At 53.3% G+C, this 54903-nt stretch carries 67 protein-coding genes, 2 tRNA genes and 2 pseudogenes (1 of these 71 only partly in view); 39 read left to right on the forward strand and 32 right to left on the reverse strand.

Annotated elements, in window-relative coordinates:
- Positions 1–103 precede the first annotated feature (103 nt).
- From J3351_RS14175 to J3351_RS09690, 3 genes are all read right to left on the reverse strand, one after another.
- Positions 104–556 (reverse strand): ImmA/IrrE family metallo-endopeptidase, encoded by a 453-nt coding sequence (locus J3351_RS14175; protein WP_242699373.1) that lies wholly within the window; start codon positions 554–556, stop codon positions 104–106.
- A 254-nt stretch (positions 557–810) separates the two neighbouring features.
- Positions 811–1092: a hypothetical protein gene (locus J3351_RS09685; RefSeq protein WP_015565736.1), complete on the reverse strand. Its 282-nt coding sequence runs from the start codon at positions 1090–1092 to the stop codon at positions 811–813.
- 42 nt (positions 1093–1134) lie between these two features.
- Positions 1135–1332 (reverse strand): hypothetical protein, encoded by a 198-nt coding sequence (locus J3351_RS09690; RefSeq protein ID WP_097775157.1) that lies wholly within the window; start codon positions 1330–1332, stop codon positions 1135–1137.
- A gap of 209 nt (positions 1333–1541) precedes the next feature.
- On the opposite strand from J3351_RS09690, the gene J3351_RS09695 reads away from it, so the two are divergent.
- The 38 genes and pseudogenes from J3351_RS09695 (at position 1542) to J3351_RS09880 (ending at position 31400) form a co-directional block, all read left to right on the forward strand.
- A complete protein-coding gene (locus J3351_RS09695; protein ID WP_097775156.1) occupies positions 1542–2369 on the forward strand; it encodes a LexA family transcriptional regulator in 828 nt (275 codons plus the stop codon).
- Between the two features lie 19 nt (positions 2370–2388).
- Positions 2389–2592 carry a helix-turn-helix domain-containing protein gene (locus J3351_RS09700; protein ID WP_223386064.1) on the forward strand — a complete coding sequence of 68 codons (204 nt, stop codon included), beginning with the start codon at positions 2389–2391 and terminating at the stop codon, positions 2590–2592.
- Between the two features lie 275 nt (positions 2593–2867).
- Positions 2868–3203, forward strand: coding sequence for a hypothetical protein (locus J3351_RS09705; RefSeq protein ID WP_015565819.1), 336 nt, complete (start codon positions 2868–2870; stop codon positions 3201–3203).
- Between the two features lie 191 nt (positions 3204–3394).
- On the forward strand, positions 3395–4183 hold the full coding sequence (locus J3351_RS09710; RefSeq protein ID WP_117476743.1) for a DUF975 family protein: 789 nt from the start codon (positions 3395–3397) through the stop codon (positions 4181–4183).
- Positions 4184–4190: 7 nt separating this feature from the next.
- Positions 4191–4501 (forward strand): annotated as a pseudogene (locus J3351_RS09715) (SLOG family protein); the annotation flags it as partial.
- Positions 4502–4608: 107 nt separating this feature from the next.
- Positions 4609–4779 (forward strand): hypothetical protein, encoded by a 171-nt coding sequence (locus J3351_RS09720; protein ID WP_166437330.1) that lies wholly within the window; start codon positions 4609–4611, stop codon positions 4777–4779.
- 15 nt (positions 4780–4794) lie between these two features.
- Positions 4795–5910, forward strand: coding sequence for a hypothetical protein (locus tag J3351_RS09725; protein WP_156072584.1), 1116 nt, complete (start codon positions 4795–4797; stop codon positions 5908–5910).
- Positions 5911–5971: 61 nt separating this feature from the next.
- On the forward strand, positions 5972–6250 hold the full coding sequence (locus tag J3351_RS14355; protein WP_156072587.1) for a hypothetical protein: 279 nt from the start codon (positions 5972–5974) through the stop codon (positions 6248–6250).
- 18 nt (positions 6251–6268) lie between these two features.
- Positions 6269–6781, forward strand: coding sequence for a hypothetical protein (locus tag J3351_RS09735; protein WP_223383279.1), 513 nt, complete (start codon positions 6269–6271; stop codon positions 6779–6781).
- Complete coding sequence (locus J3351_RS09740; protein ID WP_015563522.1) at positions 6778–7011, forward strand: immunity 17 family protein; 234 nt, start codon at positions 6778–6780, stop codon at positions 7009–7011. The genes J3351_RS09735 and J3351_RS09740 overlap by 4 nt, the downstream gene beginning before the upstream one ends.
- A gap of 13 nt (positions 7012–7024) precedes the next feature.
- Positions 7025–7567: a hypothetical protein gene (locus J3351_RS09745; protein ID WP_006773020.1), complete on the forward strand. Its 543-nt coding sequence runs from the start codon at positions 7025–7027 to the stop codon at positions 7565–7567.
- Positions 7568–7608: 41 nt separating this feature from the next.
- Entirely contained in the window at positions 7609–7950 is a 342-nt protein-coding gene (locus J3351_RS09750; RefSeq protein WP_006773019.1) for a hypothetical protein, read from the forward strand.
- A 7-nt stretch (positions 7951–7957) separates the two neighbouring features.
- Positions 7958–9037 (forward strand): ankyrin repeat domain-containing protein, encoded by a 1080-nt coding sequence (locus J3351_RS09755; RefSeq protein WP_207697625.1) that lies wholly within the window; start codon positions 7958–7960, stop codon positions 9035–9037.
- Positions 9038–9049: 12 nt separating this feature from the next.
- On the forward strand, positions 9050–9889 hold the full coding sequence (locus J3351_RS09760; RefSeq protein WP_207697626.1) for a DUF2262 domain-containing protein: 840 nt from the start codon (positions 9050–9052) through the stop codon (positions 9887–9889).
- 13 nt (positions 9890–9902) lie between these two features.
- On the forward strand, positions 9903–10538 hold the full coding sequence (locus J3351_RS09765; RefSeq protein ID WP_207697627.1) for a hypothetical protein: 636 nt from the start codon (positions 9903–9905) through the stop codon (positions 10536–10538).
- Between the two features lie 25 nt (positions 10539–10563).
- Positions 10564–10890, forward strand: a complete 327-nt coding sequence (locus tag J3351_RS09770) for a DUF5713 family protein (protein WP_207697628.1) — start codon at positions 10564–10566, stop codon at positions 10888–10890.
- A 5-nt stretch (positions 10891–10895) separates the two neighbouring features.
- Positions 10896–11843 (forward strand): DUF4241 domain-containing protein, encoded by a 948-nt coding sequence (locus tag J3351_RS09775; RefSeq protein WP_207697629.1) that lies wholly within the window; start codon positions 10896–10898, stop codon positions 11841–11843.
- Positions 11844–11854: 11 nt separating this feature from the next.
- Positions 11855–12814 (forward strand): NTF2 fold immunity protein, encoded by a 960-nt coding sequence (locus J3351_RS09780; protein ID WP_207697630.1) that lies wholly within the window; start codon positions 11855–11857, stop codon positions 12812–12814.
- Positions 12815–12822: 8 nt separating this feature from the next.
- Positions 12823–13059, forward strand: coding sequence for a hypothetical protein (locus J3351_RS09785; RefSeq protein ID WP_002576922.1), 237 nt, complete (start codon positions 12823–12825; stop codon positions 13057–13059).
- A gap of 17 nt (positions 13060–13076) precedes the next feature.
- Positions 13077–13676, forward strand: coding sequence for a hypothetical protein (locus tag J3351_RS09790; protein WP_050005806.1), 600 nt, complete (start codon positions 13077–13079; stop codon positions 13674–13676).
- A gap of 2 nt (positions 13677–13678) precedes the next feature.
- On the forward strand, positions 13679–13924 hold the full coding sequence (locus tag J3351_RS09795) for a hypothetical protein (RefSeq protein WP_173015261.1): 246 nt from the start codon (positions 13679–13681) through the stop codon (positions 13922–13924).
- A gap of 10 nt (positions 13925–13934) precedes the next feature.
- Positions 13935–14375, forward strand: coding sequence for an immunity 51 family protein (locus J3351_RS09800; protein ID WP_207697631.1), 441 nt, complete (start codon positions 13935–13937; stop codon positions 14373–14375).
- Positions 14372–14635 carry a hypothetical protein gene (locus J3351_RS09805; protein ID WP_006773010.1) on the forward strand — a complete coding sequence of 88 codons (264 nt, stop codon included), beginning with the start codon at positions 14372–14374 and terminating at the stop codon, positions 14633–14635. Before J3351_RS09800 ends, J3351_RS09805 begins: the two co-directional genes overlap by 4 nt.
- A 10-nt stretch (positions 14636–14645) precedes the next feature.
- A complete protein-coding gene (locus J3351_RS09810; RefSeq protein ID WP_006773009.1) occupies positions 14646–14945 on the forward strand; it encodes a hypothetical protein in 300 nt (99 codons plus the stop codon).
- Between the two features lie 15 nt (positions 14946–14960).
- Positions 14961–15911, forward strand: a complete 951-nt coding sequence (locus J3351_RS09815; protein ID WP_006773008.1) for a hypothetical protein — start codon at positions 14961–14963, stop codon at positions 15909–15911.
- The gene (locus tag J3351_RS09820) at positions 15908–16318 is read left to right on the forward strand and encodes a hypothetical protein (protein ID WP_097775145.1); all 411 of its coding nucleotides are present in this window, start codon (positions 15908–15910) and stop codon (positions 16316–16318) included. Before J3351_RS09815 ends, J3351_RS09820 begins: the two co-directional genes overlap by 4 nt.
- An 11-nt stretch (positions 16319–16329) precedes the next feature.
- On the forward strand, positions 16330–17307 hold the full coding sequence (locus J3351_RS09825; protein WP_118553533.1) for a hypothetical protein: 978 nt from the start codon (positions 16330–16332) through the stop codon (positions 17305–17307).
- Positions 17308–17349: 42 nt separating this feature from the next.
- Entirely contained in the window at positions 17350–24042 is a 6693-nt protein-coding gene (locus J3351_RS09830; RefSeq protein ID WP_207697632.1) for a DUF2185 domain-containing protein, read from the forward strand.
- Positions 24043–24057: 15 nt separating this feature from the next.
- On the forward strand, positions 24058–24921 hold the full coding sequence (locus J3351_RS09835) for a CbrC family protein (protein ID WP_097775142.1): 864 nt from the start codon (positions 24058–24060) through the stop codon (positions 24919–24921).
- A gap of 9 nt (positions 24922–24930) precedes the next feature.
- The gene (locus J3351_RS09840; protein ID WP_207697633.1) at positions 24931–25482 is read left to right on the forward strand and encodes a DUF4304 domain-containing protein; all 552 of its coding nucleotides are present in this window, start codon (positions 24931–24933) and stop codon (positions 25480–25482) included.
- A gap of 26 nt (positions 25483–25508) precedes the next feature.
- Complete coding sequence (locus J3351_RS09845) at positions 25509–26045, forward strand: hypothetical protein (RefSeq protein WP_006059612.1); 537 nt, start codon at positions 25509–25511, stop codon at positions 26043–26045.
- 11 nt (positions 26046–26056) lie between these two features.
- Positions 26057–26416, forward strand: a complete 360-nt coding sequence (locus J3351_RS09850) for a hypothetical protein (protein ID WP_006059613.1) — start codon at positions 26057–26059, stop codon at positions 26414–26416.
- Positions 26417–26431: 15 nt separating this feature from the next.
- Positions 26432–27076, forward strand: a complete 645-nt coding sequence (locus tag J3351_RS09855; protein ID WP_008723402.1) for a DUF3885 domain-containing protein — start codon at positions 26432–26434, stop codon at positions 27074–27076.
- 27 nt (positions 27077–27103) lie between these two features.
- Positions 27104–27883 carry a hypothetical protein gene (locus J3351_RS09860; protein ID WP_097775141.1) on the forward strand — a complete coding sequence of 260 codons (780 nt, stop codon included), beginning with the start codon at positions 27104–27106 and terminating at the stop codon, positions 27881–27883.
- A 26-nt stretch (positions 27884–27909) separates the two neighbouring features.
- Positions 27910–28785 (forward strand): spondin, encoded by an 876-nt coding sequence (locus tag J3351_RS09865; protein WP_097775140.1) that lies wholly within the window; start codon positions 27910–27912, stop codon positions 28783–28785.
- Complete coding sequence (locus tag J3351_RS09870) at positions 28782–29660, forward strand: DUF4261 domain-containing protein (protein WP_097775139.1); 879 nt, start codon at positions 28782–28784, stop codon at positions 29658–29660. The genes J3351_RS09865 and J3351_RS09870 overlap by 4 nt, the downstream gene beginning before the upstream one ends.
- Positions 29661–29829: 169 nt before the next feature.
- Positions 29830–30792 carry a YafY family protein gene (locus tag J3351_RS09875; protein ID WP_097775138.1) on the forward strand — a complete coding sequence of 321 codons (963 nt, stop codon included), beginning with the start codon at positions 29830–29832 and terminating at the stop codon, positions 30790–30792.
- A gap of 68 nt (positions 30793–30860) precedes the next feature.
- Entirely contained in the window at positions 30861–31400 is a 540-nt protein-coding gene (locus tag J3351_RS09880; protein WP_097775137.1) for a hypothetical protein, read from the forward strand.
- 84 nt (positions 31401–31484) lie between these two features.
- Here the strand turns inward: J3351_RS09880 and J3351_RS14185 are convergent, their stop codons facing one another.
- Complete coding sequence (locus tag J3351_RS14185; protein ID WP_242889553.1) at positions 31485–31667, reverse strand: DUF6061 family protein; 183 nt, start codon at positions 31665–31667, stop codon at positions 31485–31487.
- Positions 31668–31744: 77 nt separating this feature from the next.
- A pseudogene (locus J3351_RS09885) lies at positions 31745–32065 on the reverse strand (toprim domain-containing protein); the annotation flags it as partial.
- A 192-nt stretch (positions 32066–32257) separates the two neighbouring features.
- Here J3351_RS09885 and J3351_RS09890 point away from each other — a divergent pair.
- Positions 32258–33190 carry an Abi family protein gene (locus tag J3351_RS09890; protein WP_207697635.1) on the forward strand — a complete coding sequence of 311 codons (933 nt, stop codon included), beginning with the start codon at positions 32258–32260 and terminating at the stop codon, positions 33188–33190.
- Positions 33191–33221: 31 nt separating this feature from the next.
- Here J3351_RS09890 and J3351_RS09895 read toward each other — a convergent pair whose 3' ends face one another.
- The 27 genes from J3351_RS09895 to J3351_RS10025 form a co-directional block, all read right to left on the reverse strand.
- Positions 33222–33950: a DUF4366 domain-containing protein gene (locus J3351_RS09895; protein WP_207697636.1), complete on the reverse strand. Its 729-nt coding sequence runs from the start codon at positions 33948–33950 to the stop codon at positions 33222–33224.
- Positions 33934–34209 carry a DUF4315 family protein gene (locus J3351_RS09900; RefSeq protein WP_207697637.1) on the reverse strand — a complete coding sequence of 92 codons (276 nt, stop codon included), beginning with the start codon at positions 34207–34209 and terminating at the stop codon, positions 33934–33936. Before J3351_RS09900 ends, J3351_RS09895 begins: the two co-directional genes overlap by 17 nt.
- Positions 34210–34221: 12 nt before the next feature.
- Positions 34222–35976: a C40 family peptidase gene (locus J3351_RS09905; RefSeq protein ID WP_207697638.1), complete on the reverse strand. Its 1755-nt coding sequence runs from the start codon at positions 35974–35976 to the stop codon at positions 34222–34224.
- On the reverse strand, positions 35969–38347 hold the full coding sequence (locus tag J3351_RS09910; protein ID WP_242699376.1) for a VirB4-like conjugal transfer ATPase, CD1110 family: 2379 nt from the start codon (positions 38345–38347) through the stop codon (positions 35969–35971). Before J3351_RS09910 ends, J3351_RS09905 begins: the two co-directional genes overlap by 8 nt.
- Positions 38313–38675, reverse strand: a complete 363-nt coding sequence (locus tag J3351_RS09915) for a PrgI family protein (RefSeq protein WP_158403869.1) — start codon at positions 38673–38675, stop codon at positions 38313–38315. Before J3351_RS09915 ends, J3351_RS09910 begins: the two co-directional genes overlap by 35 nt.
- 14 nt (positions 38676–38689) lie before the next feature.
- Positions 38690–39556, reverse strand: a complete 867-nt coding sequence (locus J3351_RS09920) for a VirB6/TrbL-like conjugal transfer protein, CD1112 family (protein ID WP_207697640.1) — start codon at positions 39554–39556, stop codon at positions 38690–38692.
- A gap of 155 nt (positions 39557–39711) precedes the next feature.
- Positions 39712–39927 carry a Maff2 family mobile element protein gene (locus J3351_RS09925; RefSeq protein WP_207697641.1) on the reverse strand — a complete coding sequence of 72 codons (216 nt, stop codon included), beginning with the start codon at positions 39925–39927 and terminating at the stop codon, positions 39712–39714.
- 133 nt (positions 39928–40060) lie between these two features.
- On the reverse strand, positions 40061–41827 hold the full coding sequence (locus J3351_RS09930; protein WP_207697642.1) for a VirD4-like conjugal transfer protein, CD1115 family: 1767 nt from the start codon (positions 41825–41827) through the stop codon (positions 40061–40063).
- Positions 41824–42282: a PcfB family protein gene (locus J3351_RS09935; protein WP_207697643.1), complete on the reverse strand. Its 459-nt coding sequence runs from the start codon at positions 42280–42282 to the stop codon at positions 41824–41826. The genes J3351_RS09930 and J3351_RS09935 overlap by 4 nt, the downstream gene beginning before the upstream one ends.
- A 30-nt stretch (positions 42283–42312) precedes the next feature.
- Positions 42313–42933 carry a DUF3846 domain-containing protein gene (locus J3351_RS09940; RefSeq protein ID WP_207697644.1) on the reverse strand — a complete coding sequence of 207 codons (621 nt, stop codon included), beginning with the start codon at positions 42931–42933 and terminating at the stop codon, positions 42313–42315.
- A gap of 32 nt (positions 42934–42965) precedes the next feature.
- A complete protein-coding gene (locus J3351_RS09945; protein ID WP_207697645.1) occupies positions 42966–43196 on the reverse strand; it encodes a hypothetical protein in 231 nt (76 codons plus the stop codon).
- Between the two features lie 8 nt (positions 43197–43204).
- A complete protein-coding gene (locus J3351_RS09950; protein WP_242699377.1) occupies positions 43205–43621 on the reverse strand; it encodes a hypothetical protein in 417 nt (138 codons plus the stop codon).
- A 62-nt stretch (positions 43622–43683) separates the two neighbouring features.
- A complete protein-coding gene (locus tag J3351_RS09955; RefSeq protein ID WP_207697647.1) occupies positions 43684–44718 on the reverse strand; it encodes a ParB/RepB/Spo0J family partition protein in 1035 nt (344 codons plus the stop codon).
- Positions 44675–45526, reverse strand: coding sequence for a ParA family protein (locus tag J3351_RS09960; protein WP_207697648.1), 852 nt, complete (start codon positions 45524–45526; stop codon positions 44675–44677). The genes J3351_RS09955 and J3351_RS09960 overlap by 44 nt, the downstream gene beginning before the upstream one ends.
- Positions 45507–46385, reverse strand: a complete 879-nt coding sequence (locus J3351_RS09965) for a DUF6017 domain-containing protein (protein WP_207697649.1) — start codon at positions 46383–46385, stop codon at positions 45507–45509. Before J3351_RS09965 ends, J3351_RS09960 begins: the two co-directional genes overlap by 20 nt.
- 780 nt (positions 46386–47165) lie before the next feature.
- A tRNA-Tyr gene (locus tag J3351_RS09970) sits at positions 47166–47251 on the reverse strand.
- Positions 47252–47436: 185 nt separating this feature from the next.
- Positions 47437–47511: transfer RNA gene (locus tag J3351_RS09975), tRNA-Thr, on the reverse strand.
- Positions 47512–47577: 66 nt separating this feature from the next.
- The gene (gene glmS, locus J3351_RS09980; protein ID WP_173016437.1) at positions 47578–49398 is read right to left on the reverse strand and encodes a glutamine--fructose-6-phosphate transaminase (isomerizing); all 1821 of its coding nucleotides are present in this window, start codon (positions 49396–49398) and stop codon (positions 47578–47580) included.
- Between the two features lie 466 nt (positions 49399–49864).
- Positions 49865–50416, reverse strand: coding sequence for a hypothetical protein (locus J3351_RS09985; protein ID WP_307862859.1), 552 nt, complete (start codon positions 50414–50416; stop codon positions 49865–49867).
- A complete protein-coding gene (locus J3351_RS09990) occupies positions 50413–51282 on the reverse strand; it encodes a DUF5685 family protein (protein WP_207697650.1) in 870 nt (289 codons plus the stop codon). The genes J3351_RS09985 and J3351_RS09990 overlap by 4 nt, the downstream gene beginning before the upstream one ends.
- Before the next feature lie 18 nt (positions 51283–51300).
- Complete coding sequence (locus J3351_RS09995) at positions 51301–52500, reverse strand: class I SAM-dependent RNA methyltransferase (protein ID WP_005932117.1); 1200 nt, start codon at positions 52498–52500, stop codon at positions 51301–51303.
- Positions 52501–52586: 86 nt separating this feature from the next.
- Complete coding sequence (locus tag J3351_RS10000) at positions 52587–53138, reverse strand: S1 RNA-binding domain-containing protein (RefSeq protein ID WP_207697651.1); 552 nt, start codon at positions 53136–53138, stop codon at positions 52587–52589.
- Positions 53139–53211: 73 nt separating this feature from the next.
- Positions 53212–53517 carry a septum formation initiator family protein gene (locus tag J3351_RS10005; RefSeq protein WP_035393978.1) on the reverse strand — a complete coding sequence of 102 codons (306 nt, stop codon included), beginning with the start codon at positions 53515–53517 and terminating at the stop codon, positions 53212–53214.
- A 45-nt stretch (positions 53518–53562) separates the two neighbouring features.
- Positions 53563–54033 carry a hypothetical protein gene (locus J3351_RS10010; RefSeq protein ID WP_207697652.1) on the reverse strand — a complete coding sequence of 157 codons (471 nt, stop codon included), beginning with the start codon at positions 54031–54033 and terminating at the stop codon, positions 53563–53565.
- On the reverse strand, positions 54033–54299 hold the full coding sequence (locus J3351_RS10015) for a YabP/YqfC family sporulation protein (RefSeq protein ID WP_207697653.1): 267 nt from the start codon (positions 54297–54299) through the stop codon (positions 54033–54035). Before J3351_RS10015 ends, J3351_RS10010 begins: the two co-directional genes overlap by 1 nt.
- Before the next feature lie 161 nt (positions 54300–54460).
- Entirely contained in the window at positions 54461–54706 is a 246-nt protein-coding gene (locus J3351_RS10020) for an RNA-binding S4 domain-containing protein (RefSeq protein WP_005933461.1), read from the reverse strand.
- A gap of 154 nt (positions 54707–54860) precedes the next feature.
- Positions 54861–54903 carry the end of an HU family DNA-binding protein gene (locus J3351_RS10025; RefSeq protein WP_005933459.1) on the reverse strand. It continues 227 nt past the right edge of the window, so the window shows 43 of its 270 coding nt (coding positions 228–270); its start codon lies beyond the right edge, outside the window; it ends in the stop codon at positions 54861–54863.

Here is a 54903-nt window from a genome sequence, read left to right on the forward strand (position 1 = left end):
GTGTCCGCAAACCGGACAAAACCTCCAGCCAATGCTGAATTGTGCCTGCTGTATATTGTTCAGCGGTTTACTCTTAAAAGAGCGATTATTTGACCAAGTCATATTATTCTCCAAATCGAATGACGTCTAATGGGTGGCAGTGGATGGGTTTGCCGTTGATGATCTGCATCTGCTGTAATCTGATCCTAATCGCAGACCACGATACTCCCATCCGTGCAGCCATCTCCAAAATTTTTTCATAGTTCGGGTCCGATGCGGATTTGTACAGGATTCCGTTTGGCAGGCACAGCGCTGCACGTTTTATTTCGGCGTTGACCAGAAATGTTGGCATCAGCAGCTCCGCTGCAAGGGTGTTCGCCTGCCATTCTTCCCATGAGGGCTGTCCGTTTCGTTCCCGATAGGCAATGTGCCCACGGCACTTGACTGCTTTTCCGTAGTCGTTCGGAAACTGGTCAGCCAGAATATGGTGTGCCGCTTCATGCGCTATCGTGAAATTCCGGCATCCGGTGCAGCTGTCTGCCGCAAGGGCGGAATCGATTACGACGTCCTTCGGCATGAACACCTCTACAAGCTTTGTTCCGTCCCCCAAGGTTACGGTAAAACCGCATTTCTGGAAAACAGTCAGTCCTAGGACACTGCCATCGCTGCATAACGGCAGCATTTTCACATTCAGCCCAAGAACAGAACTTGCGAGCCGTTCCGGGTCAATGGGTTCTGGGGCATCCTTGCTAATTCCGAAAAAGTTATAGTACTGCTCGATATACCTGCCCGCTATGTGCGAAAGGTCTGTGCGGGATAAGTATTTTGCCATTACGAAGCACAGCTTTCCGGCACGGAACAGTAGGCTTCCACGAACCACTTGCCCTGTTCAAGCCAAAGATTCCGCTTCTGACCGCAAATCAGGCAGGTGAAGCAGTGACCTTTTCCGCCTAGGCGTGATGTCCCGTGTTTGACTGCCAAGACACGATCAATTCCATAAGTGTGAGCCTTGTCATAGTTTATGGCAAGAGGGCGGATCTTGCCATCAGGAGTAAAACGAACGTCCACTTCGACGTATCTTTTCTCACGGCGAAGGGTGTAATCACCACACATCAGAACCCCTCCTTTTACAGGTTTGTCAGAACACAGTGTGCATTACTTGCGAATCATACTGCGTGCCACGAGCTGTTTTTCGTTCAACAGCGGAACGGACACTGTATGTTTTTTCCACTCATCCATAGAGCAGGTCACTGCTTTGCACAGACGGCATTTTGTCCAGCCACCGGTTTCATCAAGATCCACATCATAATTCATGGTTCCGCACATTGGACATCTTACATTTTCTTTTCTCATAGTATCACCTCGCAAAAAAACGCCAAACAAACACAATCCCATACGAAAATAACACCAAAAGGCTGTTATTTGTGGATTTGGTTTGATTATACACCCACTTTATGGAGATTTCAATTACGCATTTATCGCCATTTTAGAGATTTCCTGTTGATTTCTTATATTTTCTATACTATAATAGAGCTACCGGATTACAAAGGAGTGTTCTTGTTATGAAAAAGAAAACCACGCTCACCAAAATGCACATAGCCCCATCCACAGTGCGCTATGATGCAGTCGCTGCGAGGGATAGCAATGAGGTTGGTCAGATTCTCGCAGGCACACGAAAAAGGAATGGCTATTCACTTGTAACTTTCTCTGAACTTCTCCGTCACTATGGCGTCGATGTCAGTGATAAAGGAATCAGCAAATGGGAAAAAGGCTATACCACTCCTAGCATCTACCAACTAGTTGCAATCTGCTACGCATTGAACATCAAGGAGGGTCCTTCCTACTTTACAAAGAACTTCCAGAAACCCGCCCTTCTAAATGACATCGGGCAAAAAAAAGTCGCTGAGTACGAAATGGACTTGATTGCATCCCGGCGCTACCAGCCAGACGCAGAAGAGCCCGCGGAAATCGACTACATAATGATGCCTGTATCAGAGTTGCCAGTATCGGCAGGTCTAGGAGCTTTTCTTGAGGGTGAAATGTTCCAGCAGATACAAGTGCCTGCCAGTAGCGTTCCGGCTGGTGCCGAGTTCGGGATATACGTTAGCGGTGATAGTATGGAGCCACGTTATCATAGCGGACAAATCGTATGGGTAAAGCGCTGCGAAGAACTTGAATGCGGGGATATCGGGATATTCGTATATGATGACTGTGGATATCTGAAAAAATACGATGAACATACCCCGGATAAAACCCAAGCAGAATTCCTTACCGACAGCTATGGCGTGGTGCACAATCAACCGGTTTTGGTCTCTCTTAACACCAAATATTCACCAATTATTATATCTCCAGAGCAAAGATTCGAGATTGTCGGAAAAGTTTTGAACTAAAAAGATGGGAGGGAATTTCGTGGATACGATTAAGCGTGTTCAGGATTTGATGCAAGAGCGTGATATGAATCTGTGTGTGTTGGCAAAGAAATGCGGAATATCGTATTCCACGATTCAAACAACTGCCCGTCGGGGAGGGCAGTTAAGCGTAGAGACGATTGAAAGAATTTGTCAGGGTTTAGGAATTACATTAAAAGACTTCTTCGATTCCTCCTACCTGTAAATATAGGGGCAGCAAAAAAGCCGTTCGCCACGCTGGAAAATCTGCGTGGTGAACGGCTTTAATACTGCTTCTATTTATCCTTTGGTAATCTCCAGATAAACACTAATCTCCATGATTGTTACCATTGAAGGAATACATTTGCGACGATCTTCGGGCATACCGAATAAGATTTGCATTGGCAGTTGAAGACGGCTCATGTTACCTATTGCAATTCTGACTATTTGGAAATATACTTGTAAGTATCAAATTATTTCACTTTATGGGAGGAAATTATTATGGCAAGACCCAAGGGAAGCAAGAATAAGGCTCGTACTGTAAAGGCCAGCGTTGATTATGTAGCAGTCATTGCAGAAAAGGCCGCAAAAAAAGAGAAAATCGAATCTGAGGTTGCTACGTTGACTGCAAATCTCGATGATCTGAAGACGCAGCTGAAAGCCAAGAAAGCAGAATTGAAAGCCGCCACCAAGGAACTTGCCAAAGCCGAAAACAAAAAAGCTGCCGCCGAAGCAAAAGCAGCAGAAGAAGCAAAGAAGGGCGAAGCAGAAGATGTGCTGAAGAAGCTGCTTGCCAGCGGTATGACGGCTGAAGAAATCCTTGCAAAGCTCCAGTAATGCAATATGATGAACTGGACAAGCTGCTGAAGTAAAGGAAGGGGCTGTTGCACAAGGATAAAACCGGTGTAACAGCCTCTTTTTCATTCATGCTGCAATTTTTTTAGCTTTTCAAACGTATCTAAATTAAAGTGGCATATCATCTTCCTATTTCACAAATCCTTGCCGTTTTCAGACAGGAGGTTGCTTTTATGAAAGTATCTGCCGACTATCGTATGCTCGCTCTCGATGCCCTGCGCGGAAAATGGAAAACTGCTGTTTTGACAGGTATTGCCGCCAGTGCGCTCGGTGCTACCATTGTGAGCAGTTCCAACAGTGCCGTATCCAATTCCAATCAGGCAAAGGACATCCATTTTGAACTGTTCTCCCAGCCCAACGGCGGTCGGCTGCTTGCTGTTCTGCTTGCCGGCATTGTTCTGTGGGCAGTCCTCCAACTGATCGTGGGCGGTGCAGTTCAACTGGGATATGCTCATTTTAATCTGAACCTTGTAGATGGAAATGATGCTGCCATCTCGGACTTGTTCTCTCAGAAAGACCGTCTGTGGGATGGCTTCTGCATGAAATTCCTGCAGGGTCTGTACATCGCCCTCTGGTCGCTGCTGTTGGTGATTCCGGGAATCGTGAAAACATACAGCTATGCGATGACACCTTACATCATGTCCGAGCATCCTTCGCTGACCGCAAATGAAGCGATCACAGAATCCCGGCGGATCATGAATGGCAACAAATGGCGGCTGTTCTGTCTGGATTTCAGCTTCATTGGCTGGGAGCTGCTCTGTTCGGTGCCACTGTATGCCGAGGGTTTTCTGGTTCTCAAATATTTCACCGGTTCAGAGGCTCTGGCGATTTCTCTTGTTCTTCTGCTGACAATTCCATTGAGCATTGGCTTCTTTTTTGTACGCCCCTATGAGGAAGCTGCATGGGCTACTTTCTACCGCGATATTACCGCAGCACCTACCGAACCGGATGAAGCATATTGACTTTTATATTAAAATTATCGTTGTAGTTCCCTTCTCGGCTATGACTCTAAATGGCCGGATCAGAGTAAACATAGATTGAAAAAGCTGATCCAAAACGCAAACGATTCTATTGTTATTTCACATTCTGCGGATGTTTCCAGTTATAAAAAAAGAAATTATTATATGGTCGATCATGCAGAGTACCTTATCGGTGTGTTTGATAATCAGAAAAAGCTGCGCTCAGGTACAGCACAGACAGTCAACTATGCCTTGCATCAGGGAAAAGTAATCACTCTGATCCATCCAGACACTATGGAGATAACAGCCCCTGCGCCTTAACAAATTCACAAAAATTTTTCATTAGCATTTCCAACAAAATATTTTCATTGAAGGGGTGCTGTGATATAATAAGATATAAAACTACGCTCAGAACAAATGGTGCCGCTATGAACAAATATATTGGACAGCAATTTGCTGCTTTAAGATACGAAAAAATTATTTTGGTTGTTGAAGAAACTACATCTGCTGGTGGATGCGGCTCCTTCAACGCGGCTTCTTCATGCCCTGCGTCAGCCTGTCTTTATGACAGTGCGGCGTGGGGCTTTTTTATTGCCTGAAAGGAGTATGAGAACATGAGTCTGAAATATACCTGCCCCAGCTGTGGAACCCCATTGGGTTATGAGGGATTGTGTTGGAAATGTAAGTGCGAGCAAGAACGGCAAGCTGCTCTGGCCTGGATGCCGGAACAAATTGTCGAAAAACAAAGAAACTTGATACAGAACATCCAGAGGCTGGCTGATATGGAGAACCCAGAGTTCGCCGACTTTTGGCAGCTGCTTGGCTACCATGATGCCATCACCCCGGAGATTCAGCGAGTGGCACTGGCCGCAGAGGTGTTCTGGCCCTGTGAGATCTATTATCATGCTCCCGCCGATGTGCGGGATGGTCTGATCCATGCGCTGTTGTCCGCAGAATATTCCAGCGCGGCCTCCAACCTGATGAGTTGCCTTGCTATGCAAGGAGATGACAAGGCAATGGAGACTCTGCTGGAGCTGGAGCGAAATCCCCGGCCCTGGCGCAAGGGCCTCTATGTAGACCCATCCAGCTATGCGCAGATCGGAGGCTGGACCTTCGACAAGGAGGGCCAGAAAATCCAGCTCAACTTCGATACCTGCTATCCTATGGTCAAAGGAACCACCAGCGAGAAATCTCCCGTCCGCATTGGCCGGGCACGGGAGGACACATGCCCCCACTGTGGCGGACGCATGGTGGACATGCTGGTGCTGGATGGCCGGGATGAGCGGCTGAAATTTCTGGGGTTGGATGGTATTCTGACTGCCACCTGCTGCCCCAACTGTGTGGGATTCTTGAAAGGTCCAGCCTTTAACAGTTTTACCCTGGATGGCGGCGTGGAAGTCTTTCCCTCCGAGCTCTTTGACGGGGCGGAGAAAACGGATTGCTATGTCAGTCCCGAGGACTACAAGGCCCTCACGGAAAATCCCTTTGTGCTGGGCGAAGCGCCCGTGCCCCTGTTTTACGGTGCGGCCTGCCAGGATGTGAACACGGTGGGTGGCTTTGCCAACTGGGTACAGGACGCGGAATATACGACCTGCCCCCACTGCGGGAAACCTATGAAATATCTGGCCCAGATCCAGTGGGATACGGTGTTTGACTGTGCGGAGGGCACGCTCTATGTGGAATTCTGCCCGGACTGCCATATCGTGTCCATGCAGCACCAGCAGACCTAAAAAAGTCGCACGGTATGAAAAGAGAAATACCAGCAGGTATTTGCGTAAGGAGGCGTCCACTATGTGCGAGCACTGCCGAAACATTCAAACATGGAGAAAATTTGACGCCCCAAAGGACTATCTGGCCTGTATTGCTTACATTCAGCAGTTGGTGTCGGAGGGGGAATTTGAACTGATGCAAGAGGAATCCACCTGCCCACTGGAGAAGGTAAAGACAGAGGATGGCTGGGCAGACAAAATTATGGCTCACATGATTAGGTGCAAGCACTGCGGCCAGATCTTCACCTGTGTGGTCAACACCTGGCGAGGCAGCGAACACTTCAAAAAAGGCAAAGGATGACACGGAAAAGGCGGTGAAATGATGAATCAGACAGAAGAAACAAAACTGCTGGAGCAGACTGAGGAGTGGAATGATGCGGACGAGTTCTCACGATGTATTGAGGCCATCGAGGCTATCCCGGAGCAGGAGCGAGATTATTTGCTAACCGTCAAGTTGAGTCGGGCTTACAGCAATCTGGCGGTCCTGGGAGATCATGGAGAGCACGGAACCGACAGTGAAGTGGACGGAAATCTCATCCAGCACGCCATCCGACTGCTGGAGTCCGTTCGCACCCAGGGAGAAAACGACCCTTACTGGAACTCCCGGATGGGCTATTCCTGCCTGATGGCATACAGCTCCGCAGCCATCGCCTATGAATACGCAAAACGCTGGCTGGCCCTGGCCCCGGATGACCCAGCCGCCCAAAAGCTGGTTCGGGACTGCGAGGAATATCTTGAGGAGGAAAAAGCCTTGGAAATAGATTTGAAAGAACGGGAGGAATTTATTCGGCGGGAAACTCCCGATGATGAAAAGGGGGTTATATGTAAATGAACAGCGAACAGATCACAGTATTTTTGCAAGAGCATTGGTATATTGCCTCGGTGCTCATCGGGGCCGTGATTTTAATTGGAGCGACCCGCAACTGGAACTGGCTCTGCGACCCCACTGGTACGCGGGATGCCCACCGCCACAGCAGAGGATACCGGCGGGTGGTGTTCTTTCTGTTGGGTGTTCTCCTGATTGTGGTGAGTATCTGGGGATTTGTGCTGAAATTGAAATAGGAGGAGAAAGACTATGATGACTGAGAAATATCCCACCTGGCTCATCGGCCATGTGAAAGAATGGGCGGAGAAGCGTTTGCCCACCGTGATACTTTGTTCCACCACCGGCAATGAACTGCTGGAGGTTTGGTATTACGGAGATCTGCTCACGGTGAAAGGAGAACCCCAATCCTATATCATAGATAGCGACGAGGCCCCCGGACTGGTGACAGCCCGTGACCCGGAGAGCGGCGAGGAGTTCGTCATCTTTGACGGTGGACGGCATGGCTACGACAATATGTTCTGCGATGAACATGATCCATCCGAGCTGGAGCACCGCCCCCTCAAGCGGTATGAGATCCCCGCCTCCAAGTTGGTGCTGGAGCTGGGGTACAGCATTGACTATGAGGACGAAAAAGAGAACTTTGAACCGGATGAGGCGGATACCGTGGAACTGATCAACGGTGAACGGATGCCGTGGGAGCAGGCCAAGCGGGACGGCATCGACTATATCGCCCTTTACTATGTGAACGAGAAAGGAAAACCAGTCCAGATCCTGGACGCAGAGCTGGCCTGAGTATACCGCAGCCAGATGACGGGATAAAGGAGGGCGACAGCGTGATCGGGACAGATGAAAACCGGGCGGTGCTCCATGTGGAGGTCATCTTCTGGAGCGGCAAACGAAAAATACCACCCAGCCTGGTCAGCGGAAAGTATTGTCCCCATTTTGTGGTCACAGGAACTACAGAATATTTGGGTGTATGCTTTCTGGACGGAACCGAGTGTACATTTGATACACCAGCTTTGGGAAATGCCCAACCCCTATATCCAGATACCATTGACTATGCCCCGCTGGAAAACAATGCGGAATTTTTGATCTATGAGGGAGCCAATGCCGTTGGCAAGGGCCGGGTGCTGGGCCGAACCGTTCCCTATAAAGTGAAACAACAACGAAAGTAGGTGCCTTATGTACCAAATTGCATATATTGGCCGCTGGGAGACCCTCCCGGAAACGGCTGCCGCCATTTGTGACTATGACACTTCCAAGCTGGAGGTACTGCTCCAGGGCGGTCTGGATTTAGATGTTCCCATCCAGCTCAGCGAATATATCAAGCTGATGCCGCTGGAGATCGCGGTTTTTCGGAATGATGTGCCCATGATCCACTTCCTGCTGGAGCATGGAGCTGATCCCGGTCTGGCAGAGGAACAGCTCCTGCTGCTCACTGCCGCCCGCTGTTGTGGGCCGGAGGTGGTGGCGCTCTTTGCTGGACAGGCCGCAAAACTCAGCCCGAAGCAGAAAGAGCGGGCCTTCCAGGAAGTGCGCTGGGGCAATCGTCCGGAGAATATCCTGGTGCTAGAGCAAGCCGGGATCACAGTGAACAAGTTTGGCGGCGAGGCATTCCGGGCCGCTGTGTCTGAGGGCAATACCAAACTTGCCCAGCTGCTTCTGGAAAAAGGGGCAGACATCAATTACCACAAGCCGGACATGGTGTTTCCGAACGCCTCTACCGCTGTCACCGAAGCGGCTCGGCATAAGAATCTCCCCATGGTGCGCTGGCTCATTGAGCAAGGAGCCGACATCACCATTGCTGACAAATACGGTGACCGGCCTTACACCGTGGCGGTGCAGAACAAAAATCAGGAGCTGGCCGACTACTTAAAAGCCCTGGAACCGGAGGAATGGCACAACGAACAGGAAAAAGTCCGGCAGCTCATGCCCTACAAGCTGCCTGCCAAGCTGGTGGAATACTTGAAGACCGGCCCCTTGCGGCTGGAATTTCCAGAGCGGGAACTGGTGAAGTGGGCGGAGCTCTACTCCTTCATGGATGTGCAGGAGATGACCTGGAAACGGAAGAAGCTGCTCTCCCTCATGGTGCAGATGGACAACTACAGCGACTATCTGCTGCTGTGGAGCCCCAGGGACAAAAAGCTGTGGTATCTGGACATAGAGCATGAGGAATTCCACCCTCTGGCCAAATGGGATGACTTCATCGCAGATCCCGGCCGGTATCTGAACGGGATGATCGAGGGCGAGTTTGAGAAATGAGGAGAATGATCTATGTTCGAAGAATTCTATGAGATGTATGAGACCGAGGAGCAGGAAGTGGTCGCTCTGATCAATCGCTGCATCGGAGGCGGATTTAACTGGAAAGGCAACTTTTGGGAAATGACCGTTGTGACGCTGGGCGTGGTATTTTGTGACACCGGCAAGGTCAGCACCAAAGAGGAGCGGCTGGAGTGGCCGGTCACCGATGAGGAGCGTAACAGCGAAAAGGGCTGGGAACGCTTTCAAAACGAGCAGATCTGCCGCCTGAAGATCCGCCGGATGAAAGAGGAATGGGCAAAAGATCTGGTGGCATGGCCCTGGTGTATCTCCCAGGTGGTCAAGGCCCACGAGGACTGTCCGGAACTTCAAGCCGTTCTGGACGAGTACCACAAGCCGGTGGTGATCCAGGACCAGGTGCTGGGTGAGCTGAAGCTGGACAAGGACTATGATACCTTCGAGGGAGAGATCCAGTGGTGCGGAAAGGATGTGCTCCTTTCTCTGGAGGTCAATGCTGAAAGCAAGCCATCCTGGACCCGCGCCCGCAGTGCCGCCAAAAAGCTGCTGGCCGACTGCGAAACCTGGGACAAGGCCATGCGGGAGCTTGCGGCAAAGAACCTGACCGAGCTGGCCAACAACTGGCTCTCCCAAGATGAAGAAAATCCCCGTGACCCGGAAACAGACCCCATCACAGAGGAAGAATTGGCCCGTCGGATCAGCATGACCAGCCTGTCCGTCACCTCCGGCGGCAGCTTCACCGCCTGGTTTGACTGCGATGAGATGTTCACCGACCATGCGGTGACGGTCTACGGCTCCTTGAAAAAGGGTCTCAAAACTGCCAATATTGAGGGGTAAGGAGGATAGCATAATGATTTCCACAAAAGATTTATCTGGCCTTCCCAATGCGGAGCGCTTGAAAAGCTTCTGCAAAGGGCTGGCTGCTCTGGACATAATCATGGTGGAGGAGGAATGGAGCTTCATTCGCCACTATACATACAACCCCGCATGGCGAAAAGGCAAAGAGGCATTCTTTGCCACTGATGGCAGTGACCAGAGCATGATCGTCATGTTTGCGCCGGAAGGCTGTGTAATCAACGGTGTGGATTCCGAACTCTACGACTGGGAGGAAAAATTTCCCCGTATCGAAGACCTGACGGATGGAATGCCCTCTGCTTTGCAAAAGCTCATGGGCAGCCGTGAAGTCAAAAAGATGAAAAGTACCTTCTGCGTCTGGACGGAAGATGGCACCACCTGGCACTGCAATCCCATGGACGGCGAGGACGCATCCAAAGATCTGCTCTCCACGATTGATGGTAATCCACAGAGCTATGTGGATTACGGGAAGTGGTTTTACCCAGCAGACCTGCCTTTGGAGGCTGTGCGCCAGCTTGCTGATGGGGTTCCGGTAACAAAAGAACTGGTCGCTGTGTTGAACCCTAAGCGCAATGAATGGGAAGAAATAAAGGCGGGTCTGGACAAAATCGGGTATCCAAGTGAACTTTGATGTGGTTAAGAAAGGAGCAATCCCTATGAAAGCATTTGACCCCAATTACAAACTGCTGGACGAGATGTATCAAGACGATTACTATCCTGCTTTTCTGGTAGACAAGGTAAAGGACGAGCTTCAGAAGGTCATCCACCTGCTGGAGAGCGGCGAAACCGACACCGAAGCGGTGCAGGAAAAACTGGATGAGGCGGTCTGCGGCATCAATGATCTCCAGGACGAATTCTACGAGAACGACAGTGAGATCGAAACGGTGGCGCGGGAATGTATCGCGGCAACCGTGGCCTACATTCTGGAGTGGTTTGGCATCCCCATTGACACCGAGGAGGCCATCCGGGAACGGGACTGGTGATCCCTATGGCAGAAAAAGAACTGGCCGTTTGTGATGAGTGCGGAAGCCTGTTTTTCAAAGGCTCCTCACAGATGATGGGGCTGTGCCCGGAATGTGTCCATGTTCTCTATGGCTACCCGAATTGTTCCCATCATTTCCAGAATGGCCGGTGTGTCCACTGCTGCTGGGACGGCTCAAAGAGTGTGTACATCAAGAAACAGAATCAACAGGAGAAAACTGATATGCCTACAACTGAATGGCTGAACAAATACGAAGCAATCAAGAACAAACTGACCTGTAAAGATGACTTGGAGGCCCATTTCACAGAGAAAGTGATTGGGAATATGGCGGTGGATGTGCTGGACATCGGCGCCGTCCATTTCCCCACCGGGCAGATCTTTGCCTGCGACCCGCTGGTGGAACTGGAGGACACGCTGCCGTTCCTTCAAACGATCCCCGCCGGGACTTATCCCGTAAAGATCTGTGTGGTGCCCAGTGAGAAATATGGTGACCGCTATGCCTGCGTCAAGGTGGAAGTTAGCCGGGAAAAGCCTGTCCGCTATGAGCTGGGCATGACCGGCAAAGAGGATCTGGACGAGGAACTGGGCGAGGACGAGTATTTTGGCTTTGGCGTAGACGCTGGAATGGGCTGTGTTGCGGACATCCAGACTCAGGCGGCCTTCAAGACCTACTGGGCCAAGCGGCTGGAAGAAGACCCGGACATCGACCCCTACAACGACCTGTTCTGCGATCTCCTGGAGGAAAACGCCCAAGCCCACCCCAAATATCAGGGGGACTGCGGCGACTGGCTCAACTGGACCGTGCCGGACACGGACTGCAATCTGCCCATCTTTGCTTCCGGCTGGGGTGACGGCTACTATCCCGTCTACTTCGGCTATGATGCAAAGGGCGAAGTCTGCGCCGTGTATGTGCGCTTCATCGACATCGAAGCCAGTTACAAAGAGCAGGAATAAGGAGGCGCGCTATGGAATTACCAAAACGGGCGCGGACAGCGGACTGGGAAAATGGTGTCCTGACCTTAGACGGAGAAAAGAAATTTGAAATTCCGGAGATGACCATGGAACTCATGGAGCAGCTGGCCGGTTACACCCTGGTGGGCTTCCATGTGAAAAGCTATCCGGTGACGGATGAACTGCTTGCCCCTTTTGCCGGACATAAAAGCATGGCCAACTTCGGCGTGGAGGACGGTGCGCTCACTGACGCCTGTTTCCCCGTTTTTTCCGCTATGCCCAAGCTGCGTTATCTGCTGCTGGACGGTAACGCCGCCATCCACGGCAGCAGTCTGTCCGCTCTGCAAGGCTGCAAGCTGGACCTTCTGACGCTCAACCGTACCGGGCTGGATGATGCCGGTCTGCTCCAGGCGGCCTCCATCCCCAAGCTCTCCCACATCCAGATCGACCATACCGCCGTTACCTATGAGGGCCTGCTGGCCATCGCTGGCAACAACCGCATCGAGCCAGTGGCCCATGTGCAATTCACCCAGGAGCAGATGGAACACTTCTTCCAGCTCCAGCGGGAAAAGGCCAAAAAGCCCGTCCAGCTGGATGAGCAGGCGGCGGCGGAATGCCGCAGGGTGCTGTCCGCTTTCTTTGCCGAGATGACGCAGTGGGAGCAGTACATGGAGCAGGCCGGGTTTGAAGGTGCTGAGGCAGTGCCCCGTCTGCTGACGATCTGGGAGAAATATGTGAGCGAAAAGCCCCGTCCGGGCTATCGACCTCTGGGCCTCTCATACAGCGCCCAGGGCACCTACAACGGGGAAGAATTCCTTGACGCAGAGCAGATCACCAAAAACAAGCTCTACATCTACACCAGGGAGAAAAACACCGGCTTTGACCGCCGCTTTCTTATGAAGCGTGTGGGCGAAGGCTGGAAGATTGATGCGGTGCAGGAGCGGCTGAACGGCTGGCAGCGCACGGAAGTGTGAGGCATCACATGGCTTGGGAATATGAAACCTTTGGCCCGGACGGTCAATGCAAATTGTTCGGTGTGAACATCTTTGACTACGACTGGCAAACCACCGGCAAGCGGGTAAAAATCAAAGACCCCATCTATCACCAAGACCATACCTTCGAGGTCTGGCAGGTAGAGATTGATGGGCAGATCCACCGCTTTGCTGCTGGAGAGTTCTCCAACTGCGTATGGGGATTTTATTTAGAGAAAGACGGATGAAAGGAGTGTGTGGGCGCATGAGCCGAATCGTCGATAAACCCTACTTTACATACAGTGCATACAACGCCCTGACCTCCGGCATTCAGGTGAAATGCCCCAAGTGCCACGGCGCGGGTGTGGTGACAGCGGATGAGGATAACGCCTATTTCCGCTGTTTGAGTTGCGGCCATCAGGAGACCCGCGACCGGACGATCTACCGCTATGATGTCCATAACCAGTGCAAAAACTGCGGCAGATACTATCGGGTGGATATTGAAGATGAGGCAAAGCAGCAGTTTTCCGTTCTCCATGTGGCCTGTCCCTATTGTGGAACAACCATGTCAGGAGAAGTTCATAAAACAGCGGAGGCGTTTTCATATATTGGCGAAATCAGGGATGGGCGAGAACCTTATTTCAGGTTGGAACTATGGTTTTTGACCTCCTTCCAGGGTAAGTCGGTCTGGGCACTCAACCGGGAACATCTTGCCTATTTGATCGGCTATCTCAGCGCCGACCTGCGGGAAAAGCCGCCGGGAAGAGCGAAAATGACCCAGGCTGACCATCTCCCCACCTTCATGAAAACCGCAAAGAACCGGGAGCGGATCGTGAAGCTGCTGAGGCAAATGCAGGAGAAATGAGGATGGAACAGAAAGTAATTTACAACGGCCAAATTCTTACGCTGACTCACTTTTGGGCAACGGGAGAACCCTGCCTGTGGATTACCGACCCGCAGCAGATCGGGATGCCCAAAATGGAGTTTGTGGGCGGATACCCAAATGAATACTGCATTTTCCTGAAGAATCTGACGGAAACAGAACTGTCACAGATCACATCTCTGGACGGCGCTCCACTGGATGTAAAAGAAGAACGAAACGACATCGAATGAGGAGAACACTATGAAAGACCTTTGCCAATACGGAAACCGACCGGAGGACGAATGGGAAATCTTGCCCTGGATACCCGATCCGCGTCCGCCCTTCAAAATCTGGGTAAAGCCGGAGCAGATCGCGCCATTCTTTCTCATTCCCCACCACCCCTATGCCATCTCCCTTCTGCTGAAGATCAGTGACGGGTTCCGGACAGAAGAATTCTGCCGGCTGGGACTGACCGGCAGCAGCGGAGACTGGGAACGGCTGGTCCGGGGCGTGATCCGGGAGTTTGAGAAAAATAACAGCGGCATGGATCTGTTTCACTTCGACTCCGACGAGGATGTGTTCTGCGTGTACTCCCAATACATCGACGATTTGATGCTGCTGTCCAAAATGATCCGGGCGGCCTGTGACAATGAAAAAACGATGGGGATGTATCTGAACATGAGCGAGGTTGCGAAAGCATGAAAGATTTGACCACTCAAACAGGGATTATAGTAAAATGCAGTAAAACGGCCATTGAATTTTTCCAAAATGCTCAATCAGTGGATTTCTTCTCTGCACTGGAAATTCCGAAGGAATTCCAAGACATAGCGGTTGAGTTTTATGATTTGATTATGGAAAACGATCATCTCGCGGCCTTGCTGGGCTGTCGCGGCAATTATGATATTGCAATACAGATAGATGAGGTAACCGGCACCATGACAGGGTGGCATTGGTTCAAATGAGGGAAATGGAATGATGGAGTACATCAAGCTTTTTTGGGAGGACGCACCGGAGGGAGAACCGTCGGTGATCCTCTATGAAGTGGATACAGAAAATGAGCGGCTGGCCCTCCACTCCATTGACATCTTTGCAGATGGCCGCACCCGCAATATCCCTGACCTTTACGACGGCGCCATCGAGATCACGCCGATCCCCACCGTGGAGGAATTGAACGCCCATGTCTGGGGTGAGGAGTTCCACGCCTGCGTCATAGAGCAGGCGGAATTTGAGGCCGCCTGGGAAAGCCACACCTATGATGGAGCGTTAAAGTAGCCAGGAGGAGACACTATGAACAAACCTATAAAAGCCAAAAATCTGCCGTTGTTCTCCATCATTGACCTGGACCAGCTGCGCCGGGAAAAACATCTGGAGGGCACAGAAGTGACAGACTTTTTCACGGCAAGGGATGGAAAAGTCTATCTTCTCATGGAACAGCCGTCCGAAACACAGGGTAAGGACTGGCTCAGCACTCCTTCCACCTATACCGCAGTGGAAATCCAGCTGGATTGGGCGGAACAGCGGGTGCTGGAAACGACGCTGTTTCCTCTTGGCCTCTTGAAGTTCCAGTTTCATTATTTGCGGCCCGCAGGTGATCACTTCCTCCTGCTGGGGGCAAGATGCGCCTATCGGGAAAACGGCCCCGACCAGAACGCCTGGATCGTCAGCCGGGACGGAGCTGTGCTGTCCCGTTTCTGCCTGGGGGATGGCATTCAAGACTGTGTGGTAAAAAAAGATGGCACCATCATTACCAGCTACTTTGACGAAGGTGTATTTGGTAATTACGGTTGGGATGAACCTCTGGGTGCTTGCGGCCTGATTGCATGGACATCGGAGGGAACTCCTCTCTGGAAGAATGAGAACTATTCCATCTATGACTGCTACGCCATCAGCCTGGACGAAGAAGAAAACCTGTGGTTTTATTATTACGATGAATTCCGGCTGGTGCGGACGAACTTCAAAGAGGACTTTGTATTTGAACTGCCAATCGAAGGAAGCGGAGCTTTTTCTGTTGCCCCGTCCGGCAATACCTTCCTGTTTCAAGGCGGATACCAGCAACGGGATAAATTCTACTTCCTTACCGCTCATGGTGATCACCTTGGGAAAAAACAGGAGGCTATTCCCACCTGTGACGGAAACAAGGTTGCTGTGGAGCAGTGCAGCCTGCTTCGCAGCCGGATGTTGTTCCTTGGAAAAGATGGTGTGCTCTATGGAGGTATTTGGGGGAGCGATGGCCAATGAAACAGTCTGATATTTATACCGAGGCTCTGACCTGTCTGCGCTCCATCCTTCTGGCAGACCATCCAGAGTTCCAAAACTGGATCGACTGGTTGGAGCGGGACATTCAGGACTGGAACCAGCGGCGGGAGGTTGCCCACCATCTTCGGGCATACGGAGGTATGGGCTCGTTCAACGACCTGCCCAGTATGCGTGGAAATCACGACTATATTTTCGACTTTCTCAAGTCCGTGTGCTATGCCTTCGGCCATCTTTATGGCAAACGGGAAGGCATTTCTCCGGAGGCATTGATGGAGGAGTGCCTGCACGATGTAGAGCAGGCAGCCTATCACCCCCATAAGCCACTGAACCAAGCCATTGCCCAGCACTTGATGCAGGGCGATTTACAGGAAAACCTGGATAGGCTGTAGGAGAACTTACTATGAACGAAAAACTGTCCCGTCCCCAATTCAATCAAATGGACACCACCGAGAAGCAGACACTGATGGAAAGCCTGGCTGCTCGTTATAATATGACCTTTCTTGATCTACATACTTTTGACCGCTGGGGCCAGAGCAGCACCACCGGCATATTCGAAAAAGATGGCCGGAAGTTTGTCTTTGTTCCCGGCGATACCGTCACCCTGGGCTGGGAGCAGTTTGCCGTGGGACTGAATCAGGAGAGCCGGGAGGAATTGGAGTATCTGTTCCGGGAATGGGAAATGGAACCGCAGAACCCGGAGGAGATGATCCGGGAAAGCATGGCTCCCGTTCGGCAGGCGGTCATTGGCCCCATGCTGGTGGGCCGGGAGCTGGAGGAACTGTGCTGGGAGCCGGTCAAGATGGACGATCCCAGGCTGACTGCCCACCCTGACTGGCTGAAGGAATTCCGTGATTTTGCTTGGAGTGACAGCAGCAGTCTTACCTTGCATCAGTCGGCCCGCATAGAACGGACAGAAGATGGATTTCAGACCTGGATTTATCACTGCACAGACTACGATGCGCTTCTTGCCGGGCTGGAAAAGCAGGGACTTTCGCTGCCCACAGCGGACGAGTGGGCCTACCTGTGCGGCGGCGGATGTCGGACCCTGTTCCCATGGGGAGATGGGTTAGACTACTCCATGCGTCTGCGCTGGTTTGAGGACATGGATGAGGATGAGAACCGACCCTATGATATGGAGGAACCCAACTTCTTCGGCCTGTCCATCGCCTACGATCCCTATATGCGGGAAGTGGTGCAGGCTGATAGACTTACCACCTGCGGCGGTGACGGCGGGTGCAATATCTGCGGCGGGCTGGGCCCATTTCTCGGTTTCCTACCCTGTTCGCCCCACTGTAAGCCGGAAGTGCAGGAGGACAAGGAACTAAACGGAGATTATGACTTCTACCGGCCCATTATCCGGGTGGAGAACCATGATTGACAATAGAAGCTTGATACGAAATAAAGAAAGAGAGGTGCCGACATGGGAGCATGGGGCATAAAAGCATTAGAGCGTGACGAAGGGCTGGATGTACTGGACATCCTCAAAAATGAATATGTACCGGAGCATCCGGTAATGGATCTGGGCGAGATGATCGAACTGATGAAAGAGGAAGTCATGCTGGGATCTGACTTCTCACAAATCGACTTCCTCTTTGACAATACTGCGATGGCTCTGGCGGAGCTGTATTTCCAATGGAAGGATAACAGCAAACTGGACTACGATCATGAAGAAGCTATATGGGATAAAGTCACCGGTTTCACAGCATCCAAAGAAGCCCTTGCTTTCCTGCTGCGGCAGCTCACCGACATCAAAAACGAGGTGCCGGACGAGGACGGCATCCGTGAGATTGTGGATCTTTGGAAGAACGAGGACAGCGGTGAGATCGCTCCTGCGTGGTTGGAACACTTGAATCAGCTCATTGATCGACTGGATTCAGAACAGGAGGCACGACAAATGTATATCAAAAAATACTGGGGCAACTTTATTGGCGGTTCCGATGACAGTCTGAACCTTGTGGCATTTTTGGAAGACCAGAAGAAAGAGGAGATCCCCCTCAGCGAGATATTTGCCAAGATTGGGCTGGACAAACAAAACTGGGACTTCCGCCAGACCGTGGAGTATCTGGAGTTTACACACTCCGATGGCGTGGAGATGGACTTCCACTTCGCCATTGATGTGGTCACTGATCTGGCCGCCATCCTGCTGGAGTGCAGCGTCAGCGGCAGTGTAAACCTTCAGGATCTGGACGAGTACAACACCCCTGCCCGCCGCATTCGCATCACCGCCACGCCAGAGGAACACGACGCCATGAACAAGTCCCTGGCGGATTTTGCCCAGAATCCGCTGGAATATGACCTCAGTGAGATGATGGACAACGAGGAGATCCAGGAGATGGCTCGGGATGTGGAGGCGCTGCGGAAGGAACTGTACGAGGCCGCTGGCCGCAACCGGGACTACCATGTGAAAGCGGAGGATGTGAAATCTCTGCTCCCTGACTGGAAGGGTGCCGATGGCTGCATCGCCACCAACCGCATCACAGTAGAGGGCCGCAAGGTGGGCTACTGCTACAGGGAGGAGCCGGACGGCGGCTGGGACAGCGGCTGGCGCTTTACCGCCGGTGATGAGAGCGACGAGTACATGGACGACCCTAACAACGCCGGGATCTACAAGCTGAACACGATCTGCAATGACGATCCCGACATCATCCCTTTGCTGAACACCCCCGCTCCCTGCGCCTTTGAGCGGGATGAAAATGGCGTGTTCCAGCAGATCAAAGACTGGAAACCAGATGAGGACGAGGAGGACCCTGATATGGATATTTTGAAGCAGTGCCAGAAGTGGCATGAGGAGGACAAACACCAGAAAATCGTTGACGCACTGGAGGCAATCTCTGCCGAGGAGCGTACCCCGGAAATGGATATGGAGCTGGCCCGCGCCTACAACAATCTGGCGGACTCCAGCGAGCCGGAGGGAAGGAAGCTGCTTCACCAGGCACTGGAACTGATGCAGTCCCATGAGGAGGAACTGGGAGATACTTATTCCTGGAATTTCCGTATGGGGTATGCCTATTATTATCTGGATCAGGAGGGCCGCGCTCTGCGGCATTTTGAAAAAGCTCTGGAACTGCATCCCGGTGATGATCCTAAGCTCAACACCCGACAGGACATGGAGGAACTAATTGACTCGTGCAAAAAGGGTATTTCTCTGCCGCAGTTCTGGGAGTGCTTCCGGGAACGGACAGAGAACTGGTGGGAAACCTTTGCCGAGATGGAAGCAGAGCTGCGCCAGATGATGGACGAGGACAAAGATCACACCCGCGGTGCGGAGATCGTGGCCCAAATGGAGGAAACCCTGAATTTGGTTTTTGACGAGATTTCCTTCGAGATGGGCTTCAACGGCGAGAAGTACGAGCTGATCCTCACTCCGGAGGGTGACAAGGTCAAGCTGTTTGAGCTGGTCTACTTCCAGAAGCACGCTCCCAAGGAGGTGCTGGAGCACTGGAACATCCTGGTGGGCCGTCAACCTTTTCAAAACATCGGTCTGCGAACCAATGATGGCTGGGAGATTTCCGGGGATGATGTGCAGATCTGGCTGGAGGAGCAGGGTGAAAACAGCTTCGCCATCTCCGCCTACTGTGAAAAGCTGCTGCCTATGCTCCGGGAGGAGGAAGGCCGGGCCTGGTGGATGCTCACCACCTTCACCGACCAAGTGCTGGGCGAGATCCCCCACATGAGATACATAGACAGCTTTGATGTGCTGGAGGAACCCAAGGCAGAGCCGTCCTTCCTCCTGTCCCAGCTGCCCGACAAACTGCGGGAGCAGGGCCTGGAGCTCTCCACCGACCCGGAAGCCTATCTGGAGAGCTACCTTGGTTACAAAATGGAACCCAAACAGGACCCGGACGCCGATTGGCGGCTGGATGTAATGGCCGGTTCCACCTGCTGTGTGCCGCTCATCAACGGCTATCTGAATGCCGACAATGATTTTATGGACGATCTCCATGCCGACGGCGCGGTGGCGGGCTTCTTCTGCTATCCCCTGGATACCCTGCGGGAGGAGGAAGGCAGTCAGAAAATTTTCGACTTCCGGGACAAACTGGAGGAAGTGCTCACCGGCGGGGATGGTTCGGAAGTGCTCACTCTCACCGGCGGGGCTACCGGCCTCTACTGTGGCTATGTGGACTTCATCGCCTGGGACATCCAAGAGGCGCTGAACATGGCGAAAGAGTTCTTTGAAGGCACGGACATCCCATGGGCCATCTTCCACACCTTCCGCCGTGAAGCCGGTTCTGTACCCCTAAAGCAACAAGATGATGGGACAGAAACTGAGAATCAGGATGACGAGTTGGACGAAACGCTGACGGGCATGGACTATATTCCTTACACCCAACAGAACGCCGAAGCATTCTTCGCTCAGCTGGAGCAGTGGAACGACGAGGATGAGTACACCCGCTGTATCCAGGCACTGAATGCCATCCCGGAGAACTGGAGGAACTACCGCACCGCCTACGCCCTGGCCCGTGCACTGGAGAACTACGCCATCATCGGGGACCATGACGAAGGTACTTTGAAATCCAAGGGAGACAAAGCCCTTCTGAGGGCCATTGAGGTGCTGGAGTCCGTCCGGGAGGAAGGCCAGAACAAGGCCCAGTGGAATATGCGGATGGCCTATGGCTATCAGTATCTCTACGGCCAGGAGGAAAAGGCCATTCCCTACGCCGAGCGGTGGGCGGAGCTGGACCCGGAGGATGAAAATGCTCCGGCGGTAATTCGGGAGTGTAAGGCGGAGATCCGGAAACGCCAGCGCAGCCGGAAGAAGAAGGCCAAATTCGTGCCCGGTGATACCCCATTTGAGGGCTTCGACCTCACCAACTTCTGGGATGATAATTGGTATGCACTGAAAGAATATGTCAGTGATCCGCCTTCCGATGAGCTGATTGCCAGCGTGGAGGAGGAACTGGGCTACAAGCTGCCCGCCGCCTACATCTGGCTGATGAAGCAGCACAACGGCGGCATTCCGGTGAACACCTGCTATCCCTGCGATGAGCCTACCTGTTGGTCAGATGATCATGTGGCCATCACCGGCATTTTCGGAATCGGACGGGAAAAGAGCTGCTCCCTCTGTGGAGAGCTGGGCAGCCAGTTTATGATCGATGAGTGGGAGTATCCTGCCATCGGTGTGGCCATCTGCGACTGTCCAAGCGCCGGACACGATATGATTTTCCTGGACTACCGGGCTTGCGGTCCCCAGGGAGAGCCTGCGGTAGTCCATGTGGATCAGGAAAATGACTATAAAATTACCCATCTGGCAGATAGCTTTGAGGAATTTATCCGCGGACTGGAGCATGAATCCCTCTATGATCCGGATGAAGATGCAGAGGGTCTTGAGGATGACGCCGACGAGGAGGAAACCGACCATAAGGGTTCCTTTGCCGGATCTGTGCTCCTCTCCAAAGCAGAGTGGGACAAGGAGCAGTTGATTCGAGATCTGCGGGAAGAATGGGGTATCGTAGATGAGGAGCCGGATGAGGGCGACGAAGATGTTGAGAACAGCGATGACGCTGTGGTAATGCGGGTCGGCAATATGATGCTGATCGTGACACTATTCCACGGTCACATCCCGGACAATGAAGCAGAGATCAACGCCGAAAACAACTATATGTGGCCAGAGGCCGTAGAGGTGGCCAAAGCGCACAAGGCCCATATCATGGTGGCTGTGTTGGGCGAGGAGGAAAAACTGCTGGAACGAGGTAAGCTGTTCACCAAGGCGATGGCAGTGTGCTGCAAGCAGAAATATGCCACCGGTGTCTACACCAGCGGCGTGGTATTTGAGCCTCGTTTCTATGAGGGCCTTGCCGATATGCTCAAAGAGGACGAACTGCCCATCTTCAACTGGGTTTGGTTCGGCCTGTACCGGAGCGAGGGGGGCCTAAACGGCTACACCTACGGCATGGATGTGTTTGGCAAGGAGGAAATGGAGGTGTTGAACACCGACGCTGAGCCGGAGGAACTGCGGGACTTTTTGGCCAGCCTTGCCTCCTATGTGCTGGCGTGTGATGTGACGCTGCAAGACGGCGAGACCATCGGTTTTTCTGCGGACGATAAGCACACCATCACCCGCAGCCCCGGCATCTCTCTGCCAGAGGAACAGATGACCCTGAAGATCGGTTACGAGCCTATAAAGGGAGATCCGGAGGATGACAGCTGCGACCACTCAGACAATGATGACACACAGGATGAGGAAGAATTCAGTAATCCCGAAGTCTACACAGAGGAGGAGATGGAGGCCGTCGAGGGTCACATTGAGCAGTATTTCGGTAAGGTCGAGAATGTGTTCCACGAGTTGGTCTCCCCGGACATCCATGTGGACATCTGCATCGTGCCGCCCACTGAGGAGCGGGACTATTATACCCTGGTCACCATGGGTATGGGTGCTCACCGGATGAATGTGCCGGAAGAACTGGCGGAATACAAGCTGGAGCGGGCGGAGCTGGCTATCGCGCTGCCTGCGGACTGGAAGTTGGTTCAGGAATCTATGCAGGATGAGCGGTGGTACTGGCCTATCCGTCTGCTGAAAGTTTTAGCTCGTCTGCCCATTGCCAGCGACACTTGGCTGGGCTTTGGACATACCATGGATAACAAGGAGAACTTTGCGGAAAATACGAAGCTGTGTGCCGCCATTCTCACCGGCCCCCAAAGTACAGAGGAGGGCGGCGAGGTCTGCACTCTGCCGGGCGGCGAGGAGGTCAACTTCTATCAGGTCATTCCGCTTTATGAGGACGAGTTGGACTATAAACTGGAACATGATGCAGACGCTCTGCTGGACAAGATGGCGGGGATCAGCTTTGTGGTGAACCCCACCCGCCAGGATGCAATCACCCGTGGCACCCTTTCCAATGATGATTTTGACGGTGAGATGGACGATGCTTCCTATCATATCGAGAGCATTGAGGAGAAGGAACTGCCTATTGACCCCATCAATGCTTATAACCACATGGCCATCTACCTGCGCTGGTGTATGGAGCACGACCTGATGGGCGAGGACTTCTTGAAAGAATACAGCGAAGTGACCAAACAGGTCAAAGCTGATCCTGCCAATGTGGATCTGAGGGAGTTTATCCGGGATGAGCTGGACGGCTGTCTGTTCTCTGTGCTGTTCAATCAGCAAGGCCGTGCCTTTGCAGGCTATTACTACGGAGAGGGCGACAGCCCCTACTATCCTGCCGACATTGATGACTATGCCCTGAAATATTTTGGTCCGTCCCGATACCACTCCAATGAATTTCAACAGGAGGCATACTTATTCATCCCATTTGATGAGAAATACTATCAGACCATGGCTCAAGTGATTGAGGAACGCTTTGAAAACTGGCAGGGACAGGACTTCGACGAGGATACGCTGGAGCCTTCCGAGGTTGCTCAGGCCATCATGGAGTATCTGGACTGCGAGTGTACCTATTTCCCATCCATGGCAGATGATGACCCCATCATGTCGGCATACAGCTACGCCCAGCGGCTGGGGGTACGGGAGGGCTTTGTTCCCGTACTTATCCAGGCGGATGATGAAACGCTGTTGGAATGTCTGGTAATGAACGCCGACTCGGAGCATGATGCGGACTGCTATAAATTTGACCTCAAAACGGTAGAGGAGTACCGGAAGAAGATGCTCTCCGCTCCTGTTAAGGACGGAAAGGCGATTTTGGAGGAATTGACCGGCCAGCGCAAGGAAGAAGCCGAGGACGATGATCTGGACTGGGAGGAGGAAGTCCTGGGCGAGATGGAGGGCGGAGAACCCAACGACCGCTTCGCAAACTATTGGAACGATGATACCGGAATGACATATCCGCTCATTCTGGCTAAAATTCCGGTAAAGAACCCCTGGGAGATCTTCGCCTATCTGCCCTTTGGAAATTGGAATGAGTGTCCCGACACACCGGACCTGATGGCAGTGGCGAAATACTGGTTCGAGCAACATGGTGCCATCCCTGCCGCCATGAGCCACGATGAATTGGAGTTTGAACTTCCAACTCCGATCTCCAAGGAAAGAGCTATGGAGGTGGCTGTGGAGCAATATGGTTTCTGCCCAGATCTGGATCAGAATGAGGATGGAAGCATTGGCTCCTTGGCAGATGTCCTGTGGCAGTCCACTGTCTGGTATTTCTGGTGGGATTGATGGGAGGTGCGACCAATGACAGAATATCAGAAAACCTATATCGAACTAAAAAAACAGTTTGTTGCGACCAATGAAGGTCCAGACAATGTCCGCGCTCTATATACCTTCAAGGAAGAACTTGAGCAGAGTGAGGATCAGCAGGCCAAGGAAGTGCTGGTGGATATGTATGATCTACTGGACTTCAAGAAGGATGCCTATGAACTGCTCTGCCAAATCGGAAATCGTTCCGATAAAAAGACCCTCAAGCGGCTGGGCACGCTGAAGGACTATGCGGAAAACTGGGGCAATCATTATGCTCTCCCCAAGCCCAAAACGCCGGAGGAAAAGCAGAAAGAAAAGGAACGGCAGGCCCAGCTGGGCCTGCCTGCCTTCCGGTATCACCCAAACCCTCTGGAAACTGGGGCTTTTGAGGAATCCGCAGACGGCGTTGTCTGCGACTGCTGCGGCAAGACGACCCATATTTTCTATACAGGCCCCTTTTACGCTGTGGAGGATATTGAGTATCTGTGCCCGGAGTGTATCTCCAGTGGCGAAGCAGCCCGGAAATATGACGGCTGCTTCCAGGACGATTGCTCTCTGGATAATGGTGTAGACGATCCAGAGAAGCTGGACGAGCTCATCCACCGAACTCCCGGCTACTCCGGTTGGCAGCAGGAATACTGGCGCGCCCACTGTGGCGACTACTGCGCCTACCTGGGCCATGTGGGTGCCAGAGAACTGCGGGCGCTGGGTGTGCTCGAGGAAGTGTTGGACGATCCCATGTGGGATGACGAACAGAAGAAAATGATTCAGGAATCCGTCAATGGCGGGCATCTGCAATGCTATCTGTTCCAGTGCCTCCACTGCGGAAAACACCTGGTCTGGATGGATTTTGATTGAGGTGGCAACATGGAGAAGAAGGATTTTCCCAAGGGAACCAAGCCCCGTGAGATCTTCGTCTATACCTGTGAGCGGATCGCGGAGCCTTTGAACCCGCTGGGCTACAAATACCGCAAGAGCAAAAATGACATCTACAAAAAAGACGGCATCTTTGTGTTCTCCTTTTACTTTTCCCCCTCCATCCGCTTTGGCTCCACCACTTTTACTGCCTTCTTCGATGTGAGTTCCCCGGTGATTGCCCAGTGGCGCAGTGAGCAGGAAGGGACGGAGGAAACCTATGATGGTATCGTGGGTACCTCCATCGCCCGGCCGACCCACCGGTATGATGACTTCCCCCGCTATGAGGTATCTACTCTGCTGGAGCGGGAACGCTCTATCCAGGAAATTTCCGGGCAGATCCAGGACTATGCACTACCATTCTTTGCCCGGTTTTCCAATCTGCCCAAGCTGCTGGACGATGTGGAACAGGAGGGGTTCTTCCCCCATCGGAAGGGGTTCGATGTCCCTAAGCGGAATCGGGAGTTCATCGAATGCTTCCGGGAGTATCTCCAAAAGCAGTAGGAATCAGCAGAAAGGAAACAACACCTATGTCAAACAGTAGAGTATCCACTTGGAGTGGAATCCGGAACAAATTGGAGAATGACTACCTGTGCCCGGCACTCCGGGGCCACATCCAGTATTTTGCCACCAGTTACAGCAAAAGCGCCGACCATGAGGGCCGGGCCGCCATTCGTGTGGACGGCGTGGAAGTGCTGCGGAGCAACTACTACACCTATTTTGAAAATGTGTGGACGAAATTTCATCACTTGCGCTCCACCACGCTGAAAGATCACGACTCCGCAAAAGAGGCCATCAATCAGGCTCATGCCTATGCGCTGGAGCAGGGCACCTTTGACCAAAAGGTGTTCTATGAGGCGTTTGGGATCTTTGACAACCAGAGCATCGAGAAAAGCCTTGTCAGCGAGAATCCCCTTGTCCGTATCTTTGCCCTTCTGGATCGCAGGCTTGGCAAGCGCCGCCTGCTGGCTTTGGAGGACTCCATGGAGCAGGAACTGGACTGGGTGCGGGCTTTCTATGTGATCCGGTTGCAGGCCGAAGGGCTGATGGAAGCGAATAACATTTAGGAGGAACCACCATGTCACAGATCGCGTCCTTTTATCTGATAAAAAATAACCAGCGGCAGGAGTTGTCCGACGGTGACTGCTCCGGCGCGGTCTATATGGCCATCTGGGACTGGTGTGAGAGCGAACTGGATCTGGATGTCCGTTTTCCTGCTCCCCAGACGGAAGACACCCTGGACTGCGCTCTGCTGGAGGGAGAGCTGGCGTCTCAACTGCTGGCAGCTCTGCGGGAGCAGGATCTCCCGGAGCTGGCCGCTGAAATTGCCCCGGACTGGGATCTGCCCACCGAGGCGGTGCAAAGCGGGCTTAATACGCTGCGCTCCCATCTGGAACTGGTGCAGGGCGATGCTGCTCTGCTGTATGAAATGACATGAGAACGGAGGGATACCATGCTGGCAAAGCGGTTTGAACACATTTTACATGATCTGGGCATGGCTGGGCTGGAACACCCTCTGTTCTACCATGCACCGGTGGGCATTCGTTTTAAGATCGGCGGGGAGGAACCAATCTATCTGGATAGGCGTGCGGCGAAGCTGAAAACCAACCCCGCTTATGTTCAGGGGGCGCTGGACCGAGCCGCCGCGATCTATCGGGCACTTCCGGCGGTGCCGGACCTTCTGCGGATCGACGGGTATCCCGATGAAGAACCCGCCGAGTCCCTGCTGACCGTTATCCGGCAGCGAGTGGGCCTCCCAGTTCCCGATGAACAACTTTCGGCCACAGAGCAGGATGAAGATGGGGATACCCATGCACAAGTGCAGTTTTACTGGGATCTCAGCAAGATCAGCTTTCAACCAGAGCTGCTTCTTCGGGAAATCATTCTGGGGGACATCGGCGGCTGGAACGGCTTTGTGTCCAGCGTCTATCTGGCTGGGCCGGGGCCGTTCCTCTACCATTTGTACGATGACCGTGGGCTGGATGTGCTGGGCGGCTCACAGAAGCTGCTATTGCCTCTCTATCATCAATTTCATGACTGGATTTTGGAATACGATCTGGAGAAGATTGACCAGATGTTCGCTCCAGCAAAAGAATGACTGCATAACAGAAAAGGAGACATTGCTATGGGACTTGACATCTACGCCGGGACGCTGACCCGGTACTATTCTCACAACTGGAAAACTGTTGTGCAGCAGTGGGCGGAGGAAAACGGATACTCTTTCAACCGCATCACCCCGGACGGGGAACCTGCTGATAACGAGGAAGAAATGTCCCCGGCTGAGGTCCAGGCGGCGGTGGAGAACTGGCGGGATCAGATCTTGAGCGCCATTTCTCAGCCGGGCCAGCCCCCCTACGCTCCCTGGCTTGAAGATAATGAGAAACCTTATTACACCGACAAGCCGGATTGGGATGCCTTCGGCGCTATGCTGCTGGTGGCCGCCTGTCGTACATACGAGGAACCGGTGCCTTCCACCGTGGAGAAGGACTGGATCTTCGGGGAGCATCCTCTGGTCGCCCGCCTTGCATCAGATGAGGAGCGGGTGTGGTCCCTGTTTCGTGGGGCTACCTGGTGGCTCCCTCTTTCTGACAGCTTTCTGTTCCAAGGGTCCTTGCCTACCGATGACACCGCCGCTATCGCCACCTTGGGCGGACTGCGGAAGGAGCTGGAAAAGCTGAACCAGCTGGCGTGGCAGGCCGATGAGGACACCGTCCTTGGCTGGGCAGGCACCGAGGGATACCCGGTAGACGGAACCGTAGACGCAGATGGACAGTACAGCAAGGCAGACATCCCAGAACACACCCAGTATGACACTCAATCCCTGGCCAAGTTTGCCTTCTCCATGTTCTGGCGGGCCATGCGGTTTGCCGAGGAGCAGCAGGTGCCTATTCTGCTGGATTATTAAAGAGGATTCGTCAGGAGGTGGAGACCGTGGAGCAAAAACGCCCGGCAGATATATTTCAGGAGCTTCTGGACTACCTGTGGAACGGCTTGGGCCTGGAGGAAAAGGGCTGGAAGCGGCTGAAAAAAGGCGACTTCAAAAAGAAAATGAAAAACGGGCTGACCTATCAGATATGGTTTGACCGGAGGCGCTACAACTACATAGACTACGAAATCGGCCATGGAAATGTGGAGGTGGGCTTCACCTGTATCATAAAGCAGGGAGATGACCGGCTCTACTCTTTCAAAATAGAACCGACAACAGGCGGTTCATTCTTTCGGATGCTGACAGAGGATCTGCGGCTGAACACCGGGCTGCTGGACACCTTTCTGCCCCTGATCAAAGCCCACTACCTTGACTTTATCGACCGCTTTGAGGCGGACCCAGCAGAGGCATTACATCCGGTCTGCGCCCCCTTTATCCAGCCAGAGGATTACAGCTGGTGCATCCATGTGGATGAGCAGATGGTGGAACAGTACGGAACGGCGGAGCAGATGGAGGAGTACCGCCGTCAGGCAGAATTGCGCGGAACGCCGGAGTGCAAGGCAAAGAACTGGATGGGTTCGATGTTGTTCCACCTCTCCCACGCCAATGATGTGGATCACGCCTGGGCCTCAAGCCGCACCAAAGAGGAACTGGACCAGGTGGTGGAACCCTTTGTGCAGGCCAAGCGGCAGACAGGACAGTGGACACAGGAGGATGAGGCGGGCTATCAGCTCTACCGGCAGGAAACAGATCCGAAGAAGCGCACCTTTCGGGTATGGTATCTCATCGCCAACCCCCGCGGCCTGCCGAAAGAGTTTGTCCAGAAAGAGCTGGAGTTTCGGTGGAAACTGTTCCCAGAAAAGAAGGAGGAAACCAAATGAGCAATAAAGCTTTCCAGCAAAATCTGGACGACAAAAAAGGCCCCCAGCCCGGAGGTCCCTATCTCATTCAGATGCTGTTCAAAGAGCCGGTAGAAATGCCGGATAAAGAAAAAATGACTGCCATAATGGAGAAGCACATCGGATCAACAGAGTGCTTCTGTTATGATAAGAAAATGGCCGGCTTTGCCGCCCTGGATCATGTCGCGGAATTTCAGGACGGCAAGTGCCCGGTACAGCTGATGGTGATGAAATGCGACAAGTTCAAGGGCAAAGGCTTTGATACCTTTCTGATGAGCCAGATGTGGGACTGCCAGGAGGACCGTGACCGGATCTTCCGGGAGTGCAAATATCAGGTGGTGGCCACCGATATGCTGACTGCGGCGCTTCCAGCGCTGGAGCGTGCCAACCTGGATGCCGACTTTCTGGAGGCTCTGGCAGAGCTGTACCCCACCTGTGAGGCGTTCTATTTCCAGAACTGCGGCAAGCTGTTTCTGGCAGAGGATGTGCGCTCCCATCAGATTGAGGGGCCGGATCGGTTCATCCGCTTTGGCGTCAATGTCCGTTTCTTCAACATCGAGGGCACGGAGGATATGCTCATCGACACGGTGGGCATGAGCACCCTGTTTTTGCCGGATCTCCAGTACCACTTCCACGGCATGGACCCCAACTGGGTGGTAAACCACGCCTATAATGCAGCGTCCTATATTCTGGAGCATGATAACCCCATTGAGGATGGGGAAACCATAGACGGCGTGGCGGATGGCCAGATGTGCCGGGAGATCCAGTGGAAGTGCCAATATGAAGATGCCTTGATCCAGCCGCCCAGAGGGGTGCTGGACATCAACATGGGAAACTATGCTTCGGGAGGACGCTGAATGAATGGCGTTGTGCTCCTGGTAGGCGGACTTCTGCTTGTGGCGGTGATCAAGCTGATTATAGATCGAAATTGGATCGGCCTGCTTCTCTGTGCTGTCGCCCTGCTTCTGGTCTTTGGGGCTGGACACCATACAAAATAGGCCATTTTAAGAATCGAGGAGGTGAAGTATGCAGAATTCAACAAATATGCGGATACTGGAATTACTCCGGTTTCTCTATGAGCGGACCGATGAAAACCATCCCGCCACAGTATCTGACATCATTGCCCATCTGAATGGAAAAGGAATTCAGGCAGTGCGGCAGACTGTTTACGCAGATACCAATGCGCTGATCGATGCGGGGATTGATATTGTGGTGGTTAAGAGTACCCAAAACCAATATTTTATGGGAAACCGCCTGTTTGAGTATCCAGAACTGAAAATGCTGACAGACGCAGTAGCATCCTCGAAGATCATTTCTGCCAAGAAGTCTGAGGAGCTGGTGCAGAAATTATGCCGTCTGACCAGTCTACATCAGGCAAAGCAGCTTCAAAAATTTGCTGCTTTATCCAGCCGTGTCAAACCGCATAATGAAAAGGTTTACTACATCATTGACAATATCCAAACAGCGATTGGAAACCATCAGCAAATTCGGTTCCAATACTATGAATATACTCAAGAAAAAAAGAAAATCTTAAAGCATGATGGATATTATTATGTCGTAAATCCTTATGCGCTTGAATGGAAAAATGACCATTACTATTTGATTGGATTTTCTCTGAAGCATCAGAAAATTGCTCACTTCCGTGTAGATCGTCTAACAAGCATAGAAAATCTTGAAACTTGCTTTATGCCGATAGAGGGATTTGATGTAGCCTCCTATACAAATAAAATGGTTGATATGTTTACATCGGAGTCATCGAAGGAAGTAACCCTTCTATGTGAAAACGAATTGATGAGAGTAATCATAGATCATTATGGAGAAGATGCTGCTGTTGATAGGTATGATGATACACACTTCACAGCCAAAATTGAAGTGAACCCCAGTGGAACTTTTTATGGCTGGATATTCAAATTCAAAGGGAAAATAAAAATTCTCTCTCCCAAAGAGTGCATTACGGAAATGCAGCAAATCGCTCAGGAATTTATATAGCGCAAAAGAGGTGTTATTGATTTTTAACACCTCTTTTCAAATGAAATTTTTATCCTTGAAGTGAACAGATGTTCGATATACAATATAAGCAAGATATTGGAATTGGACAATTAAAATTAGGCATGACATCAGATGAGCTAGAAAATGCTCTTCTACAAATGAAGAAACAGTGGTCGAATTCTTCTGATGAAGCAATGCAAATGGAATGTTGTGCGGAAACCGATGATCCTAATTTGATAACCGGACGATATATGGATAATGATTTGTTCTTTCTTGTGCAGTATCGGAACGGAAAAGCTACTGAAATCGGCATCCAGCGAGATTTGTCTAAGGTGGCATCAATAAAATTGTTCGGGATGGATATGTTTAATACAACCGCCGAGTGTATTATTGATAGCTTAATGAAAAAGGACAACGTTATTTGCAACGAAAAGGACTTGCAACTGGGAACGGAATATATTTTTCCCGAAATTGGAGTCCGACTCTGGAGAGAGCGAGCATTTCATCCCAAACTGTTGAAAGACCCGCTATACATGGAAGAAATGCAAGCGGTATTAGAAGACGAATATCAGTATCAGTATTTTCAGATGATTACTATAATAGGCTAAACTGCTAACTAAGCAACAGCCCTCTATTTGCAACGACTGCAAGTAGAGGGCTGTTTTGTCTGCTTTGGATATTTTAATTAAAGGTTAGTCTTCCATTCTACCGTGGTCACAACCAAGTGAGAGATAGTGCTCAATCTCACCAATCAGCACAAGCTGGGCGTACTCCAAAGGATTATTATACAGCAGCGCATCCAGTTTTGCCCGCTGTGTGGGGCATGGCAGTACTTGCTCATCAAAGATCAACGCGGTCGTCCACTGTATTTCAATACAGAAGCAGACGACCGCATTGACTTTTTTACGAGATGAGGTCTCTTTTTTCTCTCTTAAGTCGCCTAACCGCACTACCCTGCATCGGTCGCACAGATGAGGCTTTCAACATCCTTACGGTGCATGAGCTTTTTGAGGATGCCGAACTGTTTCTTGGTGGAATCGGATACGAGGTACTGCCATTTTTCCGGCAGGATGGGTAGGTCGGCTACGCTCCATTTGACGTACTTTTCGTCGTAGACATTGGGAGGAGCCAGCTCTACCAGATGGCCGACGCACCAACTGACGAGGTAGCCACTGCCCTCCAGATAACCGTCGCTCCGGTTTGTCGCACCAAGGACTTTGGCGTAAGCCTGTGCGACGGAGGGCTTTTCGGTGATTACTAAACGGTAGGACAATAAACATCAACTCCTGACTTTTTGAATATAATTGTAACTTTATCGATTACCAGTTGACTTTTGGGCAAATCAAGCATATACTATATGCAGTGATCGTGCTGTGGATACTTGCGAGGCCCACAGCCTAGAAGGAGGTTCCTAGCAATAGGAGCCTCCTTTTTTTGCAGAGTACAGATTATGTGAGGATAAAAAATGCCGAAGCCGTTTTTAACATATGAGCAGCAACTTGTGAAATTACGAGATGAAAAGTGTATCGTAATTGAGAATGAATCAATGACCCTTAGCAAATTGCAGCAGGTCGGATATTATTCTCTTGTCAGCGGGTACAAACATCTGTTTCGGATTCCGGCACAGAAGACATATAAAGGTGGCACGACTTTTAGAGAAATCGTGGCACTATATGAATTTGATGAGTCACTGCGAGAGTTGTTCCTTCATTATCTGCTGCATATTGAGCGTCACATCCGTTCGCTGCTCTCATATTACTTTACCGAGAAGTATGGTGAATCCCAGAGTGCCTATCTGACAAAGACCAACTACAACTATGCTCGAAAACACCAGCAAGGAATCGATAGATTAGTAAATGATCTGCAAAAGCTGACACAGACCACGCAGCACTCCTACATAGCATACCAGCGTAATACTTATCATAATGTCCCTCTGTGGGTTCTGGTAAACGCTTTGACATTTGGAACACTCTCTAAAATGTACTTTTTCTTCCAGTCTGATTTGCAAAGTAAGGTGAGCAAAAACTTTCCTCATGTGAACGAGAAACAATTAGGTCAGTTTCTTTCTGTGATGACGAAATTTCGGAATGTCTGCGCTCATAATGAACGACTTTTTTCTTATCGCTCTAAGGACGCTATACCTGATACCGTACTTCATGCAAAGTTGAAAATCACAAAGGAACAGAGCCTATATCAGCATGGTAAGAACGATTTGTTTGCAGTTGTGATAGCATTTCGTTACTTACTGCCCAAGGAAGAATTCCTTGTTTTCAAGCGTGCTCTTGCTGCCGAAATCGACGGGTTTTTGAATTCTACTTCGCACGTTTCAGAGGAAGAATTGCTCGGAGCAATGGGTTTTCCTGAAAACTGGAAGAAAATCACGCTTTATCGAATTTGACGGTGTAAGACGTCAACTACTGCCTACAAAATCATTCGTCCGGCGTGTCCTCTGCGGCATCCTCGTCCGAATCATCCTCCACAGGAATCTCGAAATCGCCCTTGTCCTCGGTGTAATCTGCATCGGGGTCAAGGGCTTCTTTTTCGGCCTGCTTTTTCTGTTTCTGCTTCATAAAGGCGTAGATGCCGCCGCCCGCAGCCAGTCCGACCAGAGCCAGCACACCTAAGAATGTAGCAGCATACTTCGTGACTTTATTTTCCTTCGGCTGCTCGGCACCAGATGCTGCGGCTTCTTCGGCCTTTCTGGCTTCTTCCTCCGCCTGCTTGCGTTCCAGCTCGGCCTGCGCCGCAGCTTCCTTTTCAGCAGTGTAGGCTTCGGCATCCTCATCGTCCATCAGGGAGAGCAGGTCAGACTCGTCCACCAGATTCATAAAGTGGACGGTATTCTCACCCTTGCTGTTCCGGTCGATGACCAGATAGAACGTGTTGCCCGACTTGCTGACCAGCGTGATAAACTGCTGGCCGGAGCCATCGGAGTAGGATGTATGGTAGTCATCTACCAGCGTCAGATTGCCCTCCGGCGTCAGCGCGCCGGAGTCCTCGTCCGTGACCGTGACGGCATCTTCTTCGTCCGTGCTGGCCGTCAGGACGGGCGGCTCCACTTCTTCGGTATCGCCGCCATAGGCGAAAGCAGGTGCGGCCATACCGACGCACAGAACAGCGGACAGCAGCAGAGTGCAGACCTTACTCATCATCTTCATCGTTGGAATCCTCCTTATTATTAAAGGTAGCACCGACCGCAGACAGCGCAGCCGGAGTCGGGGTGGTGGTGGCGGACTGGCGCAGCAAAGCGGCAAGCTGTTCCGGGGTGACACGCGCACTGCGCACCATCTCGTTGACCTCGGCAGCTTCCGCTTCCTGAATCCGCCGCTCCAGACTTTCGATGCGGTTGTTGATTTTGATGCGCCGCTCTTTCTCTTTTTCCAGAGAAGCGCGCAGCTTATCGAGTCTTTCGCCCATACTTTCCTCCAATCATTTTGAAAGCCGGCCAAAGCCAGCTAGATATTTTTGCCAGTAGCTTGAATGGATGTTGGCGTATTTGATGGGGTCGCCAGCGGACACCATCATGCCGTTTCCGAGGTAGATGCCGCAATGGCTCATTCCGGGGGTGTCATAAGTGCCGGAGAAAAACACCAAGTCTCCGGGCTTGGCTTCGGCTTCGCTGATGTGCTGGCACTTGTTCCACAGGCCATTGGCGGTGGTGCGTCCGACGTCATAACCAGCCTGATTGTAGACCCAGCAGACATAGCCGGAGCAGTCGAAACCGGTTTCCGGAGTAGAACCACCCCAGACGTAAGGTGTACCGACGTACTTTTGCGCCTCCTTATAGATTTTGGAAAATTCCTCGTCGGTCAACGCCTCTGCCGAGATGGTGTAGTCAATACCAGCTTCGCCGGAGCCATCCGAGCCACCGGGCGGTAGTCCGCCGTTGAACAGGTATGGCCGACCACCCAATGTATCTTGAAAAATTTGATACCGCTGCCACTGATCGTCGGTTAGCTCTTCCCGGATGACCACCTCCAAGCCTTTGTTTTCGAGCTGAGTATGGAAAATTTTGTACTCATACGGCACCTGCACGGTGTAGGGCATCAGCGTGAGCGGGTCTATCATGACGACTGTTTTGTAGCGGGTCTGCACCTCCACCCATGTGGTCAGCTTATATTGCTTGGCAAAAATCTCTTTAAGTTTTGCTTGTACCTCACTGCGGGTGTAGTCGTCGTACAGCGTACTCAGAAACGAGGTGAGCTGCCACGGGTCGTGGGTGATCTCGTCCAGATGATACTGATACTCGTCATAGCCGGGGTGGTCTTGCGGGGTTCGCTTGATTTTTTTCTCCAACTCCTTTTCCAGATTCTTATAGTCCTGTTCTGCACCGCGAATGTCGCGGTCTTCCGCTGTGTAGATGGTCTGGCCGCTGACCTGCGTGGTGCCGCTGAACAGGATGGAGCAGGACGAGAAAGCCGACATGACCAGCATCAAGAGCAAAAGAAAAACGCCCACGACTACAAGTGCGTGCGCGTTGCCTTTTGCAAAATTTGCAATGCCGTTGACGGCGGTGCTGACCACCGATTTGCCCCTGTCGATGGCCTGCTCCATACCGGACTTTACAGTAGATGTGTCGCTGGATACCGCTTTCTGCCCGCTCGCAGTCTGGGCCGCTGTGCTACCAGAATGAGCCGCAGCATAATAGTGCTTCTGAACGTCGCGCTTCTGCCTCCATCGGGAAAACCAGTTGGAGCCACCCTCACTGCTGGCTGCTCTGCCAGAGCTCTCGGCTGTTTCAGACTTGTTCAGTCCGAATGCAGCGGATTTTGCGGCAGGAGCTTTCTTTCCATGCAGCTTGGCTTTTTTCTTGAGCTTCCGGGAATAGCGGGGTCTGGAAAAGCCATGAATGGCTTCTTCGGATTTCATTCCTTCGTTGAGAGCCTGCGTGCCTACATTGTCGTCTTCGCACTGGTCAACCTCCCGATGCACCGCAGACCGGGCGGCAGCGGCGGCATACATGGCACGTTTCTGCTGTTTGGTCATACGGGATGCTTCATCCGGGGTGATGTCCGCCTTTCCAAAACGCAGGTGCTGTGCCTTTTCCGCAGCCTTATCAGTATCCAGCTTGAGCTTTTGCTTTTGGGGCTGCGACTGCTCTACCTTGGATTTTTTCGGCGGGGAGCGTATGGCTGTGCGCTCCTTGTCCTCATCAAGTTTCAGCTTCGACTGCTTTTCACTCATGCTTTTCCGCCTCCGTTACCTCGGAAAGTTTGGTGGTCATAATTTTGTACAGCTCAAGGTCATGCGGGAAGTGGTCCACAAACGGCAAAATGGTATTGCCATAGAACAGCAGGCCCTCGCCGGAACCACTGTGCGTGACGTAGGAGAGCTGGTGGGGCGAGATGTTCAACTGCTTGGCGAGGATCTGCCGGTCGCCGTTGGCCTGATTGAGCATATACACAAAGTCACTGTTCTCGAAAATGTTCGAGACTTCAGGACTTGCAAGCAGGTCTTCTACGTTTTGCGTAATCGCTGTGGGCAGTCCGCCCCATTTACGGAATCTCTTCCAAATTTCTATACTGTAGGCTGCGGTTTGTTCTTCTTTCAGAAGAAGGTGAAATTCGTCGATATAGTATCGCGTGGACTTTCCGGCATCACGGTTGGCGGTCACACGTCCCCACACAGCGTCCTGCACGATGAGCATACCCAACTTTTTGAGCTGCTTGCCGAGCTGCTTGATGTCGAAGCAGACGATGCGGTTGTGGATGTCCACATTGGTACGGTGATTGAAGATGTTTAGCGAACCTTTGACGTAGATTTCCAGAGCGGCGGCCACATGGTGGGCCTCCGGCTCTTCCTGCGTCAGCAGGGCATTGTAGAGGTCTTCCAGCAACGGCATATTTTCGGGAATGGGGTGCTCAAAATATCTGCGGTAGATGGTGTGGACGCAGCGGTCGATGACCGTCTTTTCTACAGGCTGCAAGCCCTCCTTGCCACCCACCACCAGTTCACAGAGAGAAAGCACAAAGTCGGCTTTCAATGCCAGCGGATTGTCCTCCTCGCTGTAATTGCTGTTGATGTCCAGCGGGTTGATGTACTGGGTGCTGGCAGGGCTGATATGGATGACCTGTCCGTGCAGACGCTCCACCAGCGGAGCGTATTCGGCTTCCGGGTCTGCGATAATAATATCATCGTCTGTCACGAGGAACGCATTGCAGATCTCGCGTTTTGCTGCAAAGCTTTTGCCTGAGCCGGGAGTGCCGAGAATCAGGCCGTTGGGATTCTTCAACTTTTTTCTATCCACCATGATCAGATTGTTCGATAACGCATTCAGGCCGTAGTACAGAGATTCCTTGTCACCATCGAAAAGCTCCTGCGTGGTGAACGGCACAAAGATGGCTGTGCTGCTGGTGGTCAGGCCGCGCTGGATCTCGATTTGGCAGTCGGCCAGCGGCAGGCTGGACATAAGCCCCTGCTCCTGCTGGAAGTCAAGGCGGCACAGCTCACAGTTATGCTTTTGGGCGATACTGACCGCTTGAAACACGTTGTTTTCCAACTCCTGCTCGGTGCGCCCAGTGTTCAACACCAAAAAGGTAACGAGAAACATACGCTCATTCTGGCTTTGCAGCTCCTTCAAAAGAGCCTTTGCATCTCGCCCATAGGTTGCCAAATCTGACGGCAGAATGTCCATATCGTACCCGGCGCGGACTGCTTTTTTCTGCTCCTCGATCTTTGATTTATCGAGTTCGGTGATCGTATGCTTGATGGTTTTGATGGCCTTGTTCTGGTCAACGCTCTGAATGTGCATGGTGACGATCTGGCTGGAATCCATGTCCAGAAAATCTTTCAGCAGCTGGTCACTCAGGTCGGAGGCGGTGATGGACAGGAAACTGACCGCCCCGAAGATGCCGCCCATCTGGAAGGTGCGGCTGTTCTTAAAGGCCAGCGCCGTCGGTGCGATGGTGTCCTTTACGGACAGGCCGCTTTTCACGAGGTCTTTCCAGTCGAAGTGAAACTTCGAGGAACCATCCATGTTCAGCATCCCGTGCATGAGCCGCAGGCGCTCCTTGCCGTCCAGCGGCTTTGCCTGCACACCGAGCCGGTGAAAGTTGTTCATCAGGTCGTTCTGGATGTGCTCCAGCCGGGGCTTGATCTGCGCCATGCTTTCGCCCTCAATGCCATAAGTCAGGAATTTTGCTTTGGTGAGGCCGTTGTTGCCTTTGGAAAGCTGCTGCCGAAGCATCTGGCTGTACTCAGCGCGCACATCATCGAAACCGTCCTGCTGGTACGGAATACGGATGGATTTCTCGAAATCCTCCGAGTCGGTGGCCGTGTTCACGAAAGACAGCTCAAAGTGGATGGAGCTGTCAAAAAAGTTGAGGAAAGAGCACCATTCTTCAAAGATGGCAGTCTTGTCCTCCTGCTGAGCCAACTGGTAATTGATGTCCTGATAAGCAATCGTCCGGGTATAATAGCCGGAACGGACCCGGCAGGTTCCATCCTCGAACATCCTCTGCATCGGGATGGACTGCTGCGCCGTGTGAGGAACGGCAGGCTTGGGCGGCTTTTTGCCGTCCTTATTCTTTTTCGGGAACAGTTTCACGGACTTCATCTCCCTTCATAAGCAGTGCGTAGTAATTGTGGGTCTGGTACGGACGTACTTTCGGGCGCAGGAAGCGCGCCCGGATGTAGTACATCAGGAGCTTTTCGGCGGGCTGGCCGTTTTTCTGGTACATGGCCAAGAAAAACATCGGGAGCATCACCGCCATCATGCCGAGCGTTGCGCCGGAATTTCCTGCGGTATCCCGCAGGACGAAAAACAGCGGCACACCTACGGTTGCCGCTGCGCCGAAACAGATAAGCTGCCGTGCGGTCAGATTGAAAGCCACCTTGGATTTGACTTTCGTGAGGTCGCGCGGCACGGAAATATATGCAGCCAAATTTTCACCCCCTATCAGTGAGCGCCCAGAATGCTTTTGGCTACGGCGCTGGTTTTAAATAACGTGAAGCAGAGCAGCACTGTGTACCCCACGATGCTCCAGATGGAGTTGATGGCATCACCAGAAATAGCAACATTCTGGATAAGAACGGCGTAGATGGCCACACAAATCAGAATCAGGAAGCCTTGGAAGCCTAATGCAAACAGAGACTTCAAGTAATTTTGGCCAATATGGGATTGCTCGTGATTGCCCCATGTCGCCATGGGAATCGGAGCAAGACTCACCATGCAGTAAATCTCAATCATTCTGCCGTAGACAATGACAAAAATGATAATCGACAATATGCGCATCGTAATGCCAATAAAAAAGCTCTGCAAGAAAAGGCCGAACAGCGGGCCGACGTCGAGGTTCATCATGCTGCTTTCCAGCATGGAAAGGTCAATGTCGTTGACCCGCGTGTTGCCGCTGATAATGCCACTGGAATTTGCCACGACCTGCTGGGTCACATCAAACACAGCCATGACGATGTTAAACGTGTTGCTGATGAACCAGACCGAAATGGCGGTCTTGAATATCCACTTCATCAGCAGAGCAGGCTCGAACTGTGCCATGTTGTTGTGCTCGGTGACGAGCTGTATCAGCTCATAGCAAGCGATGAAAGTGAGGATGATGCCCGCAACCGGAAGGATGACATTGCGGGACAACGCCTCTATCATGGCGAAGACGCGAGGCTCGAAACTGGACGGCTTAGTGCCGACCTGCTGGGCGATGCTACCCACCTGCGTGTTGACATCATCGAACAGGCCGCTGAGATTGGACATGATGGCCGCAGTCAGCAGCGATTTTATCCAATCGCTTATGGCTTTGAGAACGGTTTCCACTCAGAGCCACCACCCATCAGGAAAAATGGCTGAAGAGGGTCTTGAGCAGATTGAGGATGAAGATGAGGTTCTTCAAAAATTCGAGAGACATAGAAAGCACTCCTTTTTAATATGAACTTGTTTTATTGAAAGACGGCAGATGCCGCACGGGAAAATTAGCCGAACAGGTTGGCGAGCTGGGGGACGAGGGTGATGCCGATGAGGGCGACACCGCCGCCCGCGACGAGCTGCTTCATCCCCTGCGACTTCGCCGACGGGTTATCGCCGCCGTAGCCCTCCAGCAGATTGACCGCTCCCCAAACACCCAGACCGCCGCCCAGAGCGACGACAACAGTCTTCATGACATCGACGGCAGCATTAAAGAATTCCATAGTAAAATCTCCTTTTGGTTGAAAACGTGACCCTGTACGCACCCGAAATCCGTTTGTGATTTGCCGTGAACTGCGGCGGAAGCTGATTTCTAGCATACCTTTGGGGCAGATATAAAAATAACCGCTCGTCTTTTTAGGCGGGCGGAAGTGAATCGGCATCCACCGTGATGAAGGTATCATCCGGGTGGATTTTTTCTTTTCGGTTCAAGAACTTCTCGATGTCGAGTGCGTTCTTGGAATCGTAGTCGGACGTGAGCTTATAGTTGGGATGCTGGGTCAAATCGTACTTGTCCGAGAGGAAAGGCCGCACTCCTCGAAGCTGCAAGATGCATTTGCCGCCGTCCAGCACCGCCAGCTCGTCCCGGCTCATAAGCTCATGACCAAGTTTCTGGTAGTTGGTGCCGTAGCTGGGGCTGTTGCCGCGAGTATCAGAATTGTTGAAGCTATCAATCGTCTCCTTGCCAAGTGCCTCGGACAATTCTTTCAGCGTGGTCGGTTCATTGCCGCCCAGAAAGACCTGCGAATCCATGTTGCCAACGATGGTATCAGCATTGTCTTTGTAGATAGCCTTGAGCTGGCTGCGGGTCTGCAAGACCAGACAGGCCGAAATCTCACGGCTGCGGATGGTCGCCACCAGCTTTTCGAGCTGCGGAATCTGCCCGATGTTGGCGCACTCGTCGATGAGGCAACGCACATGGACAGGCAGCTTGCCGCCATATTGGTCATCTGCCTTATCGCAGAGCAGGTTGAAAAGCTGGGTGTAAATCATGGAAATCAGAAAGTTGAAGGTGCTGTCTGTATCGCTCATGATAAGGAACAGTGCCGTTTTCCGGTCGCCCAGCTTGTCCAGCTCCAGCTCATCGTACATGGTGGCATCCCGAATCTCTTGAATGTCGAAGGGCGACAGACGAGCACCACAGGAAATAAGGATGCTCTTGGCAGTCTTTCCAGCGGCCAATTTGTAAAGCTTATATTGACGTATAGCGAAAGAATTCGGCTTTTTCTTGCCCAAATCCTCAAACAGCAGGTCAACGGGATTCTGATAGGTCTCATCATCTTCCGAGACTTGCATAGTGTTGAGCATCTCCAGCAGAGTCGCAAAATTTTGCTCTTCGGCGGGGGCTTCATAGTGCAGATAGGCGATAAGCGAAACCAGCAGAAGCCGCTCGGCCTTGTCCCAGAAGGGGTCACCGCCCTGACCCTCACCTTTGGTGTTGGTCATCAGTGCGGTCACGAGCTTCAGAATGTCCTTTTCGCTGTGGATATAGGACATGGGGTTATAGTGCATACTCTTGGAAAAGTTGATGGTGTTGAAAATCTTCAGCTTGTAGCCTTTTTTCAGCAAGGCATTGCCGCACTCGACCACGATACTGCCTTTCGGGTCAGTAACGACATAGGAGGAGTGACATTGGAGCAAGTTCGGCTTTAACCAGAATCGCGTTTTACCGGAGCCGGAGCCGCCGACGATCAGCACGTTTTTGTTGCGGGCGTTCTTCGGGTCTGTTGGGCGGTTGCTCATCATCAGTCGTTCCGTCTTGGTGAGGATGATGTTGTCCTCAAACTTCGGAGCCATGAACGGCTCGATGTCTTTGGCTGTACCCCAGCGGGCAGAGCCGTACTCCATGCCGTGGCGATACTTCTTGGCATTCTTGCCTTTGAGGTAGACCGCCAGCCGCATCCAGGCACCGCAGCACAGGCCCACAAAGAGGTCAAACGGGTGCAGGCTGGGCAGAGGGTTTGCAAATGCAGCAAGGACGGTGCTCATCAAGGACAGGATTTTGTCCCCCAGCTCTTTTCCTGTGGTCAGCCGCCATGCCTCGCCCAGATTGGTCGCCAGCAGACCAATCACCACATAGGGCAGGTAGAGCACCAGCAGCTTGGTGAATTTCTTTTTGTTCATAAGCCGCGCCCCTCTTCCTTGTGCCGCACTTTGTCGGGCAGGTTGGCGATGGTCTGCGCCAAATCATGCAGCTTTGCCAGAACAGAGGGGCGCTTGGACTTATCTAAGACCGACGCCGAATATTCCTTGAACGCTGCACTCAAGGCGTCCGTGTCCTGCGCCTTGAAGTAGATCATGTAGCGAGGCGGAGTGCAGGACAGGTCTTTCTGGATGGCGTAGTCGATGTGATACCGCTTGGCATAGCGGTCAAAGTCCTTGATGCCGGTTTTCTGAATCTCGACATTGGTCACACCACGGTTCTGCTGCATGAGCCGCTTCATACTCTGCTTGCCCTGCGAAGCGTACTTATCGTACTGCCGCAGAAAAAACTGCGTTCCGCGCAGCAGGGTGCGGGCAGAGAGTTTTGTGGTCGAGATGGCAAAGTTGACCGTCTTATGCTCGATTTCTTCCTGCATCGTTACCACCTCCTATGCAGCAGGATTATTTTAACGGTTATGCTCTGCCGGGGGCTTGGCACGGGGCTTTTCTTCTGACGGCTGGACGGCTTCATCTGGGGTGGGCAAGATGACCAGATGCCCGCCCAGCCGGATGAAAGTTTCAGGCTGGTGAAAGTGCTGCTCATACTTCTGTGCCAGCTCCGGGGAGAGCGATGCAAAATCCTCCTTGCCTAGACCGACCACCAGAAAGTTTCCGGTGAGGACATCGTAGGTCTGGCCGTGTTCATCCCGCAGGGCACGGTTCATGGGCAGGCCCAGCAGCTTGCCCTCGTCGTTGCACACGATGGCCACAGGGTCAGTAAAGGGATAAGTAGCCGTGATCGTGCCGCCGACGGCCTCCTGCAAGTCCTTCAGCTCTGCGCCGATGGTGACTTTCTGGGGGTATTCGTTGGGCTTCACGAGAAGCACATCCAGCTCCTTTTTGTCTTTGGACATTTCTTTTTCTCCTACCGTCTTGAAATCGACATCGATGAAATCCTCAGAGTCGAGGACATAATCTCCGTTGTGCCATCCATCATCCACCATCTGCTCCGCTTCCTCCCGCGAATCGGCTATGACGGACACCGTGCGCTGAAGTGTCTCGGTGATTTCTATATCAAAACTCTTCATGTTGAATCTCCTGTATGAAATAATGTCAGCTCTCAGATTTTGCAGGGAGCACGAGGCCGGGGAACGCAGACCATCTTGCGCTCAAAAAGGCAGTCGGACGTGAGCCACGATGCATCACCTGCGGGAAGCGGCTCGTGGATGGCATCGGACAGCGTGCAGTTGTGGCTGCGGTGCCGTGCGTTCAGAGCAGCCAGCAGGATTTCAGCCACCGCGATGGCCAGTGCAAAGAGAGAGCAGAACGGATTTTCAAAATATACCTGCATAGTCTGCCTCACTCCATGCAGATGCAGGGCATCTTCTGACCGCCAACCATCAGGGTGACGCTGTGACTTTCCAGATATTTCTGGAAGATGTACACCTCGTCGATGGTCAGCGAGATGATGTTGCCGTCCATGTCGGCGCGCACCAGAATGACCGGGCCGGTCAGATAGCGTCTGCCGCCCAGTTCCAGCACCTGCTTGGGGTTATAGCTGAGCAGCAGAGAGGTGGCAGGAATGTTCAAATAGGCGTCGTCCTCATCGAAGCAGGGCAGAATGTCGGACACCTCATCCAGCGTGATGACGGTAAGCTCCATGTCCGGGGCGATGGCGGCGAGATAGACTTCACCGGAAGTGCGGCGCTCTGCCAGCGTCGAGCAGATGTGCATATCGATGGTGACTTTTTCGGAACGGATGGTAGTGTTATTCATAGGCATTTTCTCCTTTTTGGTAAAAGAAAAAGACCCGGGGTGGGTCTTTCGGTACGATGTGATCAGCGTTCTTCGCTGTGCTGGTGCTTTTTCTGCCACTGAGTCAGCAGTCGAACGACGATGTTCTCCATCTGCTCGGGCGTATAGCCTTTCGGAAAATACTTTTTCAGAGCGTCGTTTGCGAACACGAGCTGCGTGGACTTGTTCTTCTCCAGCAGGCCAACGATCTGCTCCTGCATCTCGCGCGGAGTGGAGTTTTCCGGGAAATATTTGCGCAGGGTATCGTTTTTGATAACGACCTTATCCAACTCATCTTTCTTGACTTCGTTCATGATGACGTAAGCCGAGTCAGATGATAAATGACCCTCTTCGGCCAGCTTCCTGAGCTTCTTTGCTTGAGAAAATGAGGGAGCATTCTGTGTGGCATCCATTGCTTCGATAAATGCTTTTTGCTGTTCTTCATTGAGATAAGACAGCTCAACAGCGGGATTCAAGGAAATCTGCTTTTGGTCTACCATATCCAGAAGCTGGGAAACAAGATAGGTCAAGCGGATAAAGCGGCGAACTGTTTCACGGCTCTGATTATTTTCAGCGCCGAGCTTTTCATTGCTTCGCAACTTCGACACATCGTGTGTCGAAGTCAAATCAGACCTTGCACCCTGATGCTTCATTGCTTCCATCTTCATCTTGTATGCAAAGGCGCGCTCACTGGGCAGGATGTTTTCTCGTTGGAGATTCGAGTCCACCATCAATATGGTGGCGGCATCGTCCGACATATCACGGACAATGACCGGCACTGTTTCCAAACCTGCAAGCTGTGCAGCGTGCTGGCGGCGATGGCCAGAAATGATTTCATAACCTCCTTCCGGGCGTGGGCGGGCGATGAGCGGCGTCAGCACACCGTACTGCGAGATGCTTTTGACAGCGTTCTCCATTTCTTCGTCATCTTGCACCCGAAATGGATGGTTTTTGAATGGAAACAACTCTGCAATAGGAATCTGTTGTACCTGCTCCCGCTGCTCTGCATGTCGGGATTCTTCGGTCGAAAAAATCTCATCGACTCCTTTCAGCGCTACGTTTAAGCCGTTTTTCGGCATCCGCCAGCACCTCCTTTGTGAGAGACTTATAGGCATCTGCCACTTTACCCTTGGGGTCATACTGGAAGATGCTTTCGCCGGTCGTGCTGATTTCAGCCGCTCGGACAGAGCGCGGAATAGTCGGCTCGAAGACCTTGATTTTTCCGCCGTAGGCTTGGCGGATCAGATTGCTGATCTGCTTGTCGTAAGTGGTGCGGCTGTCTGTCATGGTCAGCAGGATGCCCTCGATTTTCAAGTGCGGGTTTATCTGCCGCCTAACTTTCTGGACAGTCTGGAGCAACTGTTCCAAACCCTTGACAGGAAGGTACTGCGCCTGCACCGGAATCAGCGTGGTGTCTGCTGCGGCCAGCGCGTTCACGGTCAGCATCCCAAGCGACGGCGTACAGTCGATTAAAATGTAATCGTACTTGCGCTTCGCTGTTTCCAACACCTGCATGAGCACTTTTTCACGGCTCATGCAGTTGACAAGGGAAACTTCCAGACTCGCCAGTTCGATGTTGGCGGGGATAAGGTCAACACCCTCGTCATGGTGCAGGATGCCCTCACCGGGCGGAATGCTCTGGTCATTCATAGCTTTGGCCATCAGGGTGGACAGTGTGGTGGGCAGTTCATCCGGTTGCTGCCAGCCCATGCTGATAGTCAAGCTGCCCTGCGGGTCAGCATCTACAAGCAGGACTTTTTTGCCCTCGGCAGCAAGGCCGATGCCCAGATTTTCGCAGGTCGTGGTCTTGCCAGTGCCGCCTTTCTGGTTGACAATGGCAATCGTGGTACATTTCTTTGCGATAAAATCACCCCCTTGGTGAGCCATGCGCAAAGTCATGGTTTGTTCGATTTTGATAGACTAGCTGCATTGTGGTCGGTGCGTTGTACAGAGAGGCAAGCAGATATTGTTTCATGTTTCGGATTGGGCTGCTGTTCTCTGCAAGGCACGTCAGCACAAAGCGGATGTGGTCAGCGTTCAGCTTCATGAACCGGCTGCGCACCACCTCGGCAGGCTTATCGTCTCCAGCGATGCGCAGCATCTTGCGGTTGGTGGCGCAGGTGTCCACCAGCAACTCTACGATTTGATAGATGGTGTCCTCATCGTCCGGGCAGAGCCGGAGAAGAAGCTCGACCTCCAAGGACTGAGAAAAATATTCTTCCAGTTGTTCGCGCTGGCCCATCCCGTCTGTTTCTTCCGAATTGAAGGGATAAGTCTCATTCATCTCAGTATTATTCTTATCAGTCTTATTACATCGTGGTTTTGCAGGGTCTTGACTTGTGCTCTTGAAGCCTCCAGATTCGTGATTTTCACGATTCTGGAATCGTGCTTTTGAAGAATCTGCCGAAAAGTTTTTCACATACACCAAACTTGGCCTTCCTAAACCTCTGCGTTTTCGTTCAATCAAACCAAATTCTTCAAGCTCCCGTAGCAACTTCGTCGCTTTGTTGTCTGCGCAACACAATGACCTCTTGACATCCTCAATCGTGAAGATGATGAACACCCGACCTTGCTCGTCCAGCCAGCCATTCTTGGCCGACAGGCTCATGCGATCGAGCAGGATGCCGTAGAGTGTTTTGGCATCCGTGGACAGGCTCTGGAACCGCTGCTCCTGAAAAAGAGCCTTTGGAATGCGGTAGAAGGAGAAAAGCTCTCCAGTCTGTCCGTAGAAGTAGTCAAGGGTCATGCGGTTGGTTCACAGATAAAAAACAGCGATAATATATCGGCATAGTTGAGAAAACCTCCTTGTCAATACTTTTGGGGAAAATAAAAAGCGCAACTTTGATGTGTGAAATCAAAATTGCGCTAAGTAAGCTGTCAGAAAAAACTTTTCTCGTAAATGACCTTCTCTCTGAGCAAAACCCATTGACACACTTGAAAATTGGGTGGTAAAATTGCCTTGTAGGCGGAGCATGATTCCTGGAAGCAGGATTCAACTGTGAACCTTTTTGGTGGATAGAACGTATCAACGCGATATTAAGCCTGTCCCCGCACTTTCGTGTGGGGGTGTGTTTCGATACCGTTCGGGAGAGCGCTTGCATGGCATGCAAGAGGTCAGCGGTTCGATCCCGCTATTCTCCACCAAAAAAGCACTGTACTTCGTAGGAAGTATGGTGCTTTTCTTTTTTATTCCGGCAAAAAGATCAGGGGTGCACCGCTCGCCATGCAGACGGGCCAGTGACACCCCCGATCTCAATCGAAACCGTTATCTGATTTAACGCTTGCAGTGTTTTCCGCGCCGCGCCGCCAGCTCCATACCAAGGCCCGCCTGCGTATCTCTACGCTGGCGGTCTTTTTATGGGCGCGGGTGGATTACGCAAGCCGCGCATCTAAAAAAGCCCCGCAGGGGCTTTTTTCCCCGCCGGACTGTTCGGCGGGTCGATGCTGTTCGAATCCACCCGCCTAGCCTCCGGGAAGGTTATTACAAAACAGAAACTCCAGTACCCGGTTCGGATACTGGAGTTCTTGGTGGGCGCGGGTGGATTCGAACCACCGAAGCTGAAAAGCAGCAGATTTACAGTCTGTCCCCATTGGCCACTCGGGAACACGCCCATATCCTATTTGCAGTCATCGCTGACTGCCTGTATATTTTATCATCTGAAGTGGCATTTGTCAACTACTTTTTCCACAGATTTTCTCTTTTTCTGTCGTTCTCTATTTTCCTGCGTTTTACCGCAATAAAAGCACTTTCTATAACAGCAAAAGACCCCAAAACGTTTTCCGTTTTGAGGTCTTTTTGGAGCTGGTGACAGGAGTTGAACCTGCAACCCACTGATTACAAATCAGTTGCGCTGCCATTGCGCCACACCAGCATCGGTTACCTAGATAGTATACCACCAGCGGGCGGGTTTGGCAAGGCTTGATTTCTGATTCTACGGTTATTCCACGGTCACGCTCTTGGCGAGATTGCGGGGCTTATCCACATCACAGCCGCGCAGAACAGCCATATAGTAGGCAAACAGCTGCAGCGGAACGATGAGCTGCAGGGGCATCAGCAGGTCATCGTAGTCATCCAGACGCACCACATAGTCGGCCACGCCATCGGGCACCACAGCATCCCGGGTGGTGAAGAGCAGGACCTTCGCGCCGCGGCTCTTGGTCTCCTTGGCGTTGGAGATGGTCTTTTCGTAGACCTGCTTCTGGGTGGCAAGAGCGATCACCGGCACGCCGTCTGTTACCAGACTGATGGTGCCATGCTTGAGCTCGCCCGCCGCATAAGCATCCGAGTGGACATAGCTGATCTCCTTCAGCTTCAGGCTGCCCTCCAGCGAGAGCGAATAGTCGAACCCGCGGCCGATGAAGAAGCAGCTCTGGGTATTGACGAAACGGCTGGCCAGATACTTGATCTGCTCACAATCGGCCAGGCGGGGCTTGATGACCTCCCCGGCCCGGAGCAGCTCTGCCGTCAGGCGGCGGATCTCGGCATCGGTCTGCATTCCCCGGGCGTAAGCCAGCCGCAGGGCGAACAGGTAGAGCACGCACATCTGCACCATGTAGGCCTTGGTGGAGGCCACAGCGATCTCAGGGCCGGCATAGGTGTACATGACATAGTCCGCCGCGCGGGCAATGCTGCTGCCCACCACGTTCACAATGGCCAACACCGGCACACCCCGGCTCTTGGCCAGCTTGAGGGCTGCCAGCGTATCGCTGGTCTCGCCCGACTGGCTGATGATGATGACCAGATCCTCCGGCCGCAGGATGGGGTTCCGGTAGCGGAACTCGCTGGCAATCTCCACCTGTGCAGGCACCCGGGCCAGCGCCTCGATGGCAGCCTTGCCCACCATGCCCGCATGCATGGCCGTGCCGCAGCCCACCAGATGCACCGTGCCGATGCGGCGCAGCCGCTCATCCGTCAGCTCAGGAACGCGCAGGTCGGGCAGACCGTTCTCCACACGGGGACTCACCGTGGCCGTGATGGCCGCAGGCTGTTCGTTGATCTCCTTCAGCATGAAGTGCGGGTAGCCGCCCTTTTCAGCGGCTTCCTGATCCCAGTTGGCGGTCAGAACCTCCCGCTCCACCGGCTCCGCGAACTCATTGTAGAAGCGGATGCCGTCGGCGTTCACCACCGCCATGTCCCCCTCTTCCAGCACGCTGTACCGGCGGGTATATTTCAGCAGCGCCGGGATATCCGACGCAATAAAGTTTTCCTCTTCGCCCCAGCCCACGATGAGCGGGCTCTCCCGCTTGACCGCGAACAGGGTATCCGGGAAATCCCGGAACAGAACAGCCAGCGCATAGCTGCCCCGTACCATGGCCAGAGCGGCGCGCAGGGCTTTGAGGGGCTCGCCCTCATAACAGCTGTCGATGAGCTTGACCAGAACCTCGGTGTCGGTCTCGCTCTCAAAGGTATAGCCCTTGGCCATGAGCCGCTCCTTCAGCACACCATAGTTCTCGATGATGCCGTTGTGGACGATGCTCACCCGGGGCGTGGAATGCGGGTGGCTGTTCACATCGCTGGGCTCCCCATGGGTCGCCCACCGGGTGTGACCGATGCCGCAGCCGCTCCGGGCCAGGGCCTCCACCGCCAGCCGCTTGCGCAGCTCCGCCAGACGGCCCTTGCTCTTGACCACCCGGATGCCGCCCTCCAAAGCCAGGGCCACACCGGCGGAATCATAGCCGCGGTACTCCAGCTTTTCCAGACCATCCAGCAAAACATCCTGTGCATTCCGTTTTCCAACATAACCAACAATGCCACACATACAAAACACCTCCATGCCGACAGCCCGGCGCAAAAACGCGCGCAGCACAGCTGTCAGCCTCCTGTAACAGTTTATGTTCTTGTATGGCTTTCTTTGAGGGGATCTGTTACGGTATCACTGCCGATTTTTGCCCCTCTCTGCGGCTGGTATAGCCCATGGTCAGCCGGAGAAACATCCGCCGAATTTTTCGATGATTCCTCTCCTCGTCACCCTCACGGCTGTCACCCGTGTGGCCCGGCGCTTTGTGTCAGCTGGTGGTAGACATCACTCCTCTCAATTAGAATCCTCTTAGACAAAGCTCTGCTATTAAACCCCACCGTCATCCCTTCGGGATGACACCGCCCCTACTAGGGGCGGCCTTGGCAGAGCAATACAGTTTGTGTATATAGGGAAACTTTACGAAATGCCAAGGGCCCCACTATTAGGGGGGCTGGCGGGCGTAAGCCCGCCTGAGGGGTTTGACCCATTATCTTTTTCCCAGCATCTTATGCAGCTTCGGCCGCCACACCAGCTGATACACCTGCAGCAGGTTATGGAGCGCCCGGTCATACAGCAGAAAGGCCACGTTACCCATGGCAAGGGTGGCCAGCGAGACCGCCAGCGCGGTGGTCTTCAGCTCCTGCGAAATGCTGCCCGCAGGCACCAGCAGCAGCACCAGCCCGTACATGGCCAGCACGGCACCGTTGCAGAGCAGCAGCTTGCACAGCACCCGCACCAGCGGCAGACGGATGCGCTCAAACCGGGGCTTGACCAGCGGGTAATACCCCAGCAGGAACACAAAGACCAGCGCCACCTCCTTATCCGGCACAAAGAGCAGGCTGAGCAGGCTCACCGCGCCGTAGGCTGTCAGGGCCATGGTCCTGCCGCACTCCACGCAGACCGTAGCGATAAGCAGGCTGGCCACCGCCGGGGCAATGAACATCAGCACCGGCACCACGGCCCCCAGCAGCATCAGGGCCACGCTCAGGGCAGCAGCCATGCCGCAGTAGGCCATAGCCCAGCTCTTGCGGGCCCTCACGGCAGCTCCCAACGCACGGGCTGGTTCTCCGGGTCCAGCGGCTCCACCGCATGGCGCAGGCCCAGGATCATAATATTGTCGATCAGGCTCTTGTTCAGCTTGACATCCAGCATCCCGTAGGCGCGCACCAGATCGTTTGCCGCAGCCAGCGACTGCCGCCGGGCATTTTCCAGTGCAGCACCGGGGTCCTCGACACCATTGACCAGATACACATTGTACCGCTCGGCCCGCTTGTCATCGGCCACACGGCCCGCCTTATCCAGCAGGTAGAACACCCGCCCGATGCAGCTGCCGATATAGCGCATACTCTTGCGCTGGCTGTTCTCATCGGTGGCGAGCGTGGAGTAGAGCGCGCCGTAGATGTTGCTCATAGGCTCGGCAACCTCGGTGTAGTTCTTGGCGTTCAGGTTCATCTGAACGATCGCCTGCTCCTGCTCCTGTTCAAACAGCCGCTCCAGCGCGGGGTTCTCCTGCACGGCCTTTTCGTAGGCGCGGCGGAGCAGGATGCGGTCGATGGTGCGCTTCACCCGCTGTTTGAAGGGCAGCTCGTCACCGCGGCGGTCCTGCAGCTTATGCCAGCCCAGCAGCACCTCCACCTGCGCGGCCAGCCGGATACCCTGCGTCTGGCACATCATCGGCCTCCAGCAGAGCGTCCAGGGCAGGCGCACCTTTTTGCAGGTCGCCTCCCGCCCGGCCAGGCTGTCTGACAGCAGTGCAAACAGAACCCCGTTGTGCTGCAGCTGACTGCACGAGTAGAGCCCGTAGGTCGTGTTCAGCTGATACTGCACGCCCCGCAGATACCACTGGTAGATATTATAATCCCGGATGGTGAGCTCCGGAAGATAAGGCCGCATCCGACCGTCCATGTCTTTTTGTTCTCCTGTTTACTTTTTCTTGAACTCAACGGTACGCTTCCCGTCAAAGCCCTGCTTGGGCATCGGCTTTGCCTTGTGCTCAAACTTGGGGGCCTCATAGTACATATACAGCTGGCAGGGGATCATACCGTTGTACATCTTGCGGCGCTTGTTGGCGCGCTTGCCGTAGTGGCTCTCAAACTCCATATCGGCAGTGATGGCGTACAGGCCCGCGCAGGGATGCTCGGCCATCTGCCGGCCCAGGGTGCGGGCCAGCTTTGCGGCACCCTCGATGGTGTTCATCCGCTCGCCGTACGGGGGATTGGTCAGAACGATGGCTTCGGGCTTTGCCGCAAAGTCAGCGACATCGGCCACCTCAAAATGGCAGCGCTTTTCCACACCGGCCAGCTTTGCGTTGGCATTGGCCAGTGCCACGGCGGCGGGGTCGATATCGTAGCCAAAGGCTTCAAAGCCCACATCCAGCTTGGACTCTGCCAGCGCTTTCTGGCGCTGCTCGGCCCAGAGGGAAGCGGGTACAAAGCTGTAACGCTCGGCGGCAAAGCGGCGCTTGAGGCCGGGGGCAATATTCATGGCCTTCTGGGCGGCTTCGATCAGCAGGGTGCCGCTGCCGCAGAAGGGATCCTCCACCAGACTGTCGCGGCGGACACGGCCCAGGTCGGCAATGGTCGCGGCCAGCGTCTCACGGATGGGGGCCTCCATGGCGTTGCGGCGGTAGCCGCGCTTGTGCAGGCCCTCGCCGGTGGTATCCAGCATGATCTCGCAGACATTCTTGCGCAGCATGAAGCGGATCTTGTACTCCGCGCCGGTCTCGGGCAGAACAGAGGTATGATGCTTGTTCATCAGGCGCTTGACCACAGCCTTTTTGATGATGCTCTGGCAGGCAGGCACGCTGGTGAGCTGGCTATTCAGGGAAGAGCCGGTCACAGGGAAGGCGGCATCGGCGGGCAGCAGCTCTTCCCAGGGGATGCTGTACACGCCGTCAAACAGCTCATCGAAGGTGGAAGCAGGGTAGGTATTGAGGAGCAGCATCACGCGCTCCACCGTGCGCAGGTTCAGGTTGGCGGCAGCGATCATCTCCGGCCCGCCCGCAAAGGTCAGGCGGCCATCCCCTACCCGGATGTTCTCGGCCCCGATACGGGTCAGCTCAAATTTCGCAGTTGCCTCGCAGCCAAAGAAGCAGGGTGCGATCAGTTCAAATTTTGCAGGCATTCTGGTTCCTTTCTTGTCCGTGGGCGTTGCCGCACCACCAAAAAACAGGCCCGCCCCGCTGGGGCAGGCCAGATTCGTTCTATGGCTCAGCGGCCGCGGCGGGAGCGCGGTGCATAACCGCCGCCGCGGCGGTTGTTGGTCTCGTGGTCGAGGTCGGCCATCTTTTCCTCGCTCTGGCTCTTGAAGCGGCTCATCATATCCTCAAAGCTCAGGTTATCGCTCTTGGCCGGGGCCTTGGGCTGCCACACACGGGGGGCAGCGTCCCGGGCAGGGCCGCGCCCGCCCTCACGAGGGGGCCGTCCACCGCCGCGGGAATTACCGAAATGGCCGCCCTCGCGGGGGCCGTTCTGGCGCGGGCCGCCGGGCCGGGACCCACGGTCACTGCGCGGCTGACGGGGTGCCGGCGGCAGCAGCCGCTTGATGGACAGCGCGATCTTGCCGTCCGGTGCAATGTTGATGACCTGCACCTTCACAGCATCACCGTCGTGCAGCACCGTGTTGATATCCTGCACATATTCATTGGACACCTCGGAAATGTGGACCATGCCCGATTTGCCCTCTGGCAGCGCAACAAATGCGCCAAAGGGCTTTACTCCGGTCACACGGCCTTCCAGTACGTTCCCTACCTCAATTGCCAAAACTCAATACTCCTTGCTCTCTTTTTGTGGGGGCACCGGGTCTGTCCGCAGAGCTGCCCGGCGGGGTGTGCCCTCAGTTGCCGGTCACATCCACAAAGATGCGCTCGTTGGGGGCTGCGTAGTTGTAAGAATCCCGGGCGACCCACTCGGTCACATCGTCGGCATCGCCGCTGAGGATGCGCTTCATCTCCTCGTTCTGGGTCTTTTGCTGTTCGATCTGCTCGCTCAGCGTCTGTAATTCCGCACGCCGGGAACTGATGGACACCTGATTGGAGATGTAGGCCACCAGCATACTCAACAGCAGCAGAATGAAGAAAAGACGAAGGATCGTCCGCACAAACGGGCTGCGTCTGCGCTTTTTCCGGGTGGTATTTGCCATTTTTCAGCGCCTCCTGTGCTCAGCAGGCCCGAAACGCCTGTACTCTTACTTTGATACGTTAGAATTATACAACAACCGCCGTGTGCTTGGCAAGTTCTTTTTCGGTTTTTTTGCGCTTCTTTTTTGCGCGCGGCGCGCTCTGGCCTGCTCCACCCGGTTTTTGCGGGCTGCTGCCAGCGGCTGCAATACCCGCCGGGCCAGCCGGAGCGGCCCCGCCGCCAGCCAGAACAGCCCCTGTTCCAGTGCCTGCAGGGCAGGCCGCAGAAGCCGTTCGGCCCCAAAAGCGCAGAGAAAGGCGCTGCCCGGCATATACCACCGCAGCACGCCCCCGGCGCTCAGGGCGGCGGCATAGCTCTGCAGCCCCAGCAGGACAGCCCCCACAAGGGCCATATCCGGCAGGAACGCCGCCCGCCCCCTGACCGGAAACACCGCGCGCACGCTGCCCAGCACAAGGCCCAGCAGGGCGCAGGCAGCCGCCTCCTGCCCGATGAGCGCGGGCGCAAGAGCCGGTGCCATCAGCGGAGCAGCCGGGACAGAAAGCCGCCCGGGGTGCGCACGGCAGTGTACTCCACCGTGTCGATGCGGCCCGTCAGCTTCACTTCCCCGCTGTCGAGGTCGAGGCTGGTCACGTTGAGCTGCGCCCCGGTCAGCTGCAGCACGCCCCGGGCTGTTTCAATGGCGGCGCTCTCCGCGTTGCACTGCAGCACCCGCCTGACCCCTGTTACCGTCAGCTTTTCCCGGTTCTCCAGGATGAGGTCACTGTTCCCCGCCTGCTCTGCCATGCACCTCTCCCCCTTCTGGTGAAGGTTATGCAAACAGCATCCGGGATAGAACCTCTCCGTCAGCCTTTCGGGCTGCCACCTCTCCTAATAGGCGAGGCAAGAATGCAGCAGCATAAACCTGGCACCCCTATTAGGGGAGCTGGTGCAAAGTGCCTGAGAGGTTATTCCGAAATGATCTCGTACATCTCCCGGGCCACATCCTTGGTGCGGGGCTCCACATCAGAGAGCACCTTTACCTTGATGGGCCGGTTGCCGAAGGTGACCTCGATGATGTCCCCTTCCTTGACCGCCTGGCTGGCCTTGGCGATCTTGCCATTGATGAGGATGCGGCCCGCATCGGCCACCTCGTTTGCCACGGTGCGGCGCTTGATGAGCCGCGAAACTTTCAGGTATTTATCCAGTCTCATGTTATGATCCTCCAGAAAAGCAGGCCCTCTCCATCATTGCGCTTTGTCCGCCGCCGCACCTCCGGACAGGGAAGCTGGCAACGCGAAGCGTTGACTGAGAGGTTTTACAAAAAAACCGCCGGAACCACTGCGGCCCCGGCGGCAAAGATCAAACTTACAGGGTATCCTTCAGAGCCTTGCCCGGCTTAAAGACAATG

The organism is Faecalibacterium sp. Marseille-Q0746, assembly GCF_017377595.1.
In the GTDB taxonomy this organism is placed as follows: domain Bacteria; phylum Bacillota; class Clostridia; order Oscillospirales; family Ruminococcaceae; genus Faecalibacterium; species Faecalibacterium duncaniae.

What these genes read in the sequence shown, in the direction of transcription:
- J3351_RS14175 (WP_242699373.1), bottom strand. Translation starts at nt 556, where the DNA reads ATGCCGAAGGACGTCGTAATCGATTCCGCCCTTGCGGCAGACAGCTGC.
- J3351_RS09685 (WP_015565736.1), bottom strand. Translation starts at nt 1,092, where the DNA reads ATGTGTGGTGATTACACCCTTCGCCGTGAGAAAAGATACGTCGAAGTG.
- J3351_RS09690 (WP_097775157.1), bottom strand. Translation starts at nt 1,332, where the DNA reads ATGAGAAAAGAAAATGTAAGATGTCCAATGTGCGGAACCATGAATTAT.
- J3351_RS09695 (WP_097775156.1), top strand. Translation starts at nt 1,542, where the DNA reads ATGAAAAAGAAAACCACGCTCACCAAAATGCACATAGCCCCATCCACA.
- J3351_RS09705 (WP_015565819.1), top strand. Translation starts at nt 2,868, where the DNA reads ATGGCAAGACCCAAGGGAAGCAAGAATAAGGCTCGTACTGTAAAGGCC.
- J3351_RS09710 (WP_117476743.1), top strand. Translation starts at nt 3,395, where the DNA reads ATGAAAGTATCTGCCGACTATCGTATGCTCGCTCTCGATGCCCTGCGC.
- J3351_RS09720 (WP_166437330.1), top strand. Translation starts at nt 4,609, where the DNA reads ATGAACAAATATATTGGACAGCAATTTGCTGCTTTAAGATACGAAAAA.
- J3351_RS09725 (WP_156072584.1), top strand. Translation starts at nt 4,795, where the DNA reads ATGAGTCTGAAATATACCTGCCCCAGCTGTGGAACCCCATTGGGTTAT.
- J3351_RS14355 (WP_156072587.1), top strand. Translation starts at nt 5,972, where the DNA reads ATGTGCGAGCACTGCCGAAACATTCAAACATGGAGAAAATTTGACGCC.
- J3351_RS09735 (WP_223383279.1), top strand. Translation starts at nt 6,269, where the DNA reads ATGATGAATCAGACAGAAGAAACAAAACTGCTGGAGCAGACTGAGGAG.
- J3351_RS09740 (WP_015563522.1), top strand. Translation starts at nt 6,778, where the DNA reads ATGAACAGCGAACAGATCACAGTATTTTTGCAAGAGCATTGGTATATT.
- J3351_RS09745 (WP_006773020.1), top strand. Translation starts at nt 7,025, where the DNA reads ATGATGACTGAGAAATATCCCACCTGGCTCATCGGCCATGTGAAAGAA.
- J3351_RS09755 (WP_207697625.1), top strand. Translation starts at nt 7,958, where the DNA reads ATGTACCAAATTGCATATATTGGCCGCTGGGAGACCCTCCCGGAAACG.
- J3351_RS09760 (WP_207697626.1), top strand. Translation starts at nt 9,050, where the DNA reads ATGTTCGAAGAATTCTATGAGATGTATGAGACCGAGGAGCAGGAAGTG.
- J3351_RS09765 (WP_207697627.1), top strand. Translation starts at nt 9,903, where the DNA reads ATGATTTCCACAAAAGATTTATCTGGCCTTCCCAATGCGGAGCGCTTG.
- J3351_RS09770 (WP_207697628.1), top strand. Translation starts at nt 10,564, where the DNA reads ATGAAAGCATTTGACCCCAATTACAAACTGCTGGACGAGATGTATCAA.
- J3351_RS09775 (WP_207697629.1), top strand. Translation starts at nt 10,896, where the DNA reads ATGGCAGAAAAAGAACTGGCCGTTTGTGATGAGTGCGGAAGCCTGTTT.
- J3351_RS09780 (WP_207697630.1), top strand. Translation starts at nt 11,855, where the DNA reads ATGGAATTACCAAAACGGGCGCGGACAGCGGACTGGGAAAATGGTGTC.
- J3351_RS09785 (WP_002576922.1), top strand. Translation starts at nt 12,823, where the DNA reads ATGGCTTGGGAATATGAAACCTTTGGCCCGGACGGTCAATGCAAATTG.
- J3351_RS09790 (WP_050005806.1), top strand. Translation starts at nt 13,077, where the DNA reads ATGAGCCGAATCGTCGATAAACCCTACTTTACATACAGTGCATACAAC.
- J3351_RS09795 (WP_173015261.1), top strand. Translation starts at nt 13,679, where the DNA reads ATGGAACAGAAAGTAATTTACAACGGCCAAATTCTTACGCTGACTCAC.
- J3351_RS09800 (WP_207697631.1), top strand. Translation starts at nt 13,935, where the DNA reads ATGAAAGACCTTTGCCAATACGGAAACCGACCGGAGGACGAATGGGAA.
- J3351_RS09805 (WP_006773010.1), top strand. Translation starts at nt 14,372, where the DNA reads ATGAAAGATTTGACCACTCAAACAGGGATTATAGTAAAATGCAGTAAA.
- J3351_RS09810 (WP_006773009.1), top strand. Translation starts at nt 14,646, where the DNA reads ATGATGGAGTACATCAAGCTTTTTTGGGAGGACGCACCGGAGGGAGAA.
- J3351_RS09815 (WP_006773008.1), top strand. Translation starts at nt 14,961, where the DNA reads ATGAACAAACCTATAAAAGCCAAAAATCTGCCGTTGTTCTCCATCATT.
- J3351_RS09820 (WP_097775145.1), top strand. Translation starts at nt 15,908, where the DNA reads ATGAAACAGTCTGATATTTATACCGAGGCTCTGACCTGTCTGCGCTCC.
- J3351_RS09825 (WP_118553533.1), top strand. Translation starts at nt 16,330, where the DNA reads ATGAACGAAAAACTGTCCCGTCCCCAATTCAATCAAATGGACACCACC.
- J3351_RS09830 (WP_207697632.1), top strand. Translation starts at nt 17,350, where the DNA reads ATGGGAGCATGGGGCATAAAAGCATTAGAGCGTGACGAAGGGCTGGAT.
- J3351_RS09835 (WP_097775142.1), top strand. Translation starts at nt 24,058, where the DNA reads ATGACAGAATATCAGAAAACCTATATCGAACTAAAAAAACAGTTTGTT.
- J3351_RS09840 (WP_207697633.1), top strand. Translation starts at nt 24,931, where the DNA reads ATGGAGAAGAAGGATTTTCCCAAGGGAACCAAGCCCCGTGAGATCTTC.
- J3351_RS09845 (WP_006059612.1), top strand. Translation starts at nt 25,509, where the DNA reads ATGTCAAACAGTAGAGTATCCACTTGGAGTGGAATCCGGAACAAATTG.
- J3351_RS09850 (WP_006059613.1), top strand. Translation starts at nt 26,057, where the DNA reads ATGTCACAGATCGCGTCCTTTTATCTGATAAAAAATAACCAGCGGCAG.
- J3351_RS09855 (WP_008723402.1), top strand. Translation starts at nt 26,432, where the DNA reads ATGCTGGCAAAGCGGTTTGAACACATTTTACATGATCTGGGCATGGCT.
- J3351_RS09860 (WP_097775141.1), top strand. Translation starts at nt 27,104, where the DNA reads ATGGGACTTGACATCTACGCCGGGACGCTGACCCGGTACTATTCTCAC.
- J3351_RS09870 (WP_097775139.1), top strand. Translation starts at nt 28,782, where the DNA reads ATGAGCAATAAAGCTTTCCAGCAAAATCTGGACGACAAAAAAGGCCCC.
- J3351_RS09875 (WP_097775138.1), top strand. Translation starts at nt 29,830, where the DNA reads ATGCAGAATTCAACAAATATGCGGATACTGGAATTACTCCGGTTTCTC.
- J3351_RS09880 (WP_097775137.1), top strand. Translation starts at nt 30,861, where the DNA reads ATGTTCGATATACAATATAAGCAAGATATTGGAATTGGACAATTAAAA.
- J3351_RS09890 (WP_207697635.1), top strand. Translation starts at nt 32,258, where the DNA reads ATGCCGAAGCCGTTTTTAACATATGAGCAGCAACTTGTGAAATTACGA.
- J3351_RS09895 (WP_207697636.1), bottom strand. Translation starts at nt 33,950, where the DNA reads ATGAAGATGATGAGTAAGGTCTGCACTCTGCTGCTGTCCGCTGTTCTG.
- J3351_RS09900 (WP_207697637.1), bottom strand. Translation starts at nt 34,209, where the DNA reads ATGGGCGAAAGACTCGATAAGCTGCGCGCTTCTCTGGAAAAAGAGAAA.
- J3351_RS09905 (WP_207697638.1), bottom strand. Translation starts at nt 35,976, where the DNA reads ATGAGTGAAAAGCAGTCGAAGCTGAAACTTGATGAGGACAAGGAGCGC.
- J3351_RS09910 (WP_242699376.1), bottom strand. Translation starts at nt 38,347, where the DNA reads ATGAAGTCCGTGAAACTGTTCCCGAAAAAGAATAAGGACGGCAAAAAG.
- J3351_RS09925 (WP_207697641.1), bottom strand. Translation starts at nt 39,927, where the DNA reads ATGGAATTCTTTAATGCTGCCGTCGATGTCATGAAGACTGTTGTCGTC.
- J3351_RS09930 (WP_207697642.1), bottom strand. Translation starts at nt 41,827, where the DNA reads ATGAACAAAAAGAAATTCACCAAGCTGCTGGTGCTCTACCTGCCCTAT.
- J3351_RS09935 (WP_207697643.1), bottom strand. Translation starts at nt 42,282, where the DNA reads ATGCAGGAAGAAATCGAGCATAAGACGGTCAACTTTGCCATCTCGACC.
- J3351_RS09940 (WP_207697644.1), bottom strand. Translation starts at nt 42,933, where the DNA reads ATGAAGAGTTTTGATATAGAAATCACCGAGACACTTCAGCGCACGGTG.
- J3351_RS09945 (WP_207697645.1), bottom strand. Translation starts at nt 43,196, where the DNA reads ATGCAGGTATATTTTGAAAATCCGTTCTGCTCTCTCTTTGCACTGGCC.
- J3351_RS09950 (WP_242699377.1), bottom strand. Translation starts at nt 43,621, where the DNA reads ATGAATAACACTACCATCCGTTCCGAAAAAGTCACCATCGATATGCAC.
- J3351_RS09955 (WP_207697647.1), bottom strand. Translation starts at nt 44,718, where the DNA reads ATGCCGAAAAACGGCTTAAACGTAGCGCTGAAAGGAGTCGATGAGATT.
- J3351_RS09960 (WP_207697648.1), bottom strand. Translation starts at nt 45,526, where the DNA reads ATGGCTCACCAAGGGGGTGATTTTATCGCAAAGAAATGTACCACGATT.
- J3351_RS09965 (WP_207697649.1), bottom strand. Translation starts at nt 46,385, where the DNA reads ATGACCCTTGACTACTTCTACGGACAGACTGGAGAGCTTTTCTCCTTC.
- glmS (WP_173016437.1), bottom strand. Translation starts at nt 49,398, where the DNA reads ATGTGTGGCATTGTTGGTTATGTTGGAAAACGGAATGCACAGGATGTT.
- J3351_RS09990 (WP_207697650.1), bottom strand. Translation starts at nt 51,282, where the DNA reads ATGGACGGTCGGATGCGGCCTTATCTTCCGGAGCTCACCATCCGGGAT.
- J3351_RS09995 (WP_005932117.1), bottom strand. Translation starts at nt 52,500, where the DNA reads ATGCCTGCAAAATTTGAACTGATCGCACCCTGCTTCTTTGGCTGCGAG.
- J3351_RS10005 (WP_035393978.1), bottom strand. Translation starts at nt 53,517, where the DNA reads ATGGCAAATACCACCCGGAAAAAGCGCAGACGCAGCCCGTTTGTGCGG.
- J3351_RS10010 (WP_207697652.1), bottom strand. Translation starts at nt 54,033, where the DNA reads ATGGCACCGGCTCTTGCGCCCGCGCTCATCGGGCAGGAGGCGGCTGCC.
- J3351_RS10015 (WP_207697653.1), bottom strand. Translation starts at nt 54,299, where the DNA reads ATGGCAGAGCAGGCGGGGAACAGTGACCTCATCCTGGAGAACCGGGAA.
- J3351_RS10020 (WP_005933461.1), bottom strand. Translation starts at nt 54,706, where the DNA reads ATGAGACTGGATAAATACCTGAAAGTTTCGCGGCTCATCAAGCGCCGC.